This window comes from Tropicimonas aquimaris (assembly GCF_042676185.1).
Taxonomy (GTDB): domain Bacteria; phylum Pseudomonadota; class Alphaproteobacteria; order Rhodobacterales; family Rhodobacteraceae; genus Tropicimonas; species Tropicimonas aquimaris.
On the sequence record NZ_JBHTJT010000005.1, the window covers coordinates 53645 to 107788 of the forward strand.

The following is a 54144-nucleotide window of genomic DNA, read 5'->3' on the forward strand; positions in this document are numbered from 1 at the left end:
TCCCGTTGGGCCGGGCCGCGCGCTGGCGCGCGTGGCGCCTCCGGCGGGGATATTTCCCGACAGAAGAAGGGCGCGCGTGTCCATCGGGCTCGCCCTCGCTCTGGTCGCATGCAGAGACATCTACCGCCCTGTCTGCAGGCGAAGCCTGCGCGGCCCAACGGGATGAGATGCCGAAAGGCATCGAAGACGGGCGGGAGAGCGCCGGGTTGGGCCTAAAGCATCACTTGAGAACATTTAGTGAACACCTATAATCTCTCCCCATGTCCCGCCACCATGCCCTGCTGACACGCCACTCCCATGCCGGTCACTCCGCCCTGCCGGTTGCGGGCGAGATGTCGCTAGCCCTGGCGCGGGTGCATGAATTCTGCGGCCCCGCACGGCACACCCTGGCGCTGGCGGTTGCGGCGGCCCGGCCCGGCCCGGTGCTGTGGATTGCGCCCAGCTGGGAGTTGGAATGGCTCAACGGAGAGGGGATGGCGGCCCGGATCGACCCGGGCCGGCTGGTTTTCGTGGCGGCTCCGCAGGCCGGCGACCTGCTGTGGTCGATGGAAGAGGCGCTGCGATCGGGCGCAACAGCGCTGGTGGTGGCGGAACTGCCCGAACCGCCGACGCTGACACCGGTGCGGCGGCTGCACCTTGCGGCGGAAACCGGCGCGGCCGAAGGCGCGGTCGTGCCCCTGGGGTTGTTGCTGACCCCCGGCGATGGCGGCGCGCAGGGGGTGGAGAGCCGCTGGCACCTCGCGCCCGACCACACTGCATCGGAAAGCCACTGGCGCCTGGAGCGGCGGCGCGCCCGGTCCGCGCCGCCGGCAAGCTGGCGGCTGGGTGAGCGGGCTGACTCCACCGACGGCAGGATGCGGCTCGCCTCCTTGCCCCTCCCCGCCAAGTCGGGGTAGCCGAGGAGTGGACATCCCCGCCCGAAACTTTCATGTCTGTCCGGGTTGGAAGTACCGGAGCCGAGATGACCACGATCACCGTCTGCACCACCTGCCGCAACGCGGTGAACCGCGACACCCAGAAGGGCGCGCCCACGGGAGAAGATTTCCTGGACCTGGTCCGCGAACGCGCGGAAGGCTCGGGCATCGCGGTGCGCGGGGTCGCCTGCCTGATGGGCTGCAACCACGGCTGCAACGTGGCGATCTCCGACACCGGCAAGATGACCTATGTCCTCGGCCGCTTCGACGGCACCGAGGCGGATGCCGCCGCGCTGACCGACTACGCCAGGCAACACGCCAACAGCGCCTCCGGCACCGTCCCCTTCCGGCAATGGCCGCAAGGGGTAAAGGGCCATTTCGTCGCCCGCGTACCCCCGCTGGACTGACCCGCGCCCGCCGTCAAAGGCCCCCGCATCAACTGACCGAAAATGTCCCTGTCGGAGGCATCCGACGACGCCAGACGCGCTTCAGCCCGACATCGGGCGCGCCATTTCCAGAAGCCCGTCGACATTCATATGGGCCTCCAGATGCGCGGCCAAATCATCCAGCGCCGCCTCCACGGCCGCCCCGTGCGACAGGCCGGACGCCGCGCCGCCGATCAGTCGCAGGAACGCCGCCCGGAAATCGTCCTCGGCGAAGAGCCCGTGCAGATAGCTCCCCATCACCCGTCCGTCCACCGAAATCGCCCCCTCCGGACGCCCCTCGACCATCGCGAAGGGCCGCGCGCGATCCGGCCCGTCGCTGCGGCCGATATGGATCTCGTAGCCCGAAAAGCCAGCGCCCGTCGGCACATGGGTCGCGCGCACCCGTGTCAGCCGCTTCTCGGGCACCATCTCCGTGACGATATCCAAAAGGCCGAGCCCCTCGGTCTCCCCCGGCGCGCCCTCGAGCCCCTCAAAGTCGACGATACGATGCCCCAGCATCTGGTAGCCGCCGCACAGGCCCAGCACCCGACCTCCCCGGCGGACATGGGCTGCCAGATCGATATCCCACCCCTGCGCGCGAAAGAAGACGAGGTCGCCCCGCGTCGATTTCGTGCCCGGCAGGATCACCAGGTCGGCATCGCCCGGCAGCGGCTGGCCCGCCCGGACCATGGTCAACCGCACCCCAGGCTCAAGCCCGAGCGGGTCCAGGTCGTCGAAATTGGCGATCCGCGACAGCACCGGACAAGCGACGTGAAACCCGCCCTCGCCGGAGGCCGAGCGAAGGTCCAGCGCGTCCTCCGCCGGCAAACGACCCGCACCCTCGAACCAGGGAACGACCCCGAATCCACGCCAGCCGGCCTTCTCCTCGATCAGCCGATAGCCTTCTTCGAAAATCCCAGGATCGCCGCGGAACTTGTTGATCGCAAAGCCGAAAATCAGATCGGCGTCCTCGGGGTCAAGCACCGCGCGGGTGCCCACGATCTGCGCGATCACCCCTCCGCGGTCGATGTCCCCCACCAGCAGGACCGGAACCCCGGCCGCCCGCGCGAACCCCATGTTGGCGATGTCGCCCGCTCGCAGGTTGACTTCCGCCGGGCTGCCCGCCCCTTCGACGAGGACGAGATCGACCTCGCAGCCCAGACGTCGAAAGCTCTCCAGGACCGGCGCCATCAGCGTCGGCTTCAGTGCCGCGTAATCCCGCGCCCGCACCGTTGCCACTCGCCTGCCCTGCACCACGACCTGCGCGCCAGTCTCCGTCTCGGGCTTGAGAAGCACGGGATTCATGTCCACCATCGGCTCGACCCCGCAGGCCAGCGCCTGCAGCGCCTGCGCCCGTCCGATCTCGCCCCCGTCGGCCGTCACCGCCGCGTTGTTCGACATGTTCTGCGGCTTGAAGGGACGCACCGTCAGCCCGCGGCGCAGAAACGCCCGCGCCAGCCCTGCCACGAGCATCGACTTGCCGACATTCGACCCGGCGCCCTGGATCATCAGGACACGCGCTGTCACAGAAATGACCTTCCGTATGTCTTCTTGGTGAAAATACCCCCGCCGGAGGCATCAAAATTTTTGTCACCAGATATACGAATTTCGCCTCCGGCGGGGGTATTTGAACCAAGAAGAAGAACGCGGTCGTTGCGCCCCCCTGGTGCACAAATGCAGGGAACGGTAGGAATCAGTTTCAAAATTCGACCCCGGCCTGCGCCTTCACCCCGGCCCGGAACGGATGCTTCAGCAATTCCATTTCGGTCGCGAGATCCGCGATCTCGATCAACTCGTCCCTGGCGTTGCGGCCGGTCAGCACGACATGGGTCATCGGCGGCTTCTGCGTCTTGAGGAAGTCCACCACTTCGGCCACGTCGATGTAGTCGTAGCGGATCGCGATGTTGATCTCGTCGAGCAGAACCATCCGGTTGGTCTCGTCGAGGATCAGTTCCTTGGCCTTGGCCCAGGCCGCCTGCGCCATCTCGATGTCGCGCGACTTGTCCTGGGTCTCCCAAGTGAAACCTTCGCCCATGGTGTGGAAGGCACATCTGTCGGCGAAATTGCCGAGGATCAGGTCGCGCTCGCCGGTCGACATGCCGCCCTTGATGAACTGCACCACCGCGCAGGGCATGTCGTGGGCGATACACCGAAAGATCATCCCGAAGGCGGCCGAGCTCTTGCCCTTGCCCTTCCCGGTGTGGACGATCACCAGTCCCTTCTCCTCGGTCTTGGTGGCCATGATCTTGTCGCGCGCGGCCTTCTTCTTGGCCATCTTGGCGTTGTGGCGTTCGGTATTGTCGGTCATGCGTTCTCTCCGTCGTTGCCGCCATGCGGATGGCGCGGCAGGTCGTCCGAAATCATCATCCAGGGCAGATGTTCGGCGTGGTGGACATGAAACCCGGGCCGGTAATCGGCCGGATCGTCGAGGCGTAGGCGACCGGCGTGCCGCAGAAGTGGCGGGTCACGCCGGGCGCGGAGGCATAGGTGGCCGGCACCTGCCCGCTCCACCGCCAGTCCCCGTTGCGGACGCCGAAATAGGCGGTCACCGGGGCCGCGCAGTTCCGCCGGCAGCTCTCGCAACGGCAATAGCCCGACCAGAGCCGGGGCCCCGTGATCTCGCGGCGGATTGCCCCGCAGAGGCAATGTCCCCGGTCCGCCATCAACCGCGCCCCGCCCCGATCATCTCCGCAAGACGCATCCAGGCGGAGTTCGAGCGCGGGGTCCAGAGGTCGCGGTTGATCGCTTCCTGGAAGCGCTCGGCCATCTCGCGCAGCGCCGGCGCGTTGGCGTCCGCGACGAATTCGCGGGTATCGTCGTCCTCCAGGTAGGCCTCGTAGACCAGGTCGAAATGATGATCACGCACCGCGCCGGTGGTGGCGGCAAAGGCGAAGAGGTAGTCGACCGTCGCGGCCATCTCGAAGGCGCCCTTGTAGCCGTGCCGCTTCACCCCGGCGATCCACTTGGGATTCGCCGCCCGGGCACGTACGACACGGCCGATCTCCTCGTCCAGCGTCCGGATCAGCGGCCGTTCCGGGCGGGAGTGGTCGTTGTGATAGACCTTCGGCGCCTCTCCCCGCAGGTGCTCCACCGTCGCTGCCATGCCCCCTTCGAACTGGTAGTAATCGTCGCTGTCGAGCAGGTCGTGCTCCCGGTTGTCCTGGTTCTGGACCACGGCATCGACCTGCTGGAGCCGCGCCGCGAAGTCGCCGTGCGCCTCGGCACCCTCGTGGCCATCGCCATAGGCATAGCCGCCCCAGGTCAGGAAGGCATCGGCCAGGTCTCCCTTGTCCTGCCAGAGCCGCTCGTCGATCATCGCCTGAAGACCCGCGCCATAGGCGCCGGGCTTCGAGCCGAAAACGCGGAAGCCGGCTCGCGCCGCGCCCTGCTCTGCGGAGTCGCGGCGGAACCGGGCGGCGGCCGGGTTCTCGGCCTCCGGCTCGTCCAGTTCCATCACCGCCCGTGCCGCCGAGGCGACGAGGTCCACCTGCGCCGGGAAAGCATCGCGGAAGAAGCCCGAGATGCGGAGCGTCACGTCCACCCGGGGCCTGCCAAGCGCGGTGGCGGGTATGATCTCGAACCCGGTGACCCGCCCCGACATCTCATCCCAGACTGGTTTTACGCCCATCAGGGCGAGCGCCTGCGCGATGTCGTCGCCGCCAGTGCGCATGTTGGCCGTGCCCCAGGCGGTCAGCGCGATGGCGCGCGGCCAGTCGCCTTGGTCCTGCAGGTGCCGGTCGATCAGCATCGACGCCGATTTCCACCCCAATTCCCAGGCCGCCCGGGTCGGGATGGCGCGGCTGTCGACGGAGAAGAAGTTGCGCCCGGTGGGCAGCACGTCGAGCCTGCCGCGGGTCGGCGCACCCGAGGGTCCTGGCGCTAGAAAGCGCCCGTCGAGGGCCGTCAGAAGCCCGCCGATCTCCGCGGCCCCGCAGTGCTGCACCGCCGGGCGAACCCGTGCTTCGATCTCCTCCAGCACCGCCGCCGAGGCCGGGCCCGGGGGGCTGAGCATGCCTTCGACCAACGCAGCCGCGTAGACCTCCAGCCTCTCCACGGTGTCGCCGGCGCTACGCCAGGGGTTGCGCTCTCCTGTCGGAGATCGCGAGGGGGGGCGGGAGCCGGGCGCGCCTTGCACGCCCGGCTCCCGCCCCCGTGGGTCGTCTGCGTCAGGAGGCGAAACATCCAGCGTCGCCAAAGCACTCGGCCGCGCACCGCTCCACGGCGCCGCAAGTGCACAATCCAGCGGGTCGAAGTCGAGGCCGAAATCGCCGGCCAGCGCCCGGATGAGGGAGGCATCGCCGCCCTTGCCGTCTCCGCGGGGAACTCGCGTCAGCGCAACGATCAGATCCCGGGCAAGGCGGCCGTCGGGCGCTTGGCCGAAGATGTGCAGCCCGTCCCGGATCTGGCTTTCCTTGAGCTCGCAAAGAAAGGCGTCGAGCTTCTGGAGCCGGCTGTCGGTGTCGTCTCCATCGACGATGCCCGCATCCGTCCCGAGCCCGGTCGCCTCCATCAGCGACAGGATCTCGCGGCGCAGGTAGTCTATCCGCCGCGCATCGACGCCAGCGGCCTGGTAATATTCGTCCACCAGCACCTCGAGGTCGCGCTGCGGGCCATAACTTTCTGCCCGGGTGAGCGGCGGGGTCAGGTGATCGACGATCACCGCCTGGGCGCGCCGCTTGGCTTGGGTGCCTTCGCCGGGGTCATTGACGATGAACGGATAGACATGCGGCAAGGGCCCTAGAACGGCCTCGGGGAGACAGCATTCCGACAAGGCCACCGCCTTGCCAGGCAGCCATTCGAGATTTCCATGTTTCCCCATGTGAACAATGGCATGGGCACCGAAGCTGAATCTCTTCCAGAAATAGAAGGCGAGGTAATTGTGGGGCGGCACCAGATCGGGCGCGTGATAGGTGTCCGTCGGGTCGATGTTGTAGCCGCGGGCCGGCTGGATGCCGACGACCACGTTGCCATATTCCAGCACGGAGAGCGCAAAGCCCGTGCCGTCGCAGAACGGATCGGCTTCCGGCGGGCCCCATCTGTCCTCGACCTGCTCACGCACGTCCAGCGGAAGGGCGTCGTAGGCGCGTCGGTAATCCTCCAGCGACAGCCGCACGCCGCCCTTACGGTCGGCACGGTCGGTGAGCCAGTTGGTCGGACCGGCCAGCACCGCGGCCATCAACGCCTCGGAGGTTTCCGGTTCATTCTCAACGCGATACCCTGCGGATCTGAGTGCGGACATCACCCCGACCGTCGCCGCGGGCGTGTCCAGCCCGACGCCGTTCGCCAGGCGCCCGTCCTTGTTGGGGTAATTGGCGAGGATCAACGCGACGCGCCGTTCCGATGCCGGCGTCGCCCGGAGCCGAGCCCAGTTCTCGGCGAGGTCGGCCACGAACTGCACCCTGTCGCCCCGCGCCCGGTAGGCGGCGATGGCGCATTGGGTGGCGTCGTCGAAATAGGCCTGCGCCTTGAAGCTGACAGCCCGGGTCAGCACGCGACCGTCCACTTCCGGAAGTGCCACGTTCATCGCGATATCGCGGGCCGTGAGGCCCCGCTCGCTCTCGGCCCAAGCCTCCTCCGCACCGCCCGACAGCACCACCTGAAGCACCGGCGCGCCGGGCGCGTCGAGCACGGTGGATGGTCGCTCCCCGGCCCAAGCGGCCGGATCGGGCGAGGAGACGGCGAAACTGGTGGCGTTCAGCACGACATCGGGCGGCGCCTCGGCAAAGAGCCGTTCCAGCGTAGCCACCGAAACCGGGTCCTTCAACGAGGCCACGAAGACGGGCAGCGGGTTCAGCCCCCGCCGCAATAGCGACTTCACCAGTTGATTGACCGGGTGCAGCCCGGCCCCCTGCAGGAGCGCGCGGTAGAAGCTGATCGCCACCACCGGCGCGCCGTCGGTCCAATGGTTGCGCAGGCCGGCAAGGTCGGTGCGGCTCTCGCCCGGCCAGTAGAGCCCGGCGCGGAGCAACGGCTCGGCCTCGGGCGGCCGCTCGCCCCGGCCCAGCATGTGACCGGTCAGGCGCAGGAAGTTGCCGGCATTCTCCGGCCCGCCCTCGACGCAATAGGTCCAGAGCGCGTGCCAGTCCTCCGCAGAGACGGTAGAGAGCCGCAGCAGCTCGGGGTCCGGCTTGTCATCCCCCGGCAGCAGCGCCAGCGCCACGCCGGCGGCGCGCAGGCGGGCCGAGAGCTGCTCCACCGCGTAGGACCAGTAGGCCGCGCCTCCCAGCACCCGGGCGATCACCAGCTTCGACCGCTCCGCCGTGTCGCCGATATAGGTGTCGACGGAGAAGGGATGCGACAGCCAGCTGAGGTTGGCGAGCCGCAGCTCCGGCGCGGAGTCTCCGAGGGCCTGGCGTGCCTCGGAGAGCGCCGCCAGTTCGGTGTCGGCGGCGGACAGGAAAATCACGTCCGCGGGCGTCTGCCCGGGATCGACCGGCTCGCTGCCGTCGGTGACCTGACCGGGAATGGCGGCGAGCAGGTGCATTCAGAGCGCCTTTTCCATGTAGAGGCTCCACGGCGTGGGAGAGTAATCCCCGAAGGCTCCGCGATAGGCATAGCCGCTGCGCTCGTAGAACCGCAGCGCCGCCTTGAGCTCTGTGCCCGTCTCGAGGCGCATCAGCGGAAAGCCGAGCAGCCGCGCCTCCCGCTCCACATGCGCCAGCAACTCGGCGGCGAGGCCGGAGCCGCGCATGTCGGCGCGCACGAACATGGATTTCACCTCGCCGTAGCCGTCGCGTTCCGCCAGAGCCACGCAGCCCTGCGCGTCCTCGCCAACCTCGGCCACGAAGAAGTGGATTTCCGGGGCCACCAGCTTGTCGATCGGCAGGTAGTTGCGCGCCTCCGGCGGCGATGAGGCGTGCATGATCTCCTGGCTGGCCCGCAGCAAGGCCGTGGCGCCGGGCTCGCGCGGATCGCCCCTGCGGATCTGCGCCGTGTTCACGCCACGAGCGCCTTCTCGATGGCCAGGCGGTCGAGCCCGGCCTGCCCGATCACCACCAGCCGGGTTTCGCGCGGCTCGTGGACGGCGAAGGGGCGGTCGAAATAGCTGTCGATCCGGGGGCCAACTGCCTGAACCGTCAGCCGCATCGGCTTGCCCGCCACGGCGGCGAACCCTTTGAGCCGCAGGATGTCATGGGCGCGGATCACCTCCGCCACCTGCTCGGCAAAGGCCGCGGGATCGGCGATCTCGGGACGGCTCACCACGAAGCTCTCGAACTCGTCATGGCCGTGCTCGTGTTCGTGATCGTGGTCGTCATCGTCGTCGTCATCGTGGTGATGATGGTGATGCACCTCGTGGCGCCCTTCCAGGTCGTCCTCGGCGCCGATGCCGAGACCGAGCAGCACCGCGGCGTCGACCGCGCCCATCTCGGCATGCAGCACGGAGACGCCCGCGCGCACCTCTCCCCGCAGTTTCGCGGTCAGCGCCTCGGCAGCGGCACCGCCAAGCAGATCGGCCTTGTTGACGACGACCATGTCGGCGCAGGCGAGCTGGTCCTCGAAAAGCTCGGACAGGGGCGTCTCGTGATCTATGGTCTCGTCGGCCACACGCTGGGCGTCCACCGCCGCCTCGTTGGCGGCGAAGCGCCCCTCGGAGAGCGCGGGCCCGTCGACCACCGCGATCACACCGTCCACCGTCACCCGGGTGCGGATGTCGGGCCAGTTGAAGGCGCGCACCAGCGGCTGCGGCAGGGCAAGACCGGAGGTCTCGATCACGATGTGGTCCGGCGCGTCGGGCCGGTCGATCAGCTTCTGCATCGCGGGCAGGAAATCCTCCGCCACGGTGCAGCAGATACAGCCGTTCGAGAGCTCCACCACGTCCTCTTCCTTGCAGCTCTCGATGCCGCAGCCCTTGAGGATCTCGCCATCGACGCCGAGATCACCAAACTCGTTGATGATGAGCGCGATCCGCTTGCCGTTGGCGTTGTCCAGCAGGTGGCGGATGAGGGTCGTCTTGCCGGCGCCGAGAAAACCGGTGACGACGGTTGCGGGGATCTTCTGGGCCATGGCGCGGGCTCCTTGCGACAGCGGCGAAAGGTGCAGGAATCACGCGGGCGGCCTCTGACCGGCGCGACCCCGGAGCACCCCGCCCGAACCCGCATCCCGCACCGGCTGCGCCGGCGGCACGAGGCAGGTCTCCTGGCTCGCGGGTCGTCGCCGGCACCTGCCTTCCCGGCGCGTCTTGCGCCAGTGGCCCGGGGTGTCGGCTCGCCGCGTACAGTCGCGGGGGCGGCTGCGGTTCGGGGCAACGGCCCCGGCGCATTCCCTCTTCGCCCGGAATCTTCCGGGCACCTCGTGGCGCAGGTTATGCGGCCGGGCCGGAAGGCGTGTCAAGCACGCCCCGCCGGGCGAGCCAGCCGAGTGCCTCGCCGACCGTCCCGACGCGCGTCACGCCCTCGGGCAGTGGCGGGCGGTCGATCACCATCACCCGCAAGCCGAGTGCCGCTGCGACATCGAGCTTTGCCCCGCCCTCCGTCCCCCCCGCATTCCTGGTCACAAGGTGGGTGATCCTTTGCGCCCGTAGCAATTCCACTTCCTCTTCATAGGAAAACGGCGGGCGGGCGAGGATCTGGGTGACATGGGCCGGCAGCGCCTCGACCGGCTCGATGGAGCGCAGGAACAGCGCGAGGTCGGGCCGCAGGTCCAGAGCCTGCGCCGAGCCGGAACCGGTGGCGAGCAGCGCCCGCGCCCCGGCGGGCAGTGCAGCCATCGCGGCGGAAAGGTCGGCGAAATGGCTCCAATCCGCACCGTCGGTCCGCTCCCATGCCGGGCGGCGGAGCACCAGGAGCGGGCAGCGCGCCACCTTGGCGGCGCGGACGGCATTCGCGGTGATCCCCTGCGCGAAAGGATGGGTGGCATCAACGAGCGCGGTGATCCGCTCTTCGGCCAACGCCGCCGCCAGTCCCCCCACACCGCCGAAGCCACCGCGCCGGACGTCGCCGGGAAGCGATGCCGGCTGCCGCGTCACCCCGGCGAGCGACGTCAGGGTCGCAACGCCGCGCCCGTGCAGTACCTCCGCCAGTTGCCGCGCCTCGGCCGTGCCGCCGAGGATCATCACCCGCACCCTCACCCCGGGCCTGCTTCGGCCAGGATCTGCCCTTGCCGGTCCACCACCAGCACGTCGACGGAAATTCCGGCTCCGGCCACGAGCTGCGCCGCTTCCGCCTGCGCGGCCTGCGCGATGGCCCGCGCCAGCGGCACCCCGACGCGTTCGAGCGCCTCGAGCGCGGTGTTGCAGGCGGCGATCTGTGCCCGATCCGCCCCGAGCCCCGCCGCTGTCTCTGCCAGCTGCAGGAAATCCACCTGGCTGCGCGCCGAGTGCAGGTCCCGAGCGCCCTGCGCCAGCTTGGTCAGCTTGCCGAAGCCGCCCGCAATCGTCACGCGCGGCACCGGGTGACGCGCCAGGTATTTCAGCATCCCGCCGGCGAAATCGCCCATGTCGAGCATCGCGTGGTCCGGCAGGCCGAAATGCGCCTGCGCCACGCGCTCCGAGGTCGCGCCGGTGCTGCCGACCACGTGGCTCAGGCCGGCGGCGCGGGCGACGTCGATGCCGCGGTGGATCGAGGCGATCCAGGCCGCACAGGAAAACGGGCGGACGATGCCGGTGGTGCCAAGGATCGACAGTCCGCCGACGATCCCGAGCCTTGGGTTCCACGTCTGCCGCGCCAGCGCCTCGCCACCGGGGATAGCGATCTCCACCTCGAAATCGGCCGAGATGCCACGCGCCTCGGCCACGTCCGTCAGGACGCGGGCAATCATCTGGCGCGGTACGGGGTTGATCGCCGGTTCTCCGACCGCGACTGGCAGGCCAGGTCGGGTCACATGGCCCACCCCCTCGCCCGCGCGAAACACGATCCCCTGCCCCGGCGCGGCATGGCGCACCGTCACCAGAATCAGCGCGCCGTGGGTCACGTCCGGGTCGTCACCGGCATCCTTGATGACCCCGGCCCGTGCCCAGCCCTCGCCCAAGGCCATCTCGGCCAAGGCGAAGAGCGGCGTCTCGCCCCGCGGCAGGGTGATCTCAACCGGGTCCACCCACTCGCCCGTCAACAGCGCGCCGCATGCCGCAGCAGCCGCCGCCGTGGCGCAGGCGCCTGTGGTGAAACCGGTTCGGAGGGGGCCCTCGGGTTTGCGTGTCATGCCAGCGGTATAGCCCGATGTCGCAGCCATGCGACAGGGGCAAGCGCGCTGCCCGCCGCATGCACGGATGGCATCTCGCCATTGCCGTGGGCCGGCGGTAAGGTGCGGCCCATGACTGACGCTCCCACGATCGTTCTTCCGCCGCACGACTGGCCGGTCTTTCCCGCAGGCCTTGTCTGGCTTGTCGGCGCCGGCCCCGGCGAGCCCGGACTGCTGACTCTGCAGGCGCTGCACGCAATGCAGCAGGCCGACGTGATCGTGCATGACGCGCTGGTCGATCCGCGCATCCTCGACTGGCGGCGGCCGGGAACGCAGCTCGAATATGCAGGCAAGCGCGGCGGCAAGCCCTCCGCGAAGCAGCGGGACATCTCGCTGCAGCTGATCGAGCTCTCGCGCGAGGGCAAGCGGGTGCTGCGCCTCAAGGGCGGCGATCCCTTCGTCTTCGGGCGCGGCGGCGAGGAGGCGCAGACCCTGGCGCAGGCCGGCGTGCCGATCCGCGTGACGCCCGGCATCTCCGCCGGGATCGGCGGGCTGGCCTTTGCCGGCATCCCGGTCACCCACCGCGATGTCAACCACGCCGTGACCTTCCTCACCGGCCACGACCAGACCGGCCTCGCGCCGAGCGGCATCGACTGGCCGGCGCTGGCCAAGGGCAGCCCGGTAATCGTGATGTACATGGCGATCAAGCACCTGCCGCAGATCTCTGCCGCGCTGCTCGACGCGGGCCGCCCGGGCCACGATCCGGTGGCCATCGTCTCCAACGCCACACTGCCCGACATGCGGGTGCTCGAGACGACGCTGGCCTGCGCCGCCGAAGACGCGGTGCGCGCCGAAATGCAGGCCCCGGCGATCGTCTGCCTGGGCCGCGTGGTCGAGATGCGCAAGGCCATCGACTGGATGGCGCAGCTGCGCGGCGAGGCGCCGCGCGATCTCGACCCGCTGAACCTCGCGGACACATCCGAGGCATCATGACAGCACGGGGTTTCGTGATTGCCGCCGCCAGTTCGGGCGCCGGCAAGACGACGGTGACTCTCGGGCTGTTGCGGGCGCTCCGGCGTCGCGGGATCGCCGTGCGGGCCGCCAAGAGCGGGCCCGACTACATCGACCCCGCCTTCCACGCCGCCGCCTGCGGAGCGCCTTCCGTGAACCTGGATGCCTGGGCGATGCCGCCCGACACCCTGCGCGCCCGCGCCGCCGGACAGGGCGGCGAGCTGCTGGTGGTGGAGGGCGCTATGGGCGTGCTCGATGCCGGGCGCGACGGTCACGGTTCGGCCGCCGACCTTGCGGAAGCGCTCGACTTGCCCCTGGTGCTGGTGCTCGACATCTCTCGGACCGGGCAATCTGCGCTGCTGCCAGCGATCGGATTGCAGGCGCTGCGCCCCGACCTGCCGCTCGCCGGAGTGATCCTGAATCGCGCCGGCTCGGAGGCGCACGCCGCGATGGCGGCGGGCCCGCTGGCGGACACCGACACGACCGTCTTCGGCACCCTGCGCCGCGAGGACGGCCTGCGCCTGCCCGAGCGACACCTGGGCCTCGTCCAGGCCGCCGAGACCGAGGCGCTGGAACGGTTCCTCGAGCAGGCCGCCGACCGGATCGACGCTGCGCTCGACCTCGATGCGCTGCTGGAGGCCGCCCGCCCCCTGCCCTCCGCATCCGGTGCGTTTCCGCGGCTGAAACCGTTGGGCAACCGGATCGCGGTCGCAATGGACGCCGCCTTCAGCTTCACCTACCCGCACCTGCTGGACGACTGGCACGCGCAGGGCGCACAGATTCTGCCGTTCTCGCCCCTTGACAACAAGGGGCCGGACCAATTCGCCGACGCGATCTACCTGCCGGGCGGCTATCCCGAGCTCCATGCCGGACGGCTGGCGGCCGCGGGGAAATTTCTCGGCCTGATGCGCCGTGCCGCGCAGCGGGGGGCGCGGATCTACGGAGAATGCGGCGGCTACATGGTGCTGGGAGTGGGTCTCACCGATGCGGAAGGAACGCGGCACGACATGCTCGGCCTGCTCCCGCTGGAGACCTCCTTCGCCGAACGGCGGCTGAGCCTCGGCTACCGGCGGCTGTCGCCTGCGCCCGGCGCGCCCTGGGAGGGGCCGCTGCTGGGGCACGAGTTCCACTATTCCACGGTGCTCCGCGAAGGCGCGGTGGAGAGGCTGTTCCGCGCCGCGGATGCCGCCGGAGCGAAACACGCGGACATGGGCCTTTGCTCGGGGCGCGTCTGTGGCAGCTTCGCCCATGTGATCGGCCCGGCCTGATCCTCGTCACAACAATCCGTGTCTGTCCCGCGCGCCGGAGGCGCGCCCGGCCCAACGAGGCAAGACGCGGCAGCGTCGCACCTCGGCGGGAGCCCTCCCGCCCGCCGGCACCCCATCCAGAGATGGGGCTTCGCCGGTTGGGCCGGGCCGCGCGCAGGGCGCGCGGGCGATCTTTCGGACGAAAGATCGTGCCTCCGGCGGGGATATTTTTCGACAGAAGAAGATCGGGGGCACCTCAGGCGCGGCGTTTCGGCCTCAGGATGTGGGGCTGGTCGGCGTCGTAGAGGGCCGAATCCGGGAAGTCGTGATCGGCGAAGACACGACCAACGAACACCAGTGCCGTGCGCGTGAGCTTGGCGGCGCGGACCTTGTCGCGGATATCCGAGAGCGTGCCGCGGATATAGGCCTCGTCGGGCCAGCCGACGCGGTAGGCGACGATCACCGGGCAATCGGCGCCGTAGAGCGGCGAAAGCTGACGTTCGATCTCGAGCAGGTTGCGGATCGAGAGGTGGATGGCCAGCGTCGCGCGGGAGGCGCCGAGCGTGGCGAGGTCCTCGCCTTCCGGCATCGACGAGGATTTCATGGCCGTGCGGGTCAGGATGACCGTCTGCGCTACCTCGGGGATCGTCAGCTCCTGCCCCATCGCGGCGGCGGCAGCGGCATAGGCTGGCACACCCGGGGTGATCTCGTAGGGAATGCCGAGAGCCCGCAAGCGGCGGACCTGTTCGGCGATGGCGCCATAGAGCGAGGGATCGCCGGAGTGCACCCGGGCGACGTCCTGCCCTCTGGCATGGGCCGCCGCGATCTCGGCGATGATCTCGTCGAGCGCCAGCGGCGCCGTGTCGATCACCCGCGCGCCCTCCGGCGCCCCGGCGACCACGGCCTCGGGAACCAGCGAGCCGGCATAGAGGCAGACCGGGCAGGACGCGATCAGACGCTGCCCCCGGACGGTGATGAGTTCCGGATCGCCCGGGCCGGCGCCGATGAAATGGACGGTCATGTCTGGTCTCCGTCAATGCGTTTCGCGTAGCCGCGCGGGGTGTAGATCCAGCTGCCGCCGGCGCCGGCGTCGATATCGCCGCTGGGAATGCGGCGGGAGGTCGAAGCGCCAACGAGCACGATGGTCATCATGTCCACCTCGTCGACGTCGAGCGCGTCGAGCCGGCGCAGGGTGAGGCGTTCTTCCGGCCGTCCGAGGCTCTGGGCCAGCAGCACCGGCGTGTCGGCGGGACGGTGCGCGAGCAGGATCTCGCGTGCCTCGGCAAGCAGGGTGCGGCGGCGGCGCGAGACCGGGTTGTAGAAGGCAATCACGAAATCGCCCGCCGCGGCGGCATGGAGCCGTTTCACGATCGCCTCGCGCGGAGTCAGCAGGTCCGACAGCGAGATTGCGCAGAAATCGTGCCCAAGCAGAGCACCCGCGCGCGCCGAGGCTGCCTGCAGCGCGGAGATGCCGGGGACGTGTGTGAGCGCCACTCGCCGGGCCGCGTCCGAAACCCCGCCCGCCGCCGCGTCCCGGTCCAGGAGTTCCATGACCAGCGCGCCCATGGCGTAGATCCCGCCGTCTCCGGAACAGATCAGCGCCACGCGCCGACCCTCACCCGCGGCTTCCAGCGCGTAGCGGCAGCGCGCCTCCTCCTCGCCCAGGGCGAAATCGCGGCGCATCCGGCCGCGGGCTACCGGCCCCAGGAGGTCGATATAGAACCCGTAGCCGACAAGCTCGTCAGCCTCCGCGATCAGCCGCGTGGCCTCCGGGGTGCGCCAGGCGGCCTGGCCCGGCCCGATCCCGATCACCGCGAGGTGGCCGCGAGGGCTGCCCTCGGTCCCGCCGGCGCCGATCCGTGCGGCGGCGCAGGTAGCGTTGACACTCTTGCACTTCGGCATGTCCAGCGTGCCCTCGGGGCCGGCGGCGGCAAGGGCTGCGCCTTCTGCCACGCCATGGCAGCCGACCTCGGCGAAGACCACGTCGGAGGGGTTGGCGAGCCGTGGTGCCTCCTGCTCCAGCCGCGCGGCGGGATGGAAGCGGGCCGGCACGCCGAGGTAACGGGCCAGCGCATGGATCGCCGCCTCGTCGGTCTTGAGGTCGATGGAATGGACCGCCGCGATCTCGCCTGCGGCGATACCGGCCTCGGCAAGGCTCTGCCCGACAAGCGCGATCAGTTCATCCGGCGGGCAGCCCCGGGCACAGCCGACACCGAGGGCGAAGGCACGGCGGCGGTAGATCAAGGGCGGCGTTCCCGCCACGCTGAGCACTACCGGGGCGTCCGCATCGGCGGGCAGCACATCCACCGCGCCCTGCTCTGCCAGCGGTGTGAGCCAAGGCGCGTCGCCGGAGAGCTGACCGCGTTGGCCCGCGAGCAGTGCGGCCATGACCGGCTTGGCGTCCTCCGGGTTGTCCAACCGCCAACCCTCCGGCGGCTCGTCCAGCGCCACGCCGAGCGCGACATCCCCCGCGGTGGTCAGCGCTGCCTCGGTTCCGAGTATGCCGGCGATCTGTCGGGCCAGCGCGTTGGCCCCGCGATGGCCGCCGAGCAGCGGCACCACGGCGGACCCGTCCGGCGCAACCGCCAGCACGGGCGGCTCGCTGCGCTTGTTGCCGAGAAGCGGCGCAAGGGTGCGGATCAGGATCCCGGCGGCGGCGATACCGATGATCGGACGGCCAGAGGCGAACAACGCCTGCAGATGGGTTGCCACGTCGTCGAAATCGCGTCCTCGCAGGTCGGCGCGGCCGCCGATCGCCGTGGCGATATGCTCGGCCAGATCACCATGCGGCAGCAGCGAGACGATCACCGGTTTCGCGTCAGACATGGGCGTCCCTCCCCGGCAGGATGATCATCGAGAAATAGGGCGCCGTCTCCGGCGCCTCGCGCAGCGGGCGCACGTTCTGTTCCGGCAGCGAGGCATGGGAGACGAAGACCGCGCGCTCTGCCAGGCCTAGGCCCTCCAGCAAGTCCCGGACCTTCGTCAGGTGCCGACCGATCTTCATGATCGCCACCGCGTTGGACTTGCGGACCTGCGCCTCCAGTTCGGCCTCCGGCAGGGTCGCGGGGAGCACGGTCAGCACCTCGTCGCGGGCGATGAGCGGCCGGCCGGCGGCGGCGGTCACGGCGCCAAGGGACGAGACACCGGGAACCACCTCGGTGGGGAAGCGCTCCGCGAGCCGCGCATAGAGGTACATGAAGGAGCCATATAAGAACGGGTCGCCCTCGCAGAGCACCACCACGTCCTGCCCCTGTTCCAGCGCTGCGGCGATTTCCTCGGCGGCGCTGTCATAGACCTCCTGCGCGGGAAACCGTTCGCTGCGCATGGGGATCACGATCGGGATCTCGCGGGCGGTGTCGGGAATGAACGCCGCTGCAATGGAACGCGCAAAGCTCTCTCCGGTGTCCGGGGTCGGATAGGCAATCACCTGCGCGCCGGAGATCAGCCGGTGCGCCTTGAGCGTCAGAAGCTCCGGATCGCCCGGGCCGAGGCCCAAGCCGTAGAGGGTGCCAGTCATTTCGTGAAACTCCATTGGGTGACGGGCATCAGCGGCTTCCAGCCGCGCAGACTGCCCACGGGCGCGGCGCGGGAAACCGCCACCCGAACGAGAGTGCCGCCATGGGCCGCATGGAGTTGCGCAAGCAGCGCCTCGCTCTCCAGAGTCACGGCATTGGCGACGAGGCGACCATGCGGGCGAAGGGCGTCGAGCGATGCCTTTGCCACCTCCTCCGAGAGCCCGCCGCCGATGAAGACCGCGTCGGGCGCGGGCAGGCCTTCCAGCGCGTCGGGCGCAGTGCCATGCCGGAGGTCGAACCGCGGCGCGCCAAGGCGGGTCGCGTTGCCGGCGGCCACGGCGAGCCGCTCCGGGGACGCCTCGATGCCGATAGCCCGCATGTCGCGCTCGGCCCGCATCCACTCGATACCGACCGAGCCGCAGCCGGCCCCGATATCCCACAGCAACTGCCCGCGACGTGGCGCCAGCGCGGCGAGGGTCAGCACCCGCAGTTCCCGCTTGGTGAGTTGCCCGTCGTGCTCGAAGGCACCGTCCGGCAGGCCGGTGCGGGGCAGTATCGCAGCCCCCGGATCTCCCGCGCAGGCCACCGCGAGAACGTGGAACTCGGGCGCCAGCGCGGTCCAATCGGCGGCGGTGCCGTCGATGCGGGCCTCGTCGGGGCCTGCGAGCGATGCCAGCACGGTCAGCCGGCTCGCGCCCATCCCCGCCTCGCGCAGCATTTCGGCCACGCGGGCCGGAGAGCCGCCATCCTGGGTCAGGATCAGCAGACGCGCCCCGGGGGCGAAGAAGGGCAGCGCCTGTTCCGCAGGGCGCCCGTGGATGGTGAGGGTCTCCACGTCGGCGAGGCTCCACTTCATCCGCGCGGCGGCGAGCTGGAAGGCGGAGAGCTGCGGGTAATAGGTGATCTCCTCGGGCGCGAAATGGCGCATCATCAGCGCGCCGGCGGAGAACCAGAGCGGGTCGCCGGTCACCAGCACCGCGACCCGGCGGCCGCGCCATTTCGTCAGTTCCTCCGCAAGGTCCCGGAACGGCGAAGGCCAGAGCACGCGCTCGGCCGCAATGTCGGGCAGTAGCCCCATCAGGCGTTCGCCGCTGACGACGAACTCGGCCGCTTGCAGCCGCGCCCGCGCCGCCGGCAGCAGCCCGTTCCAGCCGTCCTCACCCATGCCGATCACGTCGAGCCAGGCCGTCATGTGCCGTCGCCTCCCAGTCCGAGGGTCAGCGCATTGACCGCTGCCGCCGCCATGGCCGAGCCGCCGCGCCGCCCGAGCAGCGTAACGAAGGGGACGCCATGCGGGCGCTCGGCCAGCGCCTGCTTGCTCTCGGCGGCGCCGACGAAGCCCACCGGGAAGCCGAGGATCAGCGCCGGGCGCGGCCAGCCCCGCTCGATCCCTTCCAGCAGGTGAAAGAGCGCGGTCGGGGCGTTGCCGATGGCGACGATGCTGCCCTCCAGGCGCGCGCGCCAGAGCTCGGTTGCCGCGGCGGAGCGGGTCGTGCCGAGCCGTTTCGCCAGATCCGGTACGGAGGGGTCATTCAGCGTGACCACCGGCGAGACGCCCGCCGGCAGTGCACGGGCGATGATGCCGCGGGCGACCATCTCGCTGTCGCAGAAGATCGGGAGTGTCTGGTCTGAGGCCGTTCCCGCAACGCGCCCCACCGCCGCACGCCCGGCCTCCACCGCGCCCGACGAGAGCCTGATATCGGCGGCGACATCGACCATCCCGCAAGCATGGATCAGCCGGATCGCCAGCGGCCGCGCGGCCTCAGACAGCGCTGAGAGATCGGCCTCGGCCTCGATCGTGGCGAAGCTCTGCCGGTAGATCGCCGCGGGGTCGCGCTCGTACTCGTAGACGTGCGGTGTGGGGCAAGATCGGAACCCCTCGGGATCTGCCATCCCGAGGATCATCGCCTCCTCGGTGTGAACCGCCACGGGCATCTCGCCGGCCGCCGCGAGATGCCGGGCGAGATCGCCCTGCGCATCGAGGCGCGCGAGCCTGTCGGTCACCGCAGTCACCTGCCGCGCATCCTTGGGCATGTCGCCGGGGGCCGGCTCCAGAAGCGACGGGTAGATCTCGGCAAAGACATGAGCCGTCCCGTCTCCCAGCGTCTCGAACGGCCAGATCGCGGCGCCGCAGCGGTGCCGGATTCGCTCCAGCGCGGCAATGCCGGTCAGCGCCTGTCCTCCGACCGATCCGACGCCGGTCAGCTTCCAGACTTCCTGGGCGGATCGCACGCGCGTTTCGGCGTGGCGCGCGTTGGGGGGCAGGCTTTCGCCCCAACCGTCTTTCCGCTTGGTTCTGGCGAGTCCGGCAATGTCACGTTTCAACCCGTTGCCCCAGAACGGCCCCTCGCCGGGAAAGGACGCGTTCAGGATCGCGGCGACGTCGAACCGGTTGTTGGAATTGCGCGGCCCCTCTTCGATCAATGCGGCGATCCGGCGCCACAGGGGCGCCCAGCCAGGCTCGCCGGTGATCGCCTGCGCGGTGCCGGCCGGATAGCCGAAAGGAAAGTCGAAGCCGCACAGGATGCGGTGCCCGATCGCCGAGGCCCGCGCGAGCAGCGCCTCGATGCGGTCCACCGCCTCGGCGCGGGTCCCGGGATTCTCCAGCACCTCGCTGTCGCCGGGCGTCCTGAAGGAGATCCAGATACTGTCCGGTCCGGTCTTCGGCGTGCCGCTGGCGGACCAGTCCACGGCCACGTAGCCATCGAACAGCCTCCCCTCGCCTCGCGTCATTTGCGCTTCAGATGCTTGCGGACGCTCTCCGGGCCCATCGGATGATCGGCGTGGGGATAGGGCGGATGGTGGTGGTCGTGATCGTGGGAATGCCCGTGATCATGCCCGTGATGGTGATCGTGGCCGTGGTGGTGATGGTCATGGTGGTGATGATGATGATCATGCCCCGCCTCGAGCCGGCAGGCGCCGGTGCAGAACGTGTCGCAGAACGTGCAATCCTCCACGTTGGAGCCGGGGGCGGAGGCGCCCTGGCCCTCGACGTGGTGATGATGGCTCTCCTGCGGCATCCCGACTTCGGCCTCGAAGCCGAGCACCTGCGTGCGGTACTTGCACAGGGAGCAGTTCATCGCCGTCTCACCGCCGAGGATCTCGGTCACGCGTTCGGCAAAGGTTTCAAGCACCTGCGGGTGGTCGTTAAGGTAGCCGGCCTTGACCCACTGGGCTCCCGGATGGGCGCTGGCAACCATGTCGGTGAAGCCGTAGATGCGGTCGATCAGGATGCCGGTGAAGAGGAAATAGGGGAACACGACGTAGCGCTTGAACCCCAGCTTGGCGGCCTGTTCCAGCGCCGGTTCCACCAGCGGGAAGGTGACGCCGGAATAGCCGACCTCGCACCAGCCGAAGCCCATCCCCTCCCAGAGCATCCGGGCGATCTTGGAGACGTTGGAATTTGCGTCTGGGTCGGAGGCGCCGCGGCCGATCACCACGAGGCAGGTCTCGTGCGCCGGCACCGCGCCCTGCTCCGCATCTGCCCTGGCGATGGCCTCGCCGATGCGGTCCGCAGCGGCGGCGATCATCCGTGCATCGACGCCGAGGTCGCGGCCGTAATCCACCTGGATGCCATGCTCGGCGGCATAGGCGTTGAGCACTGAGGGGATGTCGTTCTTGGCGTGCATCGCGGCAAAGAGCATGCCCGGCACCGCCAGGATCCGCTCGCAGCCCGCCTCGCGCAGGTTATCGAGGCCGACCCGGATCACCGGGTTGGCGAATTCGAGATAGCCGTAATCGACCATCCAATCCTGCGGCAGCAGCGCCGGCAGCCTCTGCGCCAGCACCGCGAACTCGTCCACCGCGGCCTGGGAGCGTGAACCGTGCCCGCAGAGCATCACACCGATCTTGCTCATCGCGCGGCCTCCTCGGTCGGGGAATTCTGGACAGCAGTCATGGCGTGGCTCCCTCGCTTCGCTGGTCTGCGGCAATACGGGGCCGGCTCGGGCGCAGCAAGCGTCCGGTTCGACGATGATACGCCGCGCCCCCGGAATGGGTCGGCGCCGCATCTCTCCCGTTCAGCCCGCAGGCATCGTCTCGGGGTGGCGTAACAGGGCCACCGCCGCGCGGCAAGGTCCGACCCGTCATTGCCCGACCGCGACAATTGCCCGCGACGCACCGCCCGGCCCCGCCTTTTCCGGACCGGTCGTTTTGCGCGATTGACTTCTCTCACCGCGCGGGGAATGAAAGGTCATCTTCGGTTCCGTCGGCGGTTCAGCGCCGAGGGATTCAAAAGGGAACACGGTGCGGCGTACCCATCAGGGACCAAAACCGTGGCTGCCCCCGCAACTGTAAGCGGCGAGCGAGGCCGAATGCGCCACTGGGGATACCCCCGGGAAGGCCGGCTAAGCCCAGACCCGCGAGCCAGGAGACCTGCCGAGGCCACATGGGCGTGCCCCATGGACTTCACCGGACGCCGGGGTGAGCGTCTGGTTCGAAGCGGGCCGGAGCAATCCCCCAAATCGAGCCGTACCCCGTCCGTCCTTTCAGGATCGTCGCCTGTGCGTGGCCTTTTGAGAGAGACGACAGATGTTGAACCGAAGCTTCCTGCTGGCCGCTTTCGCCAGTCTCGGGCTTTCAGGGCCAAGCCTGGCCCATTTCCAACTGATCTATTCCCCGCAGACCCTGATCGAGGCGCCCGGCGACGTGCCGGTCAAGCTGATCTTCTGGCATCCGTTCGAGAACGGGCACGTCATGGACATGCCGGAACCGCTGGAATTCTACATGGTCAACCGCGGCGAACGCGTGGACCTCAGGGACCGGCTGTCGCCCGCGACCTTCACCGGCAGCGCCAATGCGGCGGCAGCCTGGGATGCCTCGATCCCGGTAAAACGATCGGGTGACTACGTCGTGGTGCTGGTGCCCGCGCCCTATTACGAACAGAGCGAGGACATCTACATCCAGCAGATCGCCAAGAGCTATCTGAACCGGGCGCAGATCCCCTCGGACTGGGCAGAGCCGCAGGGCCTGCCGACCGAGATCCTGCCGCTCAACCGCCCCACCAACGTGCTCGCCGGATCGAACTTCACCGGGCGGGTGATGTCGGAGGGGGCGCCGGTGCCAGGGGCGGAGATCGAGATCGAGTACATTGCGGCCGAGCCGGACATGGCCACCGGCCAGCCCGGATCGCCAACCGCCGCCCCGCCGCCAGGTGGCGCGCTCGTCGCGATCGCGGACGACGCGGGATATTTCTCCTTCGGCATCCCGCGCGCCGGGTTCTGGGGCTTTGCCGCGCTCGGCACCGGCCCGGAGACGGAACACGAGGGCAAGCCCTTGAGCCAGGATGCCGTGATCTGGATCCGCGCCTGGGAAATGGAGTGACGCCATGCACATCGTAGACGGAGCGCTTTCCAACCCGGTCGTGATCGGCGGCGCTGTGCTTGCCGTGGGCGGCATCGCGCGGGGGCTTCGCAGCCTGCCGATGGAGAAGATCCCGGTGGCCGGCGTGCTCTCGGCCATGTTCTTCGTGGCTTCGCTGGTCCATGTGCCGGTCGGGCCGACCTCGGTGCACCTGATCATGAACGGGCTCGCGGGGCTCGTGCTCGGCTGGGCGGCCTTCCCGGCCCTGTTCGTGGGCCTTCTGTTGCAGGCCGTGTTCTTCGGCTTCGGCGGGGTCACGGCGCTCGGAGTGAACACGCTGGTCATTGCCGGCCCGGCGGTTCTGGTCTGGGCACTGGTCGGTGGCCAGGTGCGCCGAGGCTCCGCGCGCGACGCCGCGATCTGGGCCGGGATCGGAGGGGCGCTTGCCATCGCCCTGACCGCAATCGCCGTGGCCGGGATGCTCGCGCTCTCGGGCGAAGGGTTCGTGCTGGCGGCCAAGGCGGTGATCGCCGTGCACCTGCCGGTGATGGTGGTCGAGGGGTTGCTGGCGGCAGCGGCGGTTCACCTCGTCAAGAAGGTGAAGCCGGAGCTCTTCGCGCCGATTGGCGGAGCGCTGGCATGAAAGGCGCCCTCGGGCTCTGCCTGACCGTGGCCGCAATGCTCGCGTTCGGCTCCGGCCCTGCGTTCGCGCACAAAATCATCGCCTCGGTCTTTGCCAGTGGCAGTTCGGTCGAGGGCGAGGTCGGGATGTCAGACGGCACCATGGCGGCCGACCAGACTGTCGAGGTATTTGGACCCGACGGTCAGAAGCTCGGCGAGGCCACGACGGACGCCGACGGGTTCTTCCTGTTCACGCCGACGCAGCCCGTCGCCCACGAGTTCCGCGTCGACCTCGGGATGGGGCACGTGGCGTCCGCCCGGATGGGCGCCGAGGAGATCGGGGCGATCCTGGGTCGTCAGCCGAACGCCGCGAGCACAGCTCCGGCCGCCGGTGCGACCATCGCCTACGCCCCTGCCCCGGCGTCCGGCGCCACCGGGCTGAGCCTTGAGGAGCGCGAGGCCATCGCCGAGATCGTTCGCACCGAGACCCGCTCGCTGCGCCAGGAAATCGCGGCCTACAAGGAAAAGAATGACCTGCAGACGATCCTCGGCGGGATCGGCTACATCCTCGGCCTGTTCGGCATCGGCTTCTACGTCGCCGCGCGGCAGCGCCTGCGGGACTCCGCGTGAGCTCCGTCCTCAATACCCTGGAGAAGCCGCTGACCTCGACGGGCGGGCGGCGGCAGATCAGCTGGCTGGGTCGCATCGATCCCCGGGTCCGGATCGTGGCGGCGCTGGCCTTCGCCGTCGTCACCGTGGCCTGCGGGCGGCTCCCCGTGCTGCTGGCAGCCCTCGGGATAGCCGTGGCGCTGCTGGCGGCCTCGCGCCTGCCTGCCGGGCGCACATTGCGTCGGATGGCGACGATGGACGGGTTCATCCTGATCCTGCTCGTCATGTTGCCCTTCACCGTGCCGGGCGAGCCGATGTTCACGATCTGGGGCCTGCCGGCCTCCCGCGAGGGCCTGTTGCAGGCGGTGGAGATCCTGCTGACCGCAAACGCGGTGATCCTGGCGCTGATGGCGCTGGTCGGCACGATGGAGCCGGTCACGATGGGCCATGCGCTGCACGCGCTCCGCGTACCTACGGCGCTGGTGCACCTGCTGATGTTCACTGTCCGCTACATCGACGTGCTGCGCGAGGAATACCTGCGCCTGCGCCAGGCCATGAAGGCTCGCGGCTTCCGGCCCTCGACCGACTGGCACTGCTATCGCAGCTTCGGTTACCTGCTCGGCATGCTGCTGGTGCGTTCCATGGAACGCTCCGAGCGCATTCTGGACGCCATGAAATGCCGCGGCTTCACCGGCCGCATCCCCCTGCTCGACCGTTTCGCCTTCGCTCGGAGGGATGCCGTCTTCACGGCCGGCTTCTCCCTGCTGCTGGCCGGCCTGATCGCGACCGAGATTGCCCATGCCGCTTCTTGAGCTGCAGAGCATCGAGTTCGCCTTTCCGGGCCAGCCGCCGATCCTGCGCGGGGCCGACCTTGTCCTGGAGCCGGGCGAGCGGCTGTGCCTGACCGGGCACAACGGCGCCGGCAAGTCGACGCTCCTGCGCATCATGGTGGGCCTGCTCCGGCCGACGGCCGGGCGGGTCCTGGCCTTTGGCTCGGAGCGCGCGGCCGAGGCGGATTTCCACGAGGTGCGGCGGCGGGCCGGGCTGGTGTTCCAGGACCCCGACGACCAGCTATTCTGCCCGACTGTCGCCGAGGACGTGGCCTTTGGCCCACTGAATCTCGGCGCCAGCCGCGAGGAGGCTATGGCGATCGTGGAACGGGTGCTGGGCGGGCTCGAGCTGATGCACCTGCGCGACCGGATCACCCACAAGCTGTCGGGCGGCGAGAAGCGGCTGGTGACGCTGGCCACGGTGCTGGCGATGGAGCCGGACGTGCTGCTGCTCGACGAGCCGACCAACGCGCTGGACGAGCACAATGAGGCGCGGCTGACCGAGCTGCTGCTGTCTCTGCCGCAGGCGATGGTGATCGTTAGCCACGACCCGCATTTCCGCCGCCGGCTGGGCACCCGCAGCCTCCGCTTGCAGGACGGCAGGCTTGCCCCGCCCGAGCCGGGCTGCCGCCACGCCGTCGCGCCCTGAACCGCCCGCCCTGCCGCCCGCCTGCGCCCCATCAGAGATGGGTTGCAGGCCGTTGGGCCGGGCCGCGCGCTTGCACGCGCGGGTATTTCAGCCAAGAAGAATTGTCGGTGTCCCGAGGCGATCGTCAGCGTTGGCGGAGACGCTGGAGAAGTTGCGCCCATCCGCCGGGGCTCAACACGCCCGAAAGCGCGAACCCGGTGACGAAGCCGGTCAGTTCCGCCACCCATGCCAGGTTTGAACCGAAGATCAGCCCGAACAGCAATTGAATTCCGAGCAGGAAACCTATCAGCCGGAAAGCCTGCAACTGGTTCTGCCCGGCTCGGCCGAGACCGACCCACAGAATGTAGGTGAATGCGCCTATCAGCCCGTAGACCCCGGGGTAGCCTCCGAGCAGCGGATAGGGATTGTCGAGCAGCAGCCCATAGGACAGCGCTCCGGCGATGCCGCCGCCGAAGAACACCGCGACCACGGCCAGCTGGCTGAAGGTCTCTCCAACCATTTTGCCCAGTGCGAGAATGAAGACGCAGACCATCACCGCGTGGGTGAAGCTGGCATGGACGAAGAGATAGGTGACAAACCGCTGCAGGTTATCGAGCGGCCAGCGCCCTGTTTCAATCATCCAGGCGAGGATCTCGCCGGAGAATGCAAAGCGCTGTATCGCGAAGATCCGCCAGTCCTCGCCGCCGCGGGTGTTGCCGATGAAGCCCGATTTCGCGAGGAGAAAGAGCACCTCAATGCCAAAGATCACCGCGACCAGCACGACCACCACCGCGGGGATCGTGTTGAACGGACTGTCATGGGGTTCCTGTTGCCTGCCCTGCTGCATCCCTGCCTCCTGTTGACGCCCTTACCTGCCATGGGTAAGCGGATGCGGCCCGTATGACCAGCCGGAGATCCTCAGATGTCGGACGAGACGCAAAGCCAGTTCACCCCCCGCGTATTCTCGGGTATCAAGCCTTCGGGCGGGCTGACACTGGGCAATTACCTCGGGGCGATCAAGCGGTTCGTCGACTGGCAGGAGGCGGGCACGCACGAGACGATCTATTGCGTGGTCGATCTGCATGCGATCACCGTGTGGCAGGATCCGGCGGAGCTTCATGCCGCGACCCGCGAGGTCGCCGCGGGCTTCATCGCCAGCGGGATCGACCCGACGAAATCCGTGCTGTTCAACCAGAGCCAGGTTGCCGCCCATGCGCAGCTGGCCTGGATTTTCAACTGCGTGGCCCGCGTGGGCTGGATGAACCGCATGACCCAGTTCAAGGACAAGGCCGGCAGCAATGCCGAGAAGGCCTCGCTTGGCCTCTATGCCTATCCCGCGCTGATGGCAGCCGATATCCTAGTCTACCATGCCACACATGTTCCGGTCGGCGAGGACCAGAAGCAGCATGTGGAGCTGACCCGCGACATCGCGCAGAAGTTCAATCACGACTACAAGGTTGACTTCTTCCCCGAGACCGAGCCGGTGATCGAGGGGCCGGCGACGCGGGTGATGAACCTGCGCGACGGCACCAAGAAGATGTCGAAGTCGGGCGAGAGCGACATGGAACGCATCAACATGACCGACGATGCCGACACGATCGCCAAGAAGTTCAAGAAGGCCAAGACTGATCCGGAGCCGCTTCCCGAGACCCTCGAAGGGCTGGAAGGGCGGCCCGAGGCCAAGAACCTCGTCGATATCTACGCCGGCCTTTCGGGGATGACGGACGAGCAGGTGATTGCGGAATATTCCGGCGCGGGCTGGGGCCGGTTCAAGCCCGCGCTGGCCGACCTCGCGGTGGAAAAGCTGGCGCCGATCTCGACCGAGATGGCGCGGCTGATGGCCGACCCCGCAGAGATCGACCGGATTCTCGCCCATGGCGCTGAGCAGGCCCGCGTGATCGCCAACCCGATCCTGAAGCGGACCTACGAGATCGTCGGTCTTGTCGGGAGCTGACCGGACGACCGGCCTCTCCCCAGCTTCATCACCGTGAGCGCGCGCACTTCCCGCGCGGCGGGACGGTTTTGCCGTCCTGTCGCGTAGCCGACCCATGCCTGAGTCGATTCCGGCTGTATGTTGCGCCGGTGCGAGGTTTCCACGTCGGGGGCCTGTTCGAACGTTCCCATTTCCGCCGGGGCTCCCCGACGGCACTTCCCCAACTGCACCGACCGCCTGACCGCCTCGGACTTCTTTCCACGAAGCAACGCTGCGATCAGGACGAACGCGGGCACCGTGCCCGGAGGGTCCGGCCCGACCACTGGACCTCTGCTGGCGGCGGGCATAGGGTCCGCGCGCAAACCTGCGGGCTGCCCAGCCGCCCGCCAGAAGGAGACCGGCCATGGCGATAGGCAGCAACATCCGAACCTATTTCAACGGCACCTGGAATGACGGCGACGTGCCGATCATGCGGGCCGCCGACCATGGCAGCTGGCTTGGCAGCACGGTGTTCGACGGCGCACGGATGTTCGAAGGCGTGACGCCGGATCTCGACGCCCATTGCGCCCGCGTCAACCGTTCCGCGGAGGCTTTGATGATCACGCCCACGGTCAGCACCGAGGATATGGTCGAGATCGCCCGCGAAGGGCTTGCGGCCTACAACAAGGGCGCGGCCGTGTATATCCGGCCGATGTACTGGGCGCTGGACGGCGGCGACACAGGTGTGCTGCCGAAGCAGGGTGCGACGGGTTTCGCGATCTGCCTGGAGGAGATCCCGATGGCTCCCGCCGACAAGGCCACCACGCTGACGCGGACCCGGTTCCGTCGCCCGGTGCTCGAATCGAGCGTCTGCAACGCCAAGGCCGGCTGCCTTTACCCCAACAACGGGCGTATGCTCGCCGAGGCCAAGACCAAGGGCTTCGGCAATGCCCTTGTGGCCGACGCGCTCGGAAACGTCGCCGAGAGCGCCACGGCGAACGTCTTCATGGTGCGGGACGGCGTGGTTTTCACCCCCGTCGCCAACGGCACCTTCCTGTCCGGCATCACCCGTGCCCGCCACATCTCCAACCTGCGGGCCGACGGGCTCGAGGTGGTGGAGACTGTGCTGAGCTTCGAGGATTTCGAAGCGGCGGACGAGGTCTTCCTGTCGGGCAACATGTCCAAGGTCACCCCGGTCACGGCCTTCGACGATGTCTCCTACCAGGTCGGCCCGGTCGCGCGGCGCGCCCGCGACCTCTACTGGGATTGGGCGCTCTCGGCCGCTTGATGCCATGGGCCCAGCTCCTGCGGCGGCTCCTCGGGGCCGGCGCGCTGGCAAGCGGGCTGATCTCGGTCTGGCTGCTCGCGCAGTCGCCTTTCGCCGCGCCATGGGTCGAGCGGAACGCCGACGAGGCGAAACGGGCGCTCGACCGGGCCATCGCGCGGCAGGTCACCCCCGACTGGCTGTTGCCCCGGGTTGACGCGGCGCTCGCCGAGGACGACCTTCTTGCGCTGGAAAGCTACCTCTCGCTTGCGGAGGACCACGGCGTCGCCCTGCCGGACGACCGACGCCGCGATATCGAGTTGCTGCAGGCGCGTCGGGAGAGCCTGCTCGGACAGGCGGGCGCCTGCGGGTCCTGCGCCTGGGACATCACAACCTGCGACAGCTTTCAAAGGCTCGGTCTTTGTGCCCTACCCGTCGAAATCACGCCGATCGGCGATCTGAACGCGCTCCGCCGGAATGGCGCAGCCCTGGCGAGCGGCGCGGAGGTCGACGGCATCGAGGTCGGCCTCGCCACCCTTGGCCTGGGCGCAAGCGCCGCGGTGGTCGCTACCTGGGGCGGCGCGGGGCCGGTCAAGCTCGGGGTGACGGCGCTTCGCCTGTCGCGGCGGCTTGGCACCCTCACGCCGGAATTCACCCGGGTCCTGAAGGCTTCGCTACCACCAAGGCGCGCGCTCGTGCGTGGCGAGGGCCTCGGCCCGCTCCGGGCCGTGGCCGCCGATCTGGGCACCGTCTCGCGCAACACGACGCCCGCCGACACGCTCCTGCTGCTGCGGCAGGTCGACACGGCAGAGGATGCCGCCCGGCTGGCAAGGCTGTCCACGATCGCCGGGCCTGAGACTCGCCCCGCCCTTCTGGCACTTGGAAAGACACGCGCGTTTCGCACCCTCGTCCGATTGAGCGACATGGCCCGCGCCACGCTGGCGGCACTTGTGGCCCTCGTCGCGCAACTGGCAGGCTTGGCGCTTTCGCTTGTGTTGCGGTCCCTGCGGCGTCAGATTGCTGCAACCGAAAGCCGGCGTCTTTCCTGCCGGCAGGGGGAGTAGTCATGCGAAAGTTCCTCGTCGTGCTCGACGACACGCGAGAATGCCTGAACGCCATGCGTTTCGCCGCCATGCGGGCGGCCCATACCGGCGGCGGCGTAGAGATTCTGTCGGTGATCCCGCCGGAGGAGTTCCAGCACTGGATCGGGGTTGGCGACATCATGCGGGCCGAGGCGCGCGAGCGCATCGAGGTCCACTTCGAGGTCTTCGCCAAGTGGATGCGCGACCGTCAGGGGATCGACCCGCATCTCGTGATCCGCGAGGGCGAGCCGGTGCCGGAGTTGCTGGCACTGATCAAGGAAGATCCCGACATCGGCGTGCTGGTGCTGGGCGCCGGCACCGGCAAGGGCGGCCCCGGTCCGCTGGTCACCCAGCTTACCCGGAACGCGGGCACCTTGCCGATCCCGATCACCATCGTCCCCGGCAGCCTGAGCAAGGAACAGCTCGAGATGGTGAGCTGAGGCTCCCACTTTAGAATCATTCCAGACGGATTGACTCGGAGAACCCGAGGGCGCATATACGGTCCATCCCTCCAGAGAGGCCCTGCACATGTTTATCCAGACCGAATCCACGCCGAACCCGGCAACCCTGAAGTTCCTGCCCGGACAGACCGTGCTGGAAGCCGGCACCGCGGATTTCCCCTCCGCGAACGCCGCCGAAAGCTCGCCGCTCGCCAGCCGGATCTTTGCCGTGGGCGGGGTGACCGGCGTGTTCTTCGGCAACGACTTCGTCACCGTGACCAAGGCCGAAAGCGTCGAATGGGAGCACGTGAAGCCCGCGATCCTCGGGGCGATTATGGAGCACTTCCAGTCCGGCCAGCCGGCAATCGCCGACGGCTCGCAATCCTCCGGCGGCGGCCATGCCGCACACGATGGCGAGGATGCCGAGATCGTCAACCAGATCAAGGACCTGCTGGACACTCGTGTGCGCCCGGCGGTGGCCCAGGACGGCGGCGATATCACCTTCCACGGCTTCGACCGCGGCGTGGTTTACCTGCACATGCAGGGCGCCTGCGCCGGTTGCCCGTCCTCGACCCTTACCCTCAAGATGGGCATCGAGAACCTGCTGCGGCACTACATTCCGGAGGTCGTGGAGGTCCGCCCCGTTGCGGTCTGACCCGGCCATCCTGGCCTTCGACACATCGGCCGCGCATTGCGCGGCCGCTTTGCTGTTCAGAGGCGAGATCCTGCAGGCAGAGACCCGCGAAATGGGACGCGGCCAGGCAGAGGCGCTGATGCCCCTGCTGGAGGATGTGCTTGAGGCGGCGCATCTCGGCTGGAAGGATCTCGACGCGATCGCCGTGGGCATTGGACCGGGCAATTTCACCGGCATCCGCATATCCGTCTCCGCCGCGCGCGGGCTGGCACTGGCGCTTGGCATTCCCGCGGTCGGGGTTTCGACCTTCGACCTCATGGCCTACGGCCAGACCGGCGCGGAGCTTCTGGTGAGCCTGCCCGCCCCGCGCGACCAGGTCTATCTGCAGCCCTTCCACCACGGCACGGCCAGCGGCCCGGCGCGTCTGGCCGATCCCGCGACCCTGCCCGGCGGCCTTGGGCTGGAAGACGGCGGCATCGTCACCGGACACCGGGCCGAGGAGATCGCCCGGTCGCTGGGCGCACAGGCTGCCCCGGCCGAGCTTGAGGAGATTCCGCATCGCATTGCGCGCATCGCCGCTGAGCGGCTTGCCGGGGACGGCGTCGCGCCGGAGCGCCCTGCCCCGCTCTACGTGCGCGCTGCCGATGCCGCACCGCCCTCCGATCCGCCGCCGGTCATTCTGCCGTGACACCGGACCAGCTCGCCGACCTGCACGCTTCCTGCTTCGAATCCCCGCGGCCCTGGTCGGCGATGGAATTTGCGCAATTGCTCGACTCGGAACGGGTCTTTCTCTGCTCCGACGAGGCGGGTGTTGCGCTCGGCCGGGTGGTTGCGGACGAAGCGGAGTTGCTGACCCTCGCCGTCGCACCGGAAGCCCGGCGCAGCGGGGTCGGCCGGGAACTCATGGCCCGGTTCGAAGCGACAGCGAGCAGCCGCGGCGCCTGCTCTGCCTTCCTGGAGGTCAGCGCCGAAAACGCCCCGGCCATCGCCCTCTACGAGACATCGGGTTACCTTCGGGCCGGCCAGAGGCGTGGCTACTACGCCGCGCCGGACGGACGTCGCATCGACGCCCTGCTCTTTTCCAAGTCATTGACCTGACGCGGGACCTCTGGCCGGGCCGGTGCCGCCGAATGACGCACGGGAACGGGGCCACCTGACTGGCGGGACGACCAAAAACCGGTTGACCCCCCCTCGCCGCTGCGGCCTTATTCTCTCCGTGATCCAACGTGGATCTGACGTTTTCGCGGTTCGGGTCGAAGGGCCCGCCGCCCATAACATATCCAACCGGGAGACACCCAATGACCTTCATGCGGAGCATCCTCGGCGCAGCCGCCACCCTGGCGCTGGTCGCCGGCACGGCCGCGGCCGACCCCGCCATCATCTTCGACCTCGGCGGCAAGTTCGACAAGTCGTTCAACGAGTCGGCCTTCACCGGCGCCAAGCGTTGGGCCGACACCACCGGCGGCTCGTTCCGCGAGATCGAGATGCAGTCCGAAGCCCAGCGTGAACAGGCCCTGCGCCGCCTCGCCGAGGCCGGATCCAACCCGATCGTCATGACCGGCTTCGCCTTCGGCAACGTGCTGGCCGAGGTCGCGCCGGATTATCCCGACACCTCCTTCGCCATCATCGACGCCGTGGTCGACGAGCCCAACGTGCGTTCGGTTGTCTTCTCCGAGCATGAAGGCTCCTACCTGGTCGGCATGCTGGCCGCAGAGGCCTCCAAGTCCGGCACCGTCGGCTTCATCGGCGGCATGGACATCCCGCTGATCCGTCACTTCGCCTGCGGCTATGCCCAGGGCGTGAAGGCGGTGAACCCCGACGCCAAGATCATCTCCAACATGACCGGGACCACCCCGGCCGCCTGGAACGACCCGGTGAAGGGCTCCGAGCTTGCCAAGGCCCAGATCAGCCAGGGCGCGGACATCATCTATGCCGCCGCCGGCGGCACCGGCGTGGGTGTTCTGCAGGCCGCGGCCGATGCGGACGGCGTGCTCTCGATCGGCGTCGACAGCAACCAGAACCACCTGCACCCCGGCAAGGTCCTGACCTCGATGGTCAAGCGCGTCGACAACGCGGTCGAGAAGGCCTTCAACGACGGCCCGGGCTTTGAGACCGGCACCATCGTGCTCGGCCTCGCCGAAGAGGGCGTGGGCTATGCCATGGACGAGAACAACGCCGAGCTCGTCAGCGACGAGATGAAGGCCGCCGTCGAAGACGCCAAGCAGAAGATCATCTCCGGCGAAGTCGAGGTTGTCAGCTACTACGACAACAACTCATGCCCGGCGCTCGAGTTCTGATCTGACGCCGCAGAGACTGGCTAATCAGGAAAGGGCCGCGTAGCGTGAAGCCGCGTGGCCCTTTCTTTCCACTACGGGGGTGATCGATGAAGGATCTTGCCGAGAACTCTGGCCAGCCGCCCGGTGCGGCTCCGAACGCCCCTCCGGCGATCGAATTGCGCGGCATTTCCAAGGCCTTCGGCCCGGTGCAGGCCAACAAGGACATCTCGCTGAAGGTCGCAAAGGGTGCGATCCACGGCATCATCGGCGAGAACGGCGCCGGCAAGTCGACGCTGATGTCGATCCTCTACGGCTTCTACAAGGCCGACAGGGGGGAGATCCTGATCCACGGCAAACCGACCGAGATCCCTGACAGCCAGGCCGCCATCGCGGCCGGCATCGGCATGGTGTTCCAGCATTTCAAGCTGGTGGAGAACTTCACCGTCCTCGAGAACGTCGTGCTTGGCGCAGAGGAAGGCGCGCTGCTGCGGCCGACCCTCGCGAAGGCGCGCAAGCACCTGACCGCGATCGCCGAAGAATACGAGATGAACGTCGACCCCGACGCGCTGATCGAGGAGATCGGCGTGGGCCAGCAGCAGCGGGTCGAGATCCTGAAATCGCTCTACCGGCACGCCGACATCCTGATCCTCGACGAGCCGACCGGCGTGCTGACGCCAGCCGAGGCGGATCACCTGTTCCGCATCCTTCGCGGCCTCCGCGACGAGGGCAAGACGATCATCCTGATCACCCACAAGCTGCGCGAGATAATGGAGGTGACCGACACCGTCTCGGTGATGCGCCGCGGCGAGATGACGGCGACCGTCAAGACCGCCGAGACCAGCCCGGAGCAACTGGCCGAGCTAATGGTCGGCCGCAAGGTTCTGCTGCGCGTCGACAAGAAGCCGGCCCAGCCGGGCAAGACGATCCTGAAGGTCGAGGACCTGAAGGTCGTGGATGACGACAAGGTCGAGCGCCTCAAGGGCGTCTCCTTCGAGGTCCGCGCGGGCGAGATCCTCGGCATCGCGGGTGTCTCCGGCAACGGCCAGTCGGAGCTTCTGGAGGTGCTCGGCGGGATGATGTCCGCCACCGGCCGGGTCGAGATCAACGGCGAGTCCATCGACCTCACCGGCAAGCATTCCGACGGCCGCTCCCGCCGCAAGCGCGGCATCGCCCACGTCCCCGAGGATCGCCAGGCCGAGGGCCTGATCATGGATTTCACGGCCTGGGAGAACGTCGCCTTCGGCTACCAGTGGGATCCGGCCTACAACAATGGCTGGCTGATGGACAACGCCGGCATCCGCGAGGACACGGCCGGCAAGATGGAGCGCTTCGACGTGCGCCCGCCGAATGCCCATCTGGCGGCCAAGAGCTTTTCCGGGGGCAATCAGCAGAAGATCGTCCTGGCGCGCGAGATCGAGCGCAATCCGGACCTGCTGCTGGTCGGTCAGCCAACTCGCGGCGTCGACATCGGCGCCATCGAGTTCATTCACCAGCGGATCATCGAGCTTCGAAACGCCGGCAAGGCGATCCTGCTTGTCTCAGTGGAACTGGACGAGATCATGGGGATGTCGGACAGGATCGCGGTGATGTTCGACGGCCGGATCATGGGCGAACGCCTGCCCGGCGAGACCAACGAGCGAGAACTCGGCCTGCTGATGGCCGGCGTGACCAGTGGCGAGGGGAAAGCATAATGGATGTGATGCCCAAATGGGCCGACGTGGTGCTGGTGCCACTGATCAGCCTGATCCTCGCTTTCGGTATCTCCGCCCTGGTCATCCTCGGCATCGGCAAGGACCCGGTCGAGGCGGTCAAGCTGATGGTCACCGGCGCCTTCGGCTCGACCTATGGCTGGGGCTACACGCTCTTCTACGCGACGAACTTCATCTTCACCGGGCTGGCCTTTGCCGTGGCCTCCCATGCCAGCATGTTCAACATCGGCTCGGAGGGCCAGGCGACGCTCGGCGGCCTCGGCGTGGCGCTGGTGTGTCTCGCCCTGCCCTGGCCGCACTGGGCGATTGCGCTTCCCGCCGCGATGATCGGCGGCGCGCTCTTCGGCGCCGCCTGGGCCTTCCTGCCGGCCTGGCTGCAGGCGAAGCGGGGCAGCCACATCGTCATCACCACCATCATGTTCAACTTCATCGGCGCCGCCGTGCTGAACTACATGCTGGTCAACGTGATGCGCCCCGAGGGGTCCATGGACCCGGCCTCCGCCAAGTTCCCGGCGGGCACCAACCTGCCGACGCTGCACGACATCCTCGCCCCTTTCGGCATCGAGTTCTCCAGTGCCGCCCCGGCCAACATCAGCTTCCTGATCGCGCTGCTGGCCTGTTTCCTCGTCTGGCTGATGCTCTGGCGCACCCGGTTCGGCTTCGAGCTGCGCGCCTTTGGCCGCTCCGAATCCGCGGCGGTCTATGCGGGCATCTCGCCCGCCAAGATCATCATCGTCGCGATGCTGATCTCCGGCGGCCTGTCCGGCCTGATGGCGATCAACAACGTCATGGGAGAGGCCGAACGGCTGGTTCTGAACTCGGTCGAGGGCGCGGGCTTCATCGGCATCGCGGTGGCGCTCATGGGGCGCAACCACCCGGTGGGCGTGGCTCTGGCAGCGATCCTCTTCGGCTTCCTCTACCAAGGCGGCGCGGAACTGGCGCTGTGGATGTCGATCCCGCGTGAGTTGATCGTGGTGATCCAGGGCCTCGTGATCCTGTTCACCGGTGCGCTGGACAACATGGTTCGCATGCCGATCGAACGGGTGTTCCTGATGATGCGGCGCAACGCCAAGGCAGGAGAGTGAGCATGGATTTCTCGACACTGATCCAGATCCTCGACTCGACCATGCGGCTGGCCACGCCATTGCTGCTGGCCTGCCTGGCGGGCCTCTTCTCCGAGCGGTCCGGAATCTTCGACATCGGACTGGAAGCCAAGATGCTGATCTCCGCCTTCTTCTCGGCGGCGGTGGCCTATGACACGGGCTCTGTCTGGCTCGGGCTGCTGGCCGGCATTGCCGCATCGATGGTCTTTGCCGCCATCCATGGGGTGGCCTCGATCACCTTTCGCGGCAACCAGCTGATCTCGGGCGTGGCGCTCAACTTCCTCGCCTCCGGCATGACCGTGCTGATCGCGCAGAACTGGTTCCAGCAGGGCGGCCGGACGCCGTCGCTGCTCGGCAAGGCCCGTTTCGAGCCGCTCACCCTGCCCTTCGCGGACGCATTCTCGGACGTTCCCGTGCTGGGCCCGATCTATTCCGAGCTCCTGTCGGGCCATTCCATCCTCGTCTACGTGGCTCTGCTGGCCGTGCCGGCGACCTACTGGGTGCTCTACCGCACCCGCTTCGGCCTGCGCCTGCGCGCGGTCGGCGAGAACCCCGCAGCGGTGGATACCGCCGGCGTCTCGGTGATCGGCCTGCGCTATGCCGCCGTCGCCATCGCCGGGCTGCTCTGCGGCATCGCCGGGGCCTATCTCGCCACCGGCCTGCAGGCCGGGTTCGTCAAGGACATGACCGCCGGCCGAGGCTATATCGCGCTCGCGGCGCTGATCTTTGCCAAGTGGCGGCCGTGGTACGCGCTCTCCGCCTGCCTGCTCTTCGGCCTGCTGCAGGCGCTGGCGCTGCGGACCGACGTGGTCGAGGCGATCTTCCCCTTCCGGATGCCGGTGCAGCTGCTCGACAGCCTGCCCTACATCCTGACGGTGGTGATCCTGGCCGGTTTCGTGGGCAAGGCGATCCCGCCGCGTGCGGGCGGCCAACCTTACGTCAAGGAGCGCTGAGCAGCGCCATGCGCTCTGGCGCCTTGGGACCACGACCCCCAAGGCGCCAGGCCGCACTTGTTCCGCGGAACCTTACGTCAACGGCAACCCGGAAAATCGCGCCATGAAAGTAGCGGGAACCCCGGCTTGGGCGTTGCGGCATCACAAGTCTCGGCCTAAAGGTCGCACATGCAGATATACCTGCCCATCGCCGAAGTCTCCGTTAACGCCTTCCAACTGCTCGGTCTCGGCGGGCTTGTCGGCGTCCTGTCCGGCATGTTCGGCGTGGGGGGCGGCTTTCTCCTGACGCCGTTGCTGTTCTTCGCAGGGATCCCGCCCGCGGTGGCCGTGGCGACCGGAGCCAACCAGATCGTTGCCTCCTCCGTCTCCGGCGTCCTGGCGCATTTCCGGCGCAAGACGGTCGACATCCGCATGGGGTTCGTGTTGCAGGCCGGCGGCCTGGTGGGCGCGGCCATGGGCATCGCCGTCTTCAACCTGCTCAAGGCGCTCGGACAGGTCGACCTGCTCATCACCCTGTTCTACGTCGTCTTCCTCGGGATCGTCGGCAGCCTGATGCTCGTCGAATCCCTCCGCGCGCTGCGCCGCTCGAAGTCGGACGTGCCCAAACCCTACACGCGGCGACAGCGCAACTGGGTCCATACCTGGCCCCTGAAGATGCGGTTCCGCGCCTCCGGTCTCTATATCTCCGTGATCCCCCCCCTGCTCGTCGGCATGTCGGTGGGCGTGCTCGCCGCGATCATGGGCGTCGGCGGCGGCTTCATCATGGTCCCGGCGATGATCTACATCCTCGGCATGCCGACCAAGGTTGTCGTCGGCACCTCGCTGTTCCAGATCATCCTCGTCGCCGCCTTCTCGACGCTGCTGCACGCGATCACCAACCACACGGTGGACATGGTTCTGGCGCTCCTGCTGCTGATTGGCGGCGTCGTCGGCGCGCAGTTCGGCACGCAGATCGGAACGAAGCTCAAAGCCGAACAGCTGCGGGTGCTGCTGGCGGCGCTGGTGCTCGCGGTCTGCGGCAAGCTCGCCGCCGACCTGCTGATAGAGCCGCGCGAGCTGTTCTCTATCAGTGAAGCCGGGGGGCAGACCTGATGCGCAGGTTGCTGTCCGCCGCCCTCGCCCTCGCCGCCGCCCTCGGCATCTCCGCCGCGGCAAAGGCGCAGACTGTCGTCGCCGACCTGAGCCAGAGCCGGGTTGCGATCACCACGAATTTCGCCGGATCCCAGATTCTCGTTTTCGGTGCCGTACAGGAGACCGGACCGGACGCCGGCACCCCGTTCGACATCATCGTGACGGTCTCCGGACCGAGGGAGCCGGTGACCGTCCGCAAAAAGGATCGCGTGGCCGGAATCTGGGTGAATACGGAAGCCGTGGATGTCACAGCTGCGCCGGCCTTCTACGCCATTTCCACGAACCGGCGCATGGAGCAGATCCTGTCCATGACCGAAGACCTGCGCCGCTCGATCACCATCCCCCGGGCGATCCGCTCCGCCGGCCTGGCCAGCCAGGTCGACGAGGCTGAGGAATTCACCGAGGCGCTGATCCGCCTGAAGGAGAAGAACGGCAGCTACCGCGTCGAGGAATTCGGCGTCACGATGATCGGGCAGCCGCTGTTCCGGACCGACATCAACCTTCCGTCCAACATCTCCGAAGGTCGCTACACCGCGCGGATCTTCATGCTGCGGGACAAACAGGTTATCGCCTCTTACACCGACGTTCTCGACGTGCGGAAGGTCGGGCTGGAGCGCTGGATCTACAACCTCGCCCAGGAGCAGGCCATGATCTACGGCCTGCTCTCCCTCGCGATCGCGATGGTCGCGGGCTGGGGCGCGTCCGCCGCCTTCCGCTACATCCGGGGAAACTGAACTGGCCGAGCTAGGCGGTCCGGTTCAACCGGTCCTCCAGCACCTCGAAAGGCACGGAAGGCTCGTTCTTGCCGTCCCGGATGACCAGCGAGGTCTTGACGCTGGCGACATTGGGCGCCGCCGTCAACTGCCCGGTCAGGAAGGACTGGAAGGTGGACAGGTCGGGCGCCACGCATTTCAGGATGAAATCGATCTCGCCGTTGAGCATGTGGCATTCGCGAACCAGCGGCCACTCGCGGCATTTCTGCTCGAAGGCGCTCAGATCGGCCTCGGCCTGGCTGTTCAGCCCCACCATGGCAAAGACCTGGACCTCGAAGCCGAGTTCGCGCGGGTCGATATCAGCATGGTAGCCACGGATGAAGCCGGCCTCCTCCAGGGTGCGAACGCGTCGCAGGCACGGGGGAGCTGAGATGCCGACCCGTCGCGCGAGCTCGACATTGGTCATGCGGCCGTCCGCCTGGAGTTCCGCCAGAATCTGGCGATCGATTGGGTCGAGTTTTGCTCCCGGCATTCAGCCCTCCGAGTTTTTCCAAACCTTAGCGAGGCAAGCCGGGCTGCGCAACAATGTTTCACAAAAGCGCAACATTTATCCGCCTTGCGGTGTGTGCATGGCTGAATGCGGGAAAAGCTTCCAGTTCGATCGGCCCGGTCTTATATCCGACGGAACGGTGCCCCATGCGCGGCACTTCAGGTTTACGAAAGGCTCCAGATGTCCAGCACCCGCCACACCCGCGTTCTCATCATCGGATCCGGTCCGGCCGGTTACACCGCCGCCGTATATGCAAGCCGCGCCATGCTTAACCCCATCCTCGTTCAGGGGATCCAGCCGGGCGGGCAGCTGACGATCACCACCGAGGTCGAGAACTGGCCCGGCGAGAAGGAGATTCAGGGGCCGGACCTGATGGTGCAGATGGAAGAGCACGCGCGCGCCGTGGGCACCGAGATCATTGCGGATCATATCGCGTCGATCGATCTGTCGCGCCGCCCGTTCACGGCACATGGCGACAGCGGAACCACTTACACTGCCGATGCCGTCATCCTCGCCACGGGTGCCCAGGCGAAGTGGATCGGCATGCCGGGCGAGGAGAAGTTCAAGGGCTTCGGAGTCTCGGCTTGTGCGACCTGTGACGGGTTCTTCTATCGCGGCAAGGAGGTCGTGGTGATAGGCGGCGGAAACACCGCGGTCGAGGAAGCGCTCTTCCTGACCAACTTCGCCAGCAAGGTGACCCTGGTGCACCGCCGCGATTCCCTGCGTGCAGAGAAGATCCTGCAGGACCGGCTGTTCAAGCACCCCAAGGTCGAGATCCTCTGGGATCACACGCCCGAAGAGATCGTCGGCGCCGAAACACCGCTCAGCGTCGAGGGTCTGCGCGCCCGCAACGTCAAGACCGGCGAGATCACCCTGGTTCCCGCCGCCGGCGTCTTCGTCGCGATCGGCCATGCGCCTGCATCGGAACTGGTGAAGGACCAGCTCGAGACCCACATGGGCGGCTACGTTGTCACCGCGCCCGATTCCACGGCCACCTCCATCCCCGGGGTCTTTGCCGCGGGCGATCTGACCGACCACAAGTACCGGCAGGCGGTGACCTCCGCCGGCATGGGCTGCATGGCCGCGCTGGAGGCCGAGCATTTTCTGGCGGCGGCAGACGCCGAAGCCCCCGTCACCGAGCCCGCCTGACGCGGCCTTGCGCCGCGGCATTCTCCACGTAGCGCCGAAACGGCGAGGTGTGTACGCGTGTCCCTCGCCGGACATGGGTATTTGATCCAAGAAGAGAGAGCCGTCTCGATCATTGCGGAGTGTCATCCGGCGTCCCTGCCGGCATGTGGGCCATACGCCTCAATCCGAAGATGTTGCCATCAGGCCGCAATCCGCCGATTCCCCTTACGAAATGCCCTCCCCCCCTTTGATCCCGGCGGCTTTCGTGGAATGCGTTCATGCGTGAACATATAACGAGTCGCCGATGCCACCCGCCGCCGAGAAAGCCACGACACCAGAGGAGGAGGACCTGCTCTTCCGTCTGCTGCGTCAGCTCGATCTGGCGCCGGAGGCGTCGCAGCGGGCCACCGCCGCGGCCCTTGGCATCTCGCTCGGCCGGCTGAACGCCCAGCTTCGGGCGGCTGCCGAGGCCGGGCTGGTCAAGGTCACCGAGCGCGACGGGCCCGACAAGCGGCTACGCTTCGCCTATTCCATCACTTCCCGCGGGGCGGCCGAGCAATCCCGTCTGCGGGACCAGTTCCTCGGACGAAAATTCGCGGAATACGACGCCCTGCACGCAGAACTGACCGGCACGACGAGCGGTCTCAACCCATTTCAACACAGGACCAAGACGATGCAGAACCAACACGCTCCCATTCCGGAGCTTTATGTCTCGCATGAGAGCGCTCAGAAACTGAAGGTCGAAGCCGCCGACCTGCCGAGCTGGGATCTGACCCCGCGCCAGATCTGCGACCTCGAACTCCTGATGAACGGCGGCTTCAACCCGCTCAAGGGCTTCCTCTCTGAAGAGGATTACAACGGCGTCGTCGAGAACATGCGCCTGGCCGACGGCACCCTCTGGCCAATGCCGATCACGCTCGACGTGAGCCAGAAATTCGCCGACAGCGTCGAGCCCGGCCAGGACATCGCGCTGCGCGACCAGGAAGGCGTGATCCTCGCCATCCTGTCGATCACCGACCGGTTCACCCCGAACAAGGCCAAGGAAGCCGAGAAGGTCTTTGGCGCCGATGACGTCGCCCACCCGGCCGTCAACTACCTGCACAACGTGGCCGGCCCGGTCTATCTCGGCGGTCCGGTCATCGGCATCCAGCAGCCCGTCCATTACGACTTCCGCGCCCGTCGCGACACGCCCAATGAGCTGCGCGCCTATTTTCGCAAGCTCGGCTGGCGGAAGATCGTGGCCTTCCAGACCCGCAACCCGCTGCACCGCGCGCACCAGGAACTGACCTTCCGCGCAGCCAAGGAGTGCCAGGCCAACCTGCTGATCCATCCGGTCGTCGGCATGACCAAGCCGGGCGACGTGGACCACTTCACCCGCGTGCGTTGCTACGAAGCGGTTCTGGACAAGTACCCTGCCGCCACCACCACCATGTCGCTGCTGCCGCTGGCGATGCGCATGGCCGGCCCCCGCGAGGCGGTCTGGCACGGGCTGATCCGCAAGAACCACGGCGTGACCCACTTCATCGTCGGCCGCGACCACGCCGGCCCGGGGAGCAACAGCAAGGGCGAGGATTTCTACGGCCCCTACGACGCGCAGGACCTCTTCAAAGAGCACGAGGAGGAAATGGGCATCGAGATGGTGCCGTTCAAACACATGGTCTACGTGCAGGAGCGCGCCCAGTATGAGCCGGCCGACGAGATCGAAGAGGGCGTGACCGTTCTCAACATCTCCGGCACCGAGCTGCGTCGCCGCCTGGCCGAGGGCCTCGAGATCCCCGACTGGTTCTCCTTCCCCGACGTGGTCTCCGAGCTTCGCCGCACCCGTCCGCCGCGGGCCAAGCAGGGCTTCACCGTGTTTTTCACCGGCTTCTCCGGCTCCGGCAAGTCGACCATCGCCAACGCGCTCATGGTCAAGCTGATGGAGATGGGCGGCCGCCCGGTGACGCTGCTTGACGGCGACATCGTGCGCAAGAACCTCTCCAGCGAGCTGGGCTTCTCCAAGGAGCACCGCGACCTGAACATTCGCCGCATCGGCTACGTGGCGTCCGAGATCACCAAGAACGGCGGTATCGCGATCTGTGCGCCGATCGCGCCCTACGCGACCACCCGTCGCGCGGTGCGTGAGGATATCGAATCCTACGGCGCCTTCGTCGAGGTCCACGTCGCGACCACGATCGAGGAATGCGAGAAGCGGGACCGCAAGGGCCTCTACAAGCTCGCCCGCGAAGGCAAGATCAAGGAGTTCACCGGCATCTCCGACCCCTACGACGTGCCGGAGAACCCCGAGCTGCGCCTCGACACCGACGGCGTCGATGTCGATTACTGCGCCCAGCAGGTGCTGCTGAAGCTCGAGAGCATGGGCCTGATCGGCGCCGAATCCTGATCGCAGGCGCGCCCTGACGACAAGCGAACGCCCCGCCATCTGGCGGGGCGTTCTGCTTTTCCCGCCTGCCGCTACGGCTGATTGCGCCTTCGCGGGAATCCCCTCCAAATTGCCCCAATCCGCCTGCGATTTCGCCGGATTCCGGGCGCCTCCTCACGCTTATTGTTGATGTGTTGAGAGGTGAATTTCATGGGGATGTTCAATCGCGCCGGTTTCAGGTCAACCGGGGTCTGGGTTCTGCTGCGATACCTTGCGCTCCCGATCCTGATCTGCGCCGCGGTCTATTCCTTCGGCGGCCCCCACCTGCGCACCAAGATCCACGCCAGGGCGTCTGCGGTCGTCACTCCGGTGCAGGATAGCGTGAAAGCCCTCCTCGGGCGCTCGGAGATGCTGCAGGAGCGGGTTCACTTGCGGGATCCCGAGATCGCCCCCGGCACGGCCACGATCCGGATCTCCGACCTGCCGGTCGCGGCCCAAGTCCCCGTGGTGAAACTTAGCGATCTGCCGACGGTCGAAGGCACGCAAACCGTGCGCCTGAGCGACCTGCCGGAACCGGTGGAGAACACCTACTATTTCCTGACAAACAAGCCCGAGCCGACGCTGGCGGTGATGACATCCGGCAGGCCGGTGCCGCGTCCGGTGCAGGCGGCATTGGCAGACGTGGTCGCGGTGGACGTCACGGGAGCGGCCCGGGACGGGTCCGCGGGCGCGCTCGAAACGCCGTGAGTGGCGGCAGTCAGTGGACGTTCACCGGGGTCAGGTCGTTCTGACGCGCGAGGACGAACGCGAGTTTGCGACCCCTTACAAGGGCGAGGCGCTGCCCTTCGGCGTCATGCACCGCATACAGGTCCTTCACGCCCTCGGCCTGGCGCCGCAGTTCTTCCGGCAGATCGTCGAGATCGACGGGGCGGACATAGACGATCGGCCTTTCGTTCGTCGTCTGCGATTCGCCGATCGGATGCTTGTGATCCATGTCTGCCTCCTCAGTTCCGGTTGATCTGGATTGTCTGAACAACGGTGTCGGGCGCTGCATGTTCCAGATCCACATGCAGCAATCCGTTTTCCATCGACGCGCCCTTCACCTCGACACCGTCCGCCAGCACGAAGCTGCGCTGGAACTGACGCGCGGCAATGCCGCGATGGAGGAAGAAGCGCTCGCCATCCTCTTCAGCCTGACGGCCACGGATCACCAGCTGGCGGTCTTCGACGGTGATCGACAGGTCGGTCTCCGAGAATCCCGCAACCGCAAGAGTTATCCGATAGTTCCGCTCGCCGGATTGTTCGATGTTGTAGGGCGGATAGCCGTCGTTTCCAGACTTCGCAGTCCGTTCGACGAGGCGCTCCAACTGTTCGAATCCCAACAGGAAGGGATGCGAACCGAGGGCTGTCTTGGTCATCAGGCACGTCCTTTCATGAAGCGACCATGCAAATACGGGCCCCGTGTTCGGGCACCCGAAGGTGAATATGGGCGCGACGCGGGCACCGCGCAAGGTTGGGGCTTTGCGCGAGCGCCCGAACCCGCCTATATTCGGGGAGTTATCGCGCAAAGTTGACGAAGGGTCCGATGAACGCTCCCAGTGAAATGGATCCGCTCGAGGTCAAGCGGGTGAAGCTGCGGGTTCTCGTCCGGGAACACCGCGATCTCGACGACGCCATCCGCGCCCTCGAAGAGACCGGCACCGCCGATCCGTTCACCGTCCGCCGGCTGAAGAAGCAGAAGCTCGTGCTGAAGGACCGGATCGCGGTCCTCGAAGACGAGATCACCCCGGACATCATCGCCTGAAGCCACGCAGCCGTTGCCCCTGCCCGCGGCGCTGCTATGGTGCGCGCTCGCGAAAGCAGGAGGGCGAAATGCCGGAGCCGAAGGTGGGAATCATCATGGGCAGCCAGTCGGACTGGCCCACCATGAAGGAAGCCGCGAAGATCCTCGAGGAACTTGGCGTGCCCTTCGAGACCAAGATCGTATCCGCGCACCGCACGCCCGACCGGCTCTGGGCCTATGGAAAGTCCGCCGCCGAACGGGGCCTGAAGGCGATCGTCGCGGGCGCTGGCGGCGCGGCGCACCTGCCGGGCATGGTCGCCTCCAAGACCCGCGTGCCGGTGATCGGCGTGCCGGTGCAGACCCGCGCCCTTTCGGGCGTCGACTCGCTCTATTCCATCGTCCAGATGCCCAAGGGTTTTCCGGTGGCCACGATGGCAATCGGCGCGGCCGGCGCCGCAAACGGCGGGCTGATGGCCGCCGCGATCCTCGCCAACGAAGACCCTGCCCTCGCCGAACGGCTCGAGGCCTGGCGCGCCGCGCTCTCCGCGTCGATCCCCGAGGCGCCGGAGGATCTGGAAGAGTGAGCGCGATCGGATTCATCGGCACGGGTCACATCGCGGCCCCGATGGTGCGCCACCTTGCTGCCAAGGGGCACGAGATCGTCGTGACCGAGCGGAATGCCGAGGTCTCCGCGGCGCTGGCTGCCGAACTCGGCGTGGGCGTGAGCGACGCGCAGGGTGTGATCGACCGGTCCGAGATCGTCTTTCTCTGCCTGCGTCCGCAGATCGCCGAAGACGTGCTGTCGGAGCTGACCTTTCGCGCCGGGCAGATGATCGTGTCGGTCATGGCCGGCATCGGCGTGGAGCGGCTGCAGGTGATCTGCGCCCCCGCTGGCGACATCGTGCAGACGGTCCCTCTCGGCTTCGTCGAAAAGGGCGGTTGCCCGCTGGCGGCCCATGGCGACACCGATCTGCTCGCCTCGCTCTTCGAACCTGAGAACCCGGTCGTGCCAGTCGCCAGCGAGGCGGCCCTCGACGCGCATTTCGCGATCTGCGCCATGGTGCCCGGCCTGCTCGACCTGATGGCGACGGCCTCCGGCTGGCTCGGCGCCCGCACCGGCGACGCCGACGCGGCCGAGTTCTACACCACCCAGATGATGACCGGCTTCCTCGCCGCGATGGACAAGGGCGGAGCCGGCCGGCTGGCCGAGGAGCGGGACGCGCTGGCCACCGAGGCCACCCTCAGCCTGCAGATGGTTCAGGGCCTCTCCAACGGCGGCGCCCATGCGGCGCTGGCCGAAACTCTACAAGCGATCCGAAGCAGATTGAGCGGCGATTGATGACAGCCCCCCTTCCCCCCGGCGCCACCATCGGAGTTCTCGGCGGCGGCCAGCTCGGCCGGATGCTCTCGGTCGCGGCGGCGCGTCTCGGATACCGGAGCCACATCTTCGAACCCGGCGCGGCTCCGGCGGCGGATGTCGCCGCGGACACCACCCGCGCGCCCTACGAGGACGGGGAGGCGCTGGAAGCCTTTGCCCGCTCGGTCGACGTGGTGACCTTCGAGTTCGAGAACGTCCCCGCCGAGGCGCTCGACCGCATCGAGGCGCTCCGGCCGCTCCGCCCGAATCGCAAGGCGCTTGCGGTCAGCCAGGACCGGCTGCACGAGAAGGACTTCCTCTGCGGCCTCGGGCTTGCCACAGCGCCCTACCGGAATGTCGAAAGCGAGGACGACCTGCAGCGCGCCGTGGAGGCGCTCGGGTGCCCGTCGATCCTCAAGACCCGCCGCCTCGGATATGACGGCAAGGGCCAGGTCCGCCTCGCCGCCGCCACCGATGTCCCCGAGGCCTACGCTGCGATGCAGGGCGCGCCGGCGCTGCTCGAAGGGTTCGTCGACTTCTCCATGGAGATCTCGGTCATCGCCGCCCGCGGCGTCTCCGGCGAGGTCGCCTGTTTCGATCCCGGCCAGAACCTGCACGAGGGCGGCATCCTGCGTCGGACCACCGTGCCCGCCCCGATCCCGGCCCGGCTGCGCACCGATGCGGTGCTGCTGGCCGGCCGCATCCTGAATGCGCTGGACTACGTCGGCGTGCTCGGCGTGGAGCTCTTCGTCACCCCGGCCGGCCTTGTGGTCAACGAGATCGCCCCGCGGGTGCACAATTCCGGCCACTGGACCCAGAATGGCTGCGCCGTCGACCAGTTCGAGCAGCATATCCGTGCCGTTGCAGGCTGGCCGCTTGGCGACGGCAGCCGATATGCCGACGTCGTCATGGAGAACCTGATCGGCGACGACATGGACCGCGTGCCCGAGCTCGCCTCCACACCGTCCACCGCGCTGCACCTCTACGGCAAGGCGGAAACCCGTCCCGGCCGCAAGATGGGCCACGCGAACCACGTTTCTCCGAAGACCGACTGACCCGTCATCTGTTCGGAAAACATCCTCGAGCGGAACACGCCGCCTCGAGCGCGCCCCCTGGAGCCCCGCCGCCACCTCTCCGCCAAGGCCCGCCGCTCACGGATCGTAGCGAAACACCTTGTCCCGCGCCTTGGCGCCGCGCACCAGGGTCAGGCTCGATTTCGGCACGCCGAGCGCGCGGGCGAGCAGCTTCTGCACGGCGGCATTGGCCTTGCCGCCCTCGGGAACACTCGTGACCAGCACCCGGAGCCCCTCGGGCCCTGCCTCGACGGCATTTCGCGATGCCCTGGGCGTCACCCGCACGGCGATCTCCGCCCCGGGCTCCGCAAATTCCGACAGATCCGCCTTTGCCATCGCCTCTTTCCGTTCCTGGCCCGCCCCCCTAGGCTAGCCCGGGCAGGCAGGGAGAACCACGGATGCGGACGGGCTTTTTCTGGGATGAACGCTGTTTCTGGCACTCTGGCGGCAACTACGCCCTGACCCTGCCCGTCGGCGGGCTGGTGCAGCCGACAATGGGCGGGCTTCCCGAGAACCCCGAGACCAAACGCCGGCTGGTGAACCTGATGCGGGTGACCGGGATGGACCGGCATCTCGCCATGCGCGGCGCCGAGCCCGCCAGCGAGGCTGAACTGGCGCGGGTCCACCCGCATTCCTACCTCTCCGAGTTCAAGGCCCTCTCCGACAGTGGCGGCGGCGAGATCGGGCTTCGTACACCATTTGGACGAGGCGGCTACGAGATCGCTGCGCTCTCGGCCGGACTCGCCCGCGACGCGTTGGTCGCCGTGCTGCGCGGGGAGGTCGAGAATGCCTATGCGCTCTCGCGTCCGCCCGGTCACCATTGCCTGCCAGAGTTCCCCAATGGCTTCTGCCTGCTGGCCAACATCGCTATCGCGATCGAATCGGCGCTGGATCAGGGGCTTGCCGGGCGGATCGCCGTGGTCGACTGGGACGTGCACCACGGCAACGGCACGGAGGCGATCTTCTACGACCGGGCGGAGGTGCTGACGATCTCGCTGCACCAGGAGCGCAACTATCCGCTCGACACCGGCGACGCGGAAGACCGTGGCGCCGGCGCCGGGCTGGGCGCCAACATGAACATCCCGCTGCCGCCGGGCACGGGGCACCGCGGCCATCTGCAGGCCATCGACCGCCTGGTGCTGCCGGCGCTGGAGGCGTTCGAGCCCGACGCGATCGTCGTCGCCTGCGGGTTCGATGCCTCTGCCGTCGACCCGTTGTCGCGGATGCTCGCCAGCGCCGAAACCTTTCGCGCCATGACGCAGCGCCTGCGCGCGGCGGCGGACGACCTCTGCGACGGGCGGCTCGTGCTGGTCCACGAGGGCGGCTACTCGGAGGTTTACGTCCCGTTTTGCGGCCACGCCGTGCTCGAGGCGTTGTCCGACGCCCCCGTGGCGGCCCCCGACCCGCTGGCCGAGACCGTCGCCGCGCGCCAACCTGGACCGCGGCATGACCGGATGGTCGAGGGGCTGATCTCGGATCTGGAGGAAGTGTTCCGGCAAGGATAGGAAGGGGCAAAGCCCGATCCAACGGAGGCCCCATGCCGGACCCGAACCAAGCCGCCCTCGATTTCCTTCTGACCCGGCGCTCCCGCCCGGCCAAGACCCTGCGAACGCCGGTGCCGGACGAGGCCGCACTACGCACCCTGCTCACGGTCGCCGCCCGCACGCCCGACCACAAGAAGCTGGAGCCCTGGCGTTTCATCGTGCTGGAGAAGCCGGCGCTGGAACGACTAGCGCTGATGGTGCCTGACCGCGCAAAGGCCCTCGGCATCGCGCCGGAGACCGCCGAGAAGATGGTCCGCCAGTTCGCCGATGCCGATCTCGTCGTCGCCGTGATCGGTGTGCCGCAGGACAATGACGCGGTGCCCGAGATCGAACAGATCCTTTCGGCCGGCGCCGCCTGCTATGGCCTGCTCTCCGCCGCCCTCGCCGCCGGATGGGGCGCCAACTGGCTGACCGGCTGGGCGGCCTTCGACCGGCCCTTCGTCGAGACCGGACTGGGGCTGCGCAGCCATGAGTTCGTCGCGGGCTTCATCCACATCGGCACCGAGACCAGCGCCCCGCCGGAGCGACCGCGCCCGAACCTGGACGCGATCACGGAATGGCAGCGTAAATGAGGATCCTCGGCGATTTCGCACGCGCGGTCGGCCAGATCCCGGACCCGCGCTTCCTGCGCGTCCTGCTCCTCGGCCTGGGCCTGACCCTCGCCCTTCTGATCGGCGCGACCCGGCTCTTTGCCTGGCTCGCGGGCTGGCTCGTGCCGGAGAGCTTCACGCTCTTCGGACTCACCATCGACTTCGCCGGCGGCATCGCCTCAGGCGCGGCGGTGCTGGTGATGCTGGTGGCCTCGGTCTTCCTGATGGTGCCCGTGGCGTCGGCCTTCACCGGTCTCTTCCTCGAACAAGTCGCCGAGGCAGTGGAGGCCCGATTTTATCCTCATCTGCCCCCGGCCACGCCGGTCCCGATGGGCGAGGCGCTCAAGGACACGGTCAATTTCCTCGGGGTGATCATTGCGGTGAACCTGCTTGCCCTGATCCTGTATTTCTTAGTCGGGCCGTTTGCGCCGGTCCTCTTCTGGGCGGTCAACGGCTTCCTGCTCGGACGGGAATACTTCCAACTCGTCGCCATGCGTCGGGTCGGCCGCCAAGGGGCGATTGCCGCGCGCCGGCGGCACATGCCGGAGATCTGGCTCGCCGGCGGCCTGATGGCAATTCCGCTATCTTTGCCGGTGATCAACCTCTTCGTGCCGATCCTCGGCGCAGCGACCTTCACGCATCTCTACCACCGGCTGGAGCCGCAGGACGCCCGCGTCAGTTAGCGGCGGGCGCCTTGTCCCAGTTCTCCCGGAAATAGTCCCAGGCGTCGACCCGGGTGCCGTCGGTCAGCACGCAATAGCCGCGCTGACCGTCGGCCTCGGTCTCGATCACGTATTGCCCCCCGCTCTCGATGCAGAACGTGGCCGCCGGGTGCGCGGCCGCGGTGGTGTTGGCCTGTGCGCCCGCTGCGGCAAGGGCCAGCAGGCCGGCGACGGATAAGGCGGTCGGATCGTTCAACTCACTGCTCCCCGGACAACTCACTGCTCCCCGGATGCGGATGCGCCCGACCCCGGCCCGAACCGGTGGAACAGGTCGAAGTCGTCGACCGTTATGGTTCCGGTGAGGATGATGGCGCAGGTGATGGCCCAGAGCGGCAGCGTGATCGCCGTGACGAGCCGAGCCTTTCGCTTGAGGTTCGGGTTGGTCGGGGCCGAGCGCGGGGTACCTGGCGCCACATCCCCGGCCTCGTGCTGCGTCTGAAGCCTGAGCGGCAAGACGATGAAGAAGACCATGAACCAGATCACGGCCAACAGAACAAGGGCGGAGGTGATTGCCATGGATCAGACCTGCTCCAGTTCGATCAGGCAGCCGTTGAAGTCCTTCGGGTGCAGGAACAGCACGGGCTTCTTGTGGGCGCCGATCTTCGGTTCGCCATTGCCGAGCACGCGTGCGCCCTGCGCCTTGAGCTTGTCGCGGGCGGCGATGATGTCCTCGACCTCGTAGCACATGTGGTGGATGCCGCCCGAGGGGTTCTTTTCGAGGAAGCCGGCGATCGGGGAGTTCTCGCCCAGCGGGTAGAGCAGCTCGACCTTGGTGTTGGGCAGTTCGATGAACACCACCGTCACGCCGTGGTCCGGCTCGTCCTGCGGCGCGCCGACCTTGGCGCCGAGCGTGTTGCGGTATTGCTCTGACGCGGCTTCGAGATCCGGTACCGCGATGGCGACGTGGTTGAGACGACCGATCATGATCAGCTTCCTCCTGAGTGGATATGCGCCGCCTTATCGCTCCGCAGGCCCACCCTCCGCAACCCTGCCAGCCTGCGGCGCAGGGTCCATTTACCGCTCGTTAGGCAGAATCGCCCTTAATCGACTCAAAGGTTGAAAGGAACTGCCATGACCGACGACCTCAGCATCGAGATCCCGTCCCGTAAGCCGTCGGCCGACCGGCCGCTGCAGGGGCTCACCGTTCTTGTGGTGGAAGACAGCCGCTTCGCCAGCGAGGCGATGCGGCTATTGTGTCTGCGCAGTGGCGCCCGCATTCGTCGTGCTGATTGCCTGGCCTCGGCGCACCGGCATCTCGCCGTCTATCGGCCCTCGGCGGTGATCGTCGATCTCGGGCTCCCCGACGGCTCAGGCGCCACGCTGATCCGGGAGATCGCGCAATCGGACCAGCCGGTGCCTGTGCTGCTCGGCACCAGCGGCGACGACGCCGCCGAAGCGGTCGCCATCGCGGCCGGCGCGCACGGGTTTCTGCAGAAGCCGATCACCAGCCTGGCAGTGTTTCAGCAGGCCATCCTGTCGAACTATCCCGGATCGGTCGCACCCAATTGCATGCGCCTGGTCTCCGCCGAGCGGGTCACGCCCGATCCGCTGGCTTTGCGGGACGATCTCAGCCACGTGGCCGAGATCCTCGCCTCGCCCATGACCCGGCAGAAGTTCGACTATGTGCGCCAGTTCCTCTGCTCGGTGGCCTTCAGCGCCTCCGACGACAAGCTGGCCCGCGCGGCGAACCGGCTGGCCTGGGCCTCGCAGCCGGATCCCAACGCGCGGGCCGCGTTGGCGGAAGTCACCAGCCTCGTCGAAATGCGGATGACCGGCACCGGCGCGTTCTGAGCCGCCAGTTCATAGGCCGCACCGGACCCGGCGTTCGCCGGTCTCCGCGTCAGAGGATCACTTTGCCGATCCCGCCCATGTCCAGACCGGGAAAGATCGCGCCCTCGAGGGTCGCGCGATCGAGGCCCAGAAGTTCGCGCATCGCCGCTGCCGCGTAGCTTCGGACATCGGCCGTCGGCATCAGGTCGCGCCCGGCATAAAGATCGCCCTCCCCCAGCCCCGGCCAGTCCCGATGGACGAGCCCGCCTCGCACCGCGCCGCCTGCCATCAACATCGCGCCGCCGGTGCCGTGGTCGGTGCCGCCGGTGCCGTTCTCGCGCGCGGTACGGCCGAATTCGGTCATCGCGAGTACCGCGGTCTTGCCCCAGACCGGCCCGAGGCCGAGCTTGAGCGCCAGGATCGTGTCGGAGAGTTGCGCCAAAGCCCGGCCAAGGCCCTGCGACTGGCCCCTGTGGGTGTCCCAGCCGTTGATCGAAAAGGCCGCGACCCGGGTGTCGGCGCGTAGGCGGTTGACCGCGAACTCGGCCACGCGCAGATGCCCGCCGCCGGTCGTGGCAGCCTCCATCATCGATTGCATCGCCGCCATGTCCGGCCCGGCGTCCTCCAGCGAGCCGGCAGCCGCAAGCTCGCCGGTCAGCCGCAAGGCCTCCTCGGAGGCCGCGTGGAACAGCGGATCCTGCTCGTAGATCCGGTTCAGGAGCAGCTCCGCCTGCGGCGAGAGCGCAAGCCTGGTCCCGGGCGCCCAGTTGGCGACCGGCGCCGCGCCCTTCAGGATCAGCAGGTCCTCGCGCCCGATCGCATAGGCAGTTTCCGGCTCCAGCCCTGGCACCGCCTGCAACATGCGGTTCAGCCAACCGTCGCGCCCAACCTCGCCGCCGGGCACATCGGCGGTGCCGGCTTCCAGCAGGTCCTGCCCGTCGAAATGGCTGCGCTTGTCGCGGTAGGGCGTGGAAACCGCATGGGCGAAGGAGAGTTCGCCCGCCGCCCAGAGCGGCATCAACGGCGCAAGGGCCGAATGAAGCGCGAAGAACCCGTCGAGATCCGCCGCGCCGGCCGCCTCGCCGACCTTGAGCGCGTTGCCCCTGAGGCCGGCAAAAGCCGGATCGCCGTAGGGCTGCACCACATCGAGTCCGTCCATCCCGCCGCGCAGGATGATCACGACGAGCCGCATGTCCCACGGCGCCGCCGCGAGCGACACCGGCGTCATGAACGGGCTGGCCGCGGCGGTGCAGCCGAGCGCCGCCCCGGTCAGCAGGAAACGACGGCGGTCGAAGGTCGCTTTGCGTGTCATGGCGCGCTCCTAGCGGCGTTGGAATTCCGGGGAGGCGAGGACAATCCCCACCCCGTCCCCGCGGGTCTCGGCGGCTCCGGCCGCAAAGACCAGTTGTTCGGACGCCATGTCGCCAAGGGCCGTCGCGACGAAGGCGCGCGGGTCGGGCATGTCGCCGCCGAAATGGCGCTGCAGCCCCATGGCCCAGGTGATCCGAACCGCGAGCCCCTGCGGCGTGATCCATGCCTCCGCCTCCTCGGGCCAGCCGTCGGGGCCGGACGGGTTCTGCCAGGGCTGTCCCATCATCTCCAGCGGGCGCAGGACGAGCCGCTTGAACGCCTTGGGATCCATCTCCGCCATCTCCTGCCCCGTCATACCGAGTGCACGCAGGCTTGAGACAATGAAATCAGTGGGTTGCTTCGCTTTCTGAAGGCGCGGCTGGGTGGCGGAGGGATGGGCCAGCAGGGTGCCGGTCACCGCACCGAGGTCGCCACCGGTCTCGAGGAAGGCCGCTTCCAGCGCAGCGACCAGCTCGGCATCCGGCTGATCCGAGACGAAGTGAACAGCCAGCTTGCGCGCGATGTGACGCGCGGTATCGGGGTGCACGGCGAGATCGTCGAGCACCTGTTCCACGTCCTCCAGCTTCGGCTTGCGCCGCCCGTAGTTCCGCCCCAGCACGGTCTCCGGCCCGGGCTCGCCGCGGTTCTCGTTGAAGGAAAACCCGTTGATCGCGTTCCCGGTCAGCCCGGCAAAGAGCTCCGCCAGTTCACGCACGTCGTCTTGCCCGTAGCTGCCCCCGACGCCCAGCGTGTGCAGCTCCAGCACCTCGCGGGCGAGGTTCTCGTTCAGCCCGCGGGCTGGCCTTGTCCTCGCGAAAGCGGAGTTCGGACCGACGGAGGCGCTCTGGTCGAGATAGAGCAGCATCATCGGGTGCTTCACCACCGCGCGCAGCATGTCCGAGAACCGCCCGGCAACATGTGGACGGATCGCCTCCTCGGCAAAGATCGACACACCCGCGCGGGTATCGGTGCTCTTCCCCAGGACCGTGAAATGATCGGCCCAGAACCAGGTCAGCCGCTCGCGCAGGCCGTCGTCGGTGTCCAGCCCGCGCGCCAGCGTCTGGCGCGTCAGGTCCCACTGCCGGGCCTGAAGTTCGCGGCGCAGCGTCGACTTGCGGTCGAGGTCCGCCTCGCTGGCGGTGCCGGCACGCCGTCGGTCGTTGACCTGCTTGATCTCCGCGATCGCCGGAAAGAGCGAGGTGAAGGCCGGGATCGGATAGGCGGCAGCCATCCGGTCCGGGCCGGCAAGCGCCGCCAGCATGGCGTCTGCGCCTGGCGGGTCCGGGATACGCGGCGACCGCCCGGTGCCGAAGCGGATCGCGGCAAGGTTAGGATCGAGTGTCAAGAATGCCTCCGCGACGATGATCGCCCCATCATGCAGTCAATGAGGGGTGCAGGTCCCGGATATTCAATAGCATTGCGAGCAACGCGGCGCACGAGGCATGCAGTTGCGCCGTTTTCCGCCGCAGGTCCATGCCCGG

56 protein-coding genes, 1 pseudogene and 2 riboswitches are annotated in these 54144 nt (G+C 68.1%); of the genes and pseudogenes, 33 read left to right on the forward strand and 24 right to left on the reverse strand.

Annotation, left to right across the window (positions count from 1 at the left end; all coding sequences use genetic code 11):
• The first annotated feature begins 260 nt into the window (after nt 1–260).
• Entirely contained in the window at nt 261–896 is a 636-nt protein-coding gene (locus tag ACFQ2S_RS01545) for an ImuA family protein (RefSeq protein WP_386072135.1), read from the forward strand.
• Nucleotides 897–961: 65 nt separating this feature from the next.
• Nucleotides 962–1321, forward strand: a complete 360-nt coding sequence (locus tag ACFQ2S_RS01550; protein ID WP_386072136.1) for a DUF1636 family protein — start codon at nt 962–964, stop codon at nt 1319–1321.
• A gap of 81 nt (nt 1322–1402) precedes the next feature.
• On the opposite strand, the gene ACFQ2S_RS01555 is transcribed toward ACFQ2S_RS01550, so the two are convergent.
• The 8 genes from ACFQ2S_RS01555 to ACFQ2S_RS01590 all read right to left on the reverse strand — a co-directional run bounded on the left by ACFQ2S_RS01555 (nt 1403) and on the right by ACFQ2S_RS01590 (nt 11476).
• The gene (locus ACFQ2S_RS01555) at nt 1403–2848 is read right to left on the reverse strand and encodes a cobyric acid synthase (RefSeq protein ID WP_386072249.1); all 1446 of its coding nucleotides are present in this window, start codon (nt 2846–2848) and stop codon (nt 1403–1405) included.
• Between the two features lie 190 nt (nt 2849–3038).
• On the reverse strand, nt 3039–3647 hold the full coding sequence (gene cobO / locus ACFQ2S_RS01560; RefSeq protein ID WP_386072138.1) for a cob(I)yrinic acid a,c-diamide adenosyltransferase: 609 nt from the start codon (nt 3645–3647) through the stop codon (nt 3039–3041).
• 55 nt (nt 3648–3702) lie between these two features.
• The gene (locus ACFQ2S_RS01565; RefSeq protein ID WP_386072140.1) at nt 3703–4002 is read right to left on the reverse strand and encodes a GFA family protein; all 300 of its coding nucleotides are present in this window, start codon (nt 4000–4002) and stop codon (nt 3703–3705) included.
• Nucleotides 4002–7823: a cobaltochelatase subunit CobN gene (gene cobN / locus ACFQ2S_RS01570; protein ID WP_386072142.1), complete on the reverse strand. Its 3822-nt coding sequence runs from the start codon at nt 7821–7823 to the stop codon at nt 4002–4004. The genes ACFQ2S_RS01565 and cobN overlap by 1 nt, the downstream gene beginning before the upstream one ends.
• The gene (locus ACFQ2S_RS01575; RefSeq protein WP_386072143.1) at nt 7824–8279 is read right to left on the reverse strand and encodes a GNAT family N-acetyltransferase; all 456 of its coding nucleotides are present in this window, start codon (nt 8277–8279) and stop codon (nt 7824–7826) included. It abuts the gene before it with no gap.
• The gene (gene cobW / locus ACFQ2S_RS01580) at nt 8276–9343 is read right to left on the reverse strand and encodes a cobalamin biosynthesis protein CobW (protein WP_386072144.1); all 1068 of its coding nucleotides are present in this window, start codon (nt 9341–9343) and stop codon (nt 8276–8278) included. Before cobW ends, ACFQ2S_RS01575 begins: the two co-directional genes overlap by 4 nt.
• A 105-nt stretch (nt 9344–9448) precedes the next feature.
• A riboswitch (cobalamin riboswitch) is annotated at nt 9449–9647 on the reverse strand.
• On the reverse strand, nt 9642–10406 hold the full coding sequence (locus ACFQ2S_RS01585; RefSeq protein WP_386072146.1) for a cobalt-precorrin-6A reductase: 765 nt from the start codon (nt 10404–10406) through the stop codon (nt 9642–9644). (Overlaps the previous riboswitch by 6 nt.)
• Nucleotides 10403–11476 carry a cobalt-precorrin-5B (C(1))-methyltransferase gene (locus ACFQ2S_RS01590; protein ID WP_386072148.1) on the reverse strand — a complete coding sequence of 358 codons (1074 nt, stop codon included), beginning with the start codon at nt 11474–11476 and terminating at the stop codon, nt 10403–10405. The genes ACFQ2S_RS01585 and ACFQ2S_RS01590 overlap by 4 nt, the downstream gene beginning before the upstream one ends.
• A 111-nt stretch (nt 11477–11587) precedes the next feature.
• Here ACFQ2S_RS01590 and cobA point away from each other — a divergent pair, with 111 nt between their 5' ends.
• Both cobA and ACFQ2S_RS01600 read left to right on the forward strand, forming a co-directional pair.
• Nucleotides 11588–12448, forward strand: coding sequence for a uroporphyrinogen-III C-methyltransferase (cobA, locus tag ACFQ2S_RS01595; protein ID WP_386072150.1), 861 nt, complete (start codon nt 11588–11590; stop codon nt 12446–12448).
• The gene (locus tag ACFQ2S_RS01600; protein WP_386072152.1) at nt 12445–13734 is read left to right on the forward strand and encodes a cobyrinate a,c-diamide synthase; all 1290 of its coding nucleotides are present in this window, start codon (nt 12445–12447) and stop codon (nt 13732–13734) included. The genes cobA and ACFQ2S_RS01600 overlap by 4 nt, the downstream gene beginning before the upstream one ends.
• A 235-nt stretch (nt 13735–13969) precedes the next feature.
• Here ACFQ2S_RS01600 and cobM read toward each other — a convergent pair whose 3' ends face one another.
• From cobM to ACFQ2S_RS01630, 6 genes are read right to left on the reverse strand one after another with little or no spacing between them, the layout of a single operon-like run.
• The gene (gene cobM, locus ACFQ2S_RS01605) at nt 13970–14734 is read right to left on the reverse strand and encodes a precorrin-4 C(11)-methyltransferase (protein WP_089232116.1); all 765 of its coding nucleotides are present in this window, start codon (nt 14732–14734) and stop codon (nt 13970–13972) included.
• On the reverse strand, nt 14731–16539 hold the full coding sequence (gene cobJ, locus ACFQ2S_RS01610; protein WP_386072153.1) for a precorrin-3B C(17)-methyltransferase: 1809 nt from the start codon (nt 16537–16539) through the stop codon (nt 14731–14733). The genes cobM and cobJ overlap by 4 nt, the downstream gene beginning before the upstream one ends.
• Entirely contained in the window at nt 16532–17230 is a 699-nt protein-coding gene (cobI, locus tag ACFQ2S_RS01615; RefSeq protein WP_386072154.1) for a precorrin-2 C(20)-methyltransferase, read from the reverse strand. Before cobI ends, cobJ begins: the two co-directional genes overlap by 8 nt.
• The gene (gene cbiE / locus ACFQ2S_RS01620; RefSeq protein WP_386072155.1) at nt 17227–18420 is read right to left on the reverse strand and encodes a precorrin-6y C5,15-methyltransferase (decarboxylating) subunit CbiE; all 1194 of its coding nucleotides are present in this window, start codon (nt 18418–18420) and stop codon (nt 17227–17229) included. Before cbiE ends, cobI begins: the two co-directional genes overlap by 4 nt.
• Complete coding sequence (locus tag ACFQ2S_RS01625) at nt 18417–19961, reverse strand: precorrin-8X methylmutase (RefSeq protein ID WP_386072157.1); 1545 nt, start codon at nt 19959–19961, stop codon at nt 18417–18419. Before ACFQ2S_RS01625 ends, cbiE begins: the two co-directional genes overlap by 4 nt.
• Nucleotides 19958–21085: a sirohydrochlorin chelatase gene (locus tag ACFQ2S_RS01630; RefSeq protein WP_386072159.1), complete on the reverse strand. Its 1128-nt coding sequence runs from the start codon at nt 21083–21085 to the stop codon at nt 19958–19960. Before ACFQ2S_RS01630 ends, ACFQ2S_RS01625 begins: the two co-directional genes overlap by 4 nt.
• Nucleotides 21086–21410: 325 nt before the next feature.
• A riboswitch (cobalamin riboswitch) is annotated at nt 21411–21624 on the forward strand.
• A gap of 134 nt (nt 21625–21758) precedes the next feature.
• Between ACFQ2S_RS01630 and ACFQ2S_RS01635 the strand changes: the two genes are divergently transcribed.
• The 5 genes and pseudogenes from ACFQ2S_RS01635 to ACFQ2S_RS01655 all read left to right on the forward strand — a co-directional run.
• Nucleotides 21759–22550 carry a DUF4198 domain-containing protein gene (locus ACFQ2S_RS01635; protein WP_386072160.1) on the forward strand — a complete coding sequence of 264 codons (792 nt, stop codon included), beginning with the start codon at nt 21759–21761 and terminating at the stop codon, nt 22548–22550.
• 4 nt (nt 22551–22554) lie between these two features.
• Nucleotides 22555–23172: a cobalt transporter CbiM gene (gene cbiM, locus ACFQ2S_RS01640; protein WP_089232122.1), complete on the forward strand. Its 618-nt coding sequence runs from the start codon at nt 22555–22557 to the stop codon at nt 23170–23172.
• Nucleotides 23169–23780 (forward strand): cobalt ABC transporter permease, encoded by a 612-nt coding sequence (locus ACFQ2S_RS01645; RefSeq protein ID WP_386072162.1) that lies wholly within the window; start codon nt 23169–23171, stop codon nt 23778–23780. Before cbiM ends, ACFQ2S_RS01645 begins: the two co-directional genes overlap by 4 nt.
• On the forward strand, nt 23777–24571 hold the full coding sequence (gene cbiQ, locus ACFQ2S_RS01650) for a cobalt ECF transporter T component CbiQ (protein ID WP_386072164.1): 795 nt from the start codon (nt 23777–23779) through the stop codon (nt 24569–24571). The genes ACFQ2S_RS01645 and cbiQ overlap by 4 nt, the downstream gene beginning before the upstream one ends.
• Before the next feature lie 58 nt (nt 24572–24629).
• A pseudogene (locus ACFQ2S_RS01655) lies at nt 24630–25238 on the forward strand (energy-coupling factor ABC transporter ATP-binding protein); the annotation flags it as partial.
• A 124-nt stretch (nt 25239–25362) separates the two neighbouring features.
• Here ACFQ2S_RS01655 and ACFQ2S_RS01660 read toward each other — a convergent pair.
• Nucleotides 25363–26064: a rhomboid family intramembrane serine protease gene (locus ACFQ2S_RS01660; protein ID WP_386072167.1), complete on the reverse strand. Its 702-nt coding sequence runs from the start codon at nt 26062–26064 to the stop codon at nt 25363–25365.
• 75 nt (nt 26065–26139) lie between these two features.
• On the opposite strand from ACFQ2S_RS01660, the gene trpS reads away from it, so the two are divergent.
• The 13 genes from trpS (at nt 26140) to ACFQ2S_RS01725 (ending at nt 38455) form a co-directional block, all read left to right on the forward strand.
• Nucleotides 26140–27171, forward strand: coding sequence for a tryptophan--tRNA ligase (gene trpS / locus ACFQ2S_RS01665; protein ID WP_386072169.1), 1032 nt, complete (start codon nt 26140–26142; stop codon nt 27169–27171).
• Between the two features lie 382 nt (nt 27172–27553).
• Nucleotides 27554–28417, forward strand: a complete 864-nt coding sequence (locus ACFQ2S_RS01670) for a branched-chain amino acid aminotransferase (RefSeq protein ID WP_386072171.1) — start codon at nt 27554–27556, stop codon at nt 28415–28417.
• Nucleotides 28417–29457, forward strand: a complete 1041-nt coding sequence (locus ACFQ2S_RS01675; protein ID WP_386072172.1) for a hypothetical protein — start codon at nt 28417–28419, stop codon at nt 29455–29457. Before ACFQ2S_RS01670 ends, ACFQ2S_RS01675 begins: the two co-directional genes overlap by 1 nt.
• A gap of 2 nt (nt 29458–29459) precedes the next feature.
• Nucleotides 29460–29915: a universal stress protein gene (locus tag ACFQ2S_RS01680; protein ID WP_386072173.1), complete on the forward strand. Its 456-nt coding sequence runs from the start codon at nt 29460–29462 to the stop codon at nt 29913–29915.
• A gap of 88 nt (nt 29916–30003) precedes the next feature.
• A complete protein-coding gene (locus ACFQ2S_RS01685) occupies nt 30004–30570 on the forward strand; it encodes a NifU family protein (RefSeq protein WP_386072174.1) in 567 nt (188 codons plus the stop codon).
• Complete coding sequence (tsaB, locus tag ACFQ2S_RS01690) at nt 30560–31237, forward strand: tRNA (adenosine(37)-N6)-threonylcarbamoyltransferase complex dimerization subunit type 1 TsaB (protein WP_386072177.1); 678 nt, start codon at nt 30560–30562, stop codon at nt 31235–31237. The genes ACFQ2S_RS01685 and tsaB overlap by 11 nt, the downstream gene beginning before the upstream one ends.
• Nucleotides 31234–31647 carry a GNAT family N-acetyltransferase gene (locus tag ACFQ2S_RS01695; protein ID WP_386072178.1) on the forward strand — a complete coding sequence of 138 codons (414 nt, stop codon included), beginning with the start codon at nt 31234–31236 and terminating at the stop codon, nt 31645–31647. The genes tsaB and ACFQ2S_RS01695 overlap by 4 nt, the downstream gene beginning before the upstream one ends.
• A gap of 200 nt (nt 31648–31847) precedes the next feature.
• The gene (locus tag ACFQ2S_RS01700) at nt 31848–32846 is read left to right on the forward strand and encodes a BMP family lipoprotein (RefSeq protein ID WP_386072180.1); all 999 of its coding nucleotides are present in this window, start codon (nt 31848–31850) and stop codon (nt 32844–32846) included.
• Between the two features lie 86 nt (nt 32847–32932).
• Entirely contained in the window at nt 32933–34516 is a 1584-nt protein-coding gene (locus ACFQ2S_RS01705; protein WP_386072181.1) for an ABC transporter ATP-binding protein, read from the forward strand.
• Nucleotides 34516–35619 carry an ABC transporter permease gene (locus ACFQ2S_RS01710; protein ID WP_386072183.1) on the forward strand — a complete coding sequence of 368 codons (1104 nt, stop codon included), beginning with the start codon at nt 34516–34518 and terminating at the stop codon, nt 35617–35619. The genes ACFQ2S_RS01705 and ACFQ2S_RS01710 overlap by 1 nt, the downstream gene beginning before the upstream one ends.
• Nucleotides 35620–35621: 2 nt before the next feature.
• Complete coding sequence (locus tag ACFQ2S_RS01715) at nt 35622–36590, forward strand: ABC transporter permease (protein WP_386072184.1); 969 nt, start codon at nt 35622–35624, stop codon at nt 36588–36590.
• A gap of 168 nt (nt 36591–36758) precedes the next feature.
• Nucleotides 36759–37682 (forward strand): sulfite exporter TauE/SafE family protein, encoded by a 924-nt coding sequence (locus ACFQ2S_RS01720; RefSeq protein WP_386072185.1) that lies wholly within the window; start codon nt 36759–36761, stop codon nt 37680–37682.
• On the forward strand, nt 37682–38455 hold the full coding sequence (locus ACFQ2S_RS01725) for a TIGR02186 family protein (protein ID WP_386072187.1): 774 nt from the start codon (nt 37682–37684) through the stop codon (nt 38453–38455). Before ACFQ2S_RS01720 ends, ACFQ2S_RS01725 begins: the two co-directional genes overlap by 1 nt.
• Nucleotides 38456–38465: 10 nt before the next feature.
• Here the strand turns inward: ACFQ2S_RS01725 and ACFQ2S_RS01730 are convergent, their stop codons facing one another.
• Nucleotides 38466–38966, reverse strand: coding sequence for an Lrp/AsnC family transcriptional regulator (locus tag ACFQ2S_RS01730; RefSeq protein WP_386072189.1), 501 nt, complete (start codon nt 38964–38966; stop codon nt 38466–38468).
• 198 nt (nt 38967–39164) lie between these two features.
• Here ACFQ2S_RS01730 and trxB point away from each other — a divergent pair, with 198 nt between their 5' ends.
• The 3 genes from trxB to ACFQ2S_RS01745 all read left to right on the forward strand — a co-directional run bounded on the left by trxB (nt 39165) and on the right by ACFQ2S_RS01745 (nt 43221).
• The gene (gene trxB, locus ACFQ2S_RS01735) at nt 39165–40133 is read left to right on the forward strand and encodes a thioredoxin-disulfide reductase (RefSeq protein WP_386072190.1); all 969 of its coding nucleotides are present in this window, start codon (nt 39165–39167) and stop codon (nt 40131–40133) included.
• Nucleotides 40134–40416: 283 nt separating this feature from the next.
• Nucleotides 40417–42495 carry a bifunctional sulfate adenylyltransferase/adenylylsulfate kinase gene (locus tag ACFQ2S_RS01740; protein ID WP_386072192.1) on the forward strand — a complete coding sequence of 693 codons (2079 nt, stop codon included), beginning with the start codon at nt 40417–40419 and terminating at the stop codon, nt 42493–42495.
• A 189-nt stretch (nt 42496–42684) separates the two neighbouring features.
• Nucleotides 42685–43221, forward strand: coding sequence for a hypothetical protein (locus ACFQ2S_RS01745; protein ID WP_386072194.1), 537 nt, complete (start codon nt 42685–42687; stop codon nt 43219–43221).
• Nucleotides 43222–43231: 10 nt separating this feature from the next.
• Here ACFQ2S_RS01745 and ACFQ2S_RS01750 read toward each other — a convergent pair whose 3' ends face one another.
• Both ACFQ2S_RS01750 and ACFQ2S_RS01755 read right to left on the reverse strand, forming a co-directional pair.
• A complete protein-coding gene (locus ACFQ2S_RS01750) occupies nt 43232–43468 on the reverse strand; it encodes a DUF1150 family protein (RefSeq protein ID WP_386072196.1) in 237 nt (78 codons plus the stop codon).
• A gap of 10 nt (nt 43469–43478) precedes the next feature.
• Nucleotides 43479–43892: an Hsp20 family protein gene (locus tag ACFQ2S_RS01755; RefSeq protein ID WP_089232146.1), complete on the reverse strand. Its 414-nt coding sequence runs from the start codon at nt 43890–43892 to the stop codon at nt 43479–43481.
• Nucleotides 43893–44059: 167 nt separating this feature from the next.
• Here ACFQ2S_RS01755 and ACFQ2S_RS01760 point away from each other — a divergent pair, with 167 nt between their 5' ends.
• The 4 genes from ACFQ2S_RS01760 to ACFQ2S_RS01775 all read left to right on the forward strand — a co-directional run bounded on the left by ACFQ2S_RS01760 (nt 44060) and on the right by ACFQ2S_RS01775 (nt 46669).
• Nucleotides 44060–44278, forward strand: coding sequence for a YdcH family protein (locus ACFQ2S_RS01760; protein WP_089232147.1), 219 nt, complete (start codon nt 44060–44062; stop codon nt 44276–44278).
• Nucleotides 44279–44346: 68 nt separating this feature from the next.
• Nucleotides 44347–44841, forward strand: a complete 495-nt coding sequence (gene purE, locus ACFQ2S_RS01765) for a 5-(carboxyamino)imidazole ribonucleotide mutase (RefSeq protein WP_386072198.1) — start codon at nt 44347–44349, stop codon at nt 44839–44841.
• On the forward strand, nt 44838–45596 hold the full coding sequence (locus ACFQ2S_RS01770) for an NAD(P)-binding domain-containing protein (RefSeq protein ID WP_386072200.1): 759 nt from the start codon (nt 44838–44840) through the stop codon (nt 45594–45596). The genes purE and ACFQ2S_RS01770 overlap by 4 nt, the downstream gene beginning before the upstream one ends.
• Entirely contained in the window at nt 45596–46669 is a 1074-nt protein-coding gene (locus ACFQ2S_RS01775; protein ID WP_386072202.1) for a 5-(carboxyamino)imidazole ribonucleotide synthase, read from the forward strand. Before ACFQ2S_RS01770 ends, ACFQ2S_RS01775 begins: the two co-directional genes overlap by 1 nt.
• Nucleotides 46670–46765: 96 nt before the next feature.
• Here the strand turns inward: ACFQ2S_RS01775 and ACFQ2S_RS01780 are convergent, their stop codons facing one another.
• Nucleotides 46766–47023: a DUF167 domain-containing protein gene (locus ACFQ2S_RS01780; protein WP_386072204.1), complete on the reverse strand. Its 258-nt coding sequence runs from the start codon at nt 47021–47023 to the stop codon at nt 46766–46768.
• Between the two features lie 62 nt (nt 47024–47085).
• Here ACFQ2S_RS01780 and ACFQ2S_RS01785 point away from each other — a divergent pair, with 62 nt between their 5' ends.
• The 3 genes from ACFQ2S_RS01785 to ACFQ2S_RS01795 are packed head-to-tail and all read left to right on the forward strand — an operon-like array spanning nt 47086 to nt 49504.
• On the forward strand, nt 47086–48192 hold the full coding sequence (locus ACFQ2S_RS01785) for a class II histone deacetylase (RefSeq protein ID WP_386072206.1): 1107 nt from the start codon (nt 47086–47088) through the stop codon (nt 48190–48192).
• A gap of 32 nt (nt 48193–48224) precedes the next feature.
• Nucleotides 48225–48803 carry a nitroreductase family protein gene (locus tag ACFQ2S_RS01790; RefSeq protein WP_386072208.1) on the forward strand — a complete coding sequence of 193 codons (579 nt, stop codon included), beginning with the start codon at nt 48225–48227 and terminating at the stop codon, nt 48801–48803.
• Nucleotides 48800–49504 carry an EI24 domain-containing protein gene (locus ACFQ2S_RS01795; RefSeq protein WP_386072209.1) on the forward strand — a complete coding sequence of 235 codons (705 nt, stop codon included), beginning with the start codon at nt 48800–48802 and terminating at the stop codon, nt 49502–49504. The genes ACFQ2S_RS01790 and ACFQ2S_RS01795 overlap by 4 nt, the downstream gene beginning before the upstream one ends.
• Here ACFQ2S_RS01795 and ACFQ2S_RS01800 read toward each other — a convergent pair.
• From ACFQ2S_RS01800 to mce, 3 genes are read right to left on the reverse strand one after another with little or no spacing between them, the layout of a single operon-like run.
• Nucleotides 49497–49739 (reverse strand): DUF333 domain-containing protein, encoded by a 243-nt coding sequence (locus ACFQ2S_RS01800; protein ID WP_386072211.1) that lies wholly within the window; start codon nt 49737–49739, stop codon nt 49497–49499. The two genes, ACFQ2S_RS01795 and ACFQ2S_RS01800, sit on opposite strands and share 8 nt — an antisense overlap.
• Nucleotides 49740–49759: 20 nt before the next feature.
• Nucleotides 49760–50059 (reverse strand): DUF1467 family protein, encoded by a 300-nt coding sequence (locus ACFQ2S_RS01805; protein WP_386072213.1) that lies wholly within the window; start codon nt 50057–50059, stop codon nt 49760–49762.
• 3 nt (nt 50060–50062) lie between these two features.
• On the reverse strand, nt 50063–50467 hold the full coding sequence (mce, locus tag ACFQ2S_RS01810; RefSeq protein ID WP_089232157.1) for a methylmalonyl-CoA epimerase: 405 nt from the start codon (nt 50465–50467) through the stop codon (nt 50063–50065).
• Nucleotides 50468–50614: 147 nt separating this feature from the next.
• On the opposite strand from mce, the gene ACFQ2S_RS01815 reads away from it, so the two are divergent.
• Nucleotides 50615–51334 (forward strand): response regulator, encoded by a 720-nt coding sequence (locus ACFQ2S_RS01815; protein WP_386072215.1) that lies wholly within the window; start codon nt 50615–50617, stop codon nt 51332–51334.
• Between the two features lie 49 nt (nt 51335–51383).
• Here the strand turns inward: ACFQ2S_RS01815 and ACFQ2S_RS01820 are convergent, their stop codons facing one another.
• Both ACFQ2S_RS01820 and ACFQ2S_RS01825 read right to left on the reverse strand, forming a co-directional pair.
• A complete protein-coding gene (locus ACFQ2S_RS01820) occupies nt 51384–52625 on the reverse strand; it encodes a DUF1501 domain-containing protein (protein ID WP_386072216.1) in 1242 nt (413 codons plus the stop codon).
• 9 nt (nt 52626–52634) lie between these two features.
• Nucleotides 52635–54008 carry a DUF1800 domain-containing protein gene (locus tag ACFQ2S_RS01825; RefSeq protein ID WP_386072218.1) on the reverse strand — a complete coding sequence of 458 codons (1374 nt, stop codon included), beginning with the start codon at nt 54006–54008 and terminating at the stop codon, nt 52635–52637.
• Between the last annotated feature and the right edge of the window lie 136 nt (nt 54009–54144).

Excerpts from the sequence above, each read along its gene's own strand:
- ACFQ2S_RS01545 (WP_386072135.1), top strand. The coding sequence starts at position 261 with ATGTCCCGCCACCATGCCCTGCTGACACGCCACTCCCATGCCGGTCAC.
- ACFQ2S_RS01550 (WP_386072136.1), top strand. The coding sequence starts at position 962 with ATGACCACGATCACCGTCTGCACCACCTGCCGCAACGCGGTGAACCGC.
- ACFQ2S_RS01555 (WP_386072249.1), bottom strand. The coding sequence starts at position 2,848 with ATGATCCAGGGCGCCGGGTCGAATGTCGGCAAGTCGATGCTCGTGGCA.
- cobO (WP_386072138.1), bottom strand. The coding sequence starts at position 3,647 with ATGACCGACAATACCGAACGCCACAACGCCAAGATGGCCAAGAAGAAG.
- ACFQ2S_RS01565 (WP_386072140.1), bottom strand. The coding sequence starts at position 4,002 with ATGGCGGACCGGGGACATTGCCTCTGCGGGGCAATCCGCCGCGAGATC.
- cobN (WP_386072142.1), bottom strand. The coding sequence starts at position 7,823 with ATGCACCTGCTCGCCGCCATTCCCGGTCAGGTCACCGACGGCAGCGAG.
- cobW (WP_386072144.1), bottom strand. The coding sequence starts at position 9,343 with ATGGCCCAGAAGATCCCCGCAACCGTCGTCACCGGTTTTCTCGGCGCC.
- ACFQ2S_RS01590 (WP_386072148.1), bottom strand. The coding sequence starts at position 11,476 with ATGACACGCAAACCCGAGGGCCCCCTCCGAACCGGTTTCACCACAGGC.
- cobA (WP_386072150.1), top strand. The coding sequence starts at position 11,588 with ATGACTGACGCTCCCACGATCGTTCTTCCGCCGCACGACTGGCCGGTC.
- ACFQ2S_RS01600 (WP_386072152.1), top strand. The coding sequence starts at position 12,445 with ATGACAGCACGGGGTTTCGTGATTGCCGCCGCCAGTTCGGGCGCCGGC.
- cobM (WP_089232116.1), bottom strand. The coding sequence starts at position 14,734 with ATGACCGTCCATTTCATCGGCGCCGGCCCGGGCGATCCGGAACTCATC.
- cobJ (WP_386072153.1), bottom strand. The coding sequence starts at position 16,539 with ATGTCTGACGCGAAACCGGTGATCGTCTCGCTGCTGCCGCATGGTGAT.
- cobI (WP_386072154.1), bottom strand. The coding sequence starts at position 17,230 with ATGACTGGCACCCTCTACGGCTTGGGCCTCGGCCCGGGCGATCCGGAG.
- cbiE (WP_386072155.1), bottom strand. The coding sequence starts at position 18,420 with ATGACGGCCTGGCTCGACGTGATCGGCATGGGTGAGGACGGCTGGAAC.
- ACFQ2S_RS01625 (WP_386072157.1), bottom strand. The coding sequence starts at position 19,961 with ATGACGCGAGGCGAGGGGAGGCTGTTCGATGGCTACGTGGCCGTGGAC.
- ACFQ2S_RS01630 (WP_386072159.1), bottom strand. The coding sequence starts at position 21,085 with ATGAGCAAGATCGGTGTGATGCTCTGCGGGCACGGTTCACGCTCCCAG.
- ACFQ2S_RS01635 (WP_386072160.1), top strand. The coding sequence starts at position 21,759 with ATGTTGAACCGAAGCTTCCTGCTGGCCGCTTTCGCCAGTCTCGGGCTT.
- cbiM (WP_089232122.1), top strand. The coding sequence starts at position 22,555 with ATGCACATCGTAGACGGAGCGCTTTCCAACCCGGTCGTGATCGGCGGC.
- ACFQ2S_RS01645 (WP_386072162.1), top strand. The coding sequence starts at position 23,169 with ATGAAAGGCGCCCTCGGGCTCTGCCTGACCGTGGCCGCAATGCTCGCG.
- ACFQ2S_RS01660 (WP_386072167.1), bottom strand. The coding sequence starts at position 26,064 with ATGCAGCAGGGCAGGCAACAGGAACCCCATGACAGTCCGTTCAACACG.
- trpS (WP_386072169.1), top strand. The coding sequence starts at position 26,140 with ATGTCGGACGAGACGCAAAGCCAGTTCACCCCCCGCGTATTCTCGGGT.
- ACFQ2S_RS01670 (WP_386072171.1), top strand. The coding sequence starts at position 27,554 with ATGGCGATAGGCAGCAACATCCGAACCTATTTCAACGGCACCTGGAAT.
- ACFQ2S_RS01675 (WP_386072172.1), top strand. The coding sequence starts at position 28,417 with ATGCCATGGGCCCAGCTCCTGCGGCGGCTCCTCGGGGCCGGCGCGCTG.
- ACFQ2S_RS01680 (WP_386072173.1), top strand. The coding sequence starts at position 29,460 with ATGCGAAAGTTCCTCGTCGTGCTCGACGACACGCGAGAATGCCTGAAC.
- ACFQ2S_RS01685 (WP_386072174.1), top strand. The coding sequence starts at position 30,004 with ATGTTTATCCAGACCGAATCCACGCCGAACCCGGCAACCCTGAAGTTC.
- ACFQ2S_RS01700 (WP_386072180.1), top strand. The coding sequence starts at position 31,848 with ATGACCTTCATGCGGAGCATCCTCGGCGCAGCCGCCACCCTGGCGCTG.
- ACFQ2S_RS01705 (WP_386072181.1), top strand. The coding sequence starts at position 32,933 with ATGAAGGATCTTGCCGAGAACTCTGGCCAGCCGCCCGGTGCGGCTCCG.
- ACFQ2S_RS01710 (WP_386072183.1), top strand. The coding sequence starts at position 34,516 with ATGGATGTGATGCCCAAATGGGCCGACGTGGTGCTGGTGCCACTGATC.
- ACFQ2S_RS01715 (WP_386072184.1), top strand. The coding sequence starts at position 35,622 with ATGGATTTCTCGACACTGATCCAGATCCTCGACTCGACCATGCGGCTG.
- ACFQ2S_RS01720 (WP_386072185.1), top strand. The coding sequence starts at position 36,759 with ATGCAGATATACCTGCCCATCGCCGAAGTCTCCGTTAACGCCTTCCAA.
- ACFQ2S_RS01725 (WP_386072187.1), top strand. The coding sequence starts at position 37,682 with ATGCGCAGGTTGCTGTCCGCCGCCCTCGCCCTCGCCGCCGCCCTCGGC.
- ACFQ2S_RS01730 (WP_386072189.1), bottom strand. The coding sequence starts at position 38,966 with ATGCCGGGAGCAAAACTCGACCCAATCGATCGCCAGATTCTGGCGGAA.
- trxB (WP_386072190.1), top strand. The coding sequence starts at position 39,165 with ATGTCCAGCACCCGCCACACCCGCGTTCTCATCATCGGATCCGGTCCG.
- ACFQ2S_RS01740 (WP_386072192.1), top strand. The coding sequence starts at position 40,417 with ATGCCACCCGCCGCCGAGAAAGCCACGACACCAGAGGAGGAGGACCTG.
- ACFQ2S_RS01745 (WP_386072194.1), top strand. The coding sequence starts at position 42,685 with ATGGGGATGTTCAATCGCGCCGGTTTCAGGTCAACCGGGGTCTGGGTT.
- ACFQ2S_RS01750 (WP_386072196.1), bottom strand. The coding sequence starts at position 43,468 with ATGGATCACAAGCATCCGATCGGCGAATCGCAGACGACGAACGAAAGG.
- ACFQ2S_RS01755 (WP_089232146.1), bottom strand. The coding sequence starts at position 43,892 with ATGACCAAGACAGCCCTCGGTTCGCATCCCTTCCTGTTGGGATTCGAA.
- ACFQ2S_RS01760 (WP_089232147.1), top strand. The coding sequence starts at position 44,060 with ATGAACGCTCCCAGTGAAATGGATCCGCTCGAGGTCAAGCGGGTGAAG.
- purE (WP_386072198.1), top strand. The coding sequence starts at position 44,347 with ATGCCGGAGCCGAAGGTGGGAATCATCATGGGCAGCCAGTCGGACTGG.
- ACFQ2S_RS01775 (WP_386072202.1), top strand. The coding sequence starts at position 45,596 with ATGACAGCCCCCCTTCCCCCCGGCGCCACCATCGGAGTTCTCGGCGGC.
- ACFQ2S_RS01780 (WP_386072204.1), bottom strand. The coding sequence starts at position 47,023 with ATGGCAAAGGCGGATCTGTCGGAATTTGCGGAGCCCGGGGCGGAGATC.
- ACFQ2S_RS01785 (WP_386072206.1), top strand. The coding sequence starts at position 47,086 with ATGCGGACGGGCTTTTTCTGGGATGAACGCTGTTTCTGGCACTCTGGC.
- ACFQ2S_RS01790 (WP_386072208.1), top strand. The coding sequence starts at position 48,225 with ATGCCGGACCCGAACCAAGCCGCCCTCGATTTCCTTCTGACCCGGCGC.
- ACFQ2S_RS01795 (WP_386072209.1), top strand. The coding sequence starts at position 48,800 with ATGAGGATCCTCGGCGATTTCGCACGCGCGGTCGGCCAGATCCCGGAC.
- ACFQ2S_RS01805 (WP_386072213.1), bottom strand. The coding sequence starts at position 50,059 with ATGGCAATCACCTCCGCCCTTGTTCTGTTGGCCGTGATCTGGTTCATG.
- mce (WP_089232157.1), bottom strand. The coding sequence starts at position 50,467 with ATGATCGGTCGTCTCAACCACGTCGCCATCGCGGTACCGGATCTCGAA.
- ACFQ2S_RS01815 (WP_386072215.1), top strand. The coding sequence starts at position 50,615 with ATGACCGACGACCTCAGCATCGAGATCCCGTCCCGTAAGCCGTCGGCC.
- ACFQ2S_RS01820 (WP_386072216.1), bottom strand. The coding sequence starts at position 52,625 with ATGACACGCAAAGCGACCTTCGACCGCCGTCGTTTCCTGCTGACCGGG.